The 56,104-nt window shown below is 58.5% G+C and carries 61 protein-coding genes, 2 tRNA genes, 1 pseudogene and 1 riboswitch (1 of these 65 only partly in view); of the genes and pseudogenes, 51 read left to right on the top strand and 13 right to left on the bottom strand.

Annotated elements, in window-relative coordinates; translation table 11 throughout:
- Positions 1-378 carry the 5' end (the start) of a S24 family peptidase gene (locus OKC28_RS03140; protein ID WP_270687317.1) on the bottom strand. 381 nt of this gene lie to the left of the window's left edge, so 378 of the gene's 759 nt are visible here — the first part of the coding sequence; the start codon lies at positions 376-378; its stop codon lies beyond the left edge, outside the window.
- 153 nt (positions 379-531) lie between these two features.
- Here OKC28_RS03140 and OKC28_RS03135 point away from each other — a divergent pair, with 153 nt between their 5' ends.
- The 14 genes from OKC28_RS03135 to OKC28_RS03070 all read left to right on the top strand — a co-directional run bounded on the left by OKC28_RS03135 (position 532) and on the right by OKC28_RS03070 (position 7,502).
- Positions 532-945 (top strand): hypothetical protein, encoded by a 414-nt coding sequence (locus OKC28_RS03135; RefSeq protein ID WP_212540318.1) that lies wholly within the window; start codon positions 532-534, stop codon positions 943-945.
- A gap of 33 nt (positions 946-978) precedes the next feature.
- On the top strand, positions 979-1,494 hold the full coding sequence (locus OKC28_RS03130) for a phage regulatory CII family protein (protein WP_270687312.1): 516 nt from the start codon (positions 979-981) through the stop codon (positions 1,492-1,494).
- Positions 1,495-1,505: 11 nt separating this feature from the next.
- Entirely contained in the window at positions 1,506-1,823 is a 318-nt protein-coding gene (locus OKC28_RS03125; RefSeq protein ID WP_270687310.1) for an ogr/Delta-like zinc finger family protein, read from the top strand.
- Positions 1,820-2,038: a hypothetical protein gene (locus OKC28_RS03120; protein WP_256685258.1), complete on the top strand. Its 219-nt coding sequence runs from the start codon at positions 1,820-1,822 to the stop codon at positions 2,036-2,038. The genes OKC28_RS03125 and OKC28_RS03120 overlap by 4 nt, the downstream gene beginning before the upstream one ends.
- A gap of 14 nt (positions 2,039-2,052) precedes the next feature.
- Entirely contained in the window at positions 2,053-2,496 is a 444-nt protein-coding gene (locus OKC28_RS03115; RefSeq protein ID WP_270687304.1) for a hypothetical protein, read from the top strand.
- A gap of 63 nt (positions 2,497-2,559) precedes the next feature.
- Positions 2,560-3,078, top strand: coding sequence for a hypothetical protein (locus OKC28_RS03110; protein ID WP_270687302.1), 519 nt, complete (start codon positions 2,560-2,562; stop codon positions 3,076-3,078).
- Positions 3,075-3,251 carry a hypothetical protein gene (locus tag OKC28_RS03105; protein WP_170921841.1) on the top strand — a complete coding sequence of 59 codons (177 nt, stop codon included), beginning with the start codon at positions 3,075-3,077 and terminating at the stop codon, positions 3,249-3,251. The genes OKC28_RS03110 and OKC28_RS03105 overlap by 4 nt, the downstream gene beginning before the upstream one ends.
- Positions 3,248-3,430, top strand: a complete 183-nt coding sequence (locus OKC28_RS03100; RefSeq protein WP_270687300.1) for a hypothetical protein — start codon at positions 3,248-3,250, stop codon at positions 3,428-3,430. The genes OKC28_RS03105 and OKC28_RS03100 overlap by 4 nt, the downstream gene beginning before the upstream one ends.
- A complete protein-coding gene (locus OKC28_RS03095; RefSeq protein ID WP_270687298.1) occupies positions 3,427-3,744 on the top strand; it encodes a hypothetical protein in 318 nt (105 codons plus the stop codon). Before OKC28_RS03100 ends, OKC28_RS03095 begins: the two co-directional genes overlap by 4 nt.
- Entirely contained in the window at positions 3,741-3,947 is a 207-nt protein-coding gene (locus tag OKC28_RS03090) for a hypothetical protein (RefSeq protein ID WP_270687295.1), read from the top strand. Before OKC28_RS03095 ends, OKC28_RS03090 begins: the two co-directional genes overlap by 4 nt.
- Positions 3,947-4,396: a hypothetical protein gene (locus OKC28_RS03085; RefSeq protein WP_270687293.1), complete on the top strand. Its 450-nt coding sequence runs from the start codon at positions 3,947-3,949 to the stop codon at positions 4,394-4,396. Before OKC28_RS03090 ends, OKC28_RS03085 begins: the two co-directional genes overlap by 1 nt.
- Complete coding sequence (locus tag OKC28_RS03080) at positions 4,387-6,786, top strand: replication endonuclease (protein ID WP_270687291.1); 2,400 nt, start codon at positions 4,387-4,389, stop codon at positions 6,784-6,786. Before OKC28_RS03085 ends, OKC28_RS03080 begins: the two co-directional genes overlap by 10 nt.
- Entirely contained in the window at positions 6,776-7,114 is a 339-nt protein-coding gene (locus tag OKC28_RS03075) for a hypothetical protein (RefSeq protein WP_131729895.1), read from the top strand. The genes OKC28_RS03080 and OKC28_RS03075 overlap by 11 nt, the downstream gene beginning before the upstream one ends.
- Before the next feature lie 49 nt (positions 7,115-7,163).
- Entirely contained in the window at positions 7,164-7,502 is a 339-nt protein-coding gene (locus OKC28_RS03070; protein ID WP_270687286.1) for a hypothetical protein, read from the top strand.
- Positions 7,503-7,517: 15 nt separating this feature from the next.
- Here OKC28_RS03070 and OKC28_RS03065 read toward each other — a convergent pair whose 3' ends face one another.
- The gene (locus OKC28_RS03065; protein WP_240039242.1) at positions 7,518-7,667 is read right to left on the bottom strand and encodes a DUF4113 domain-containing protein; all 150 of its coding nucleotides are present in this window, start codon (positions 7,665-7,667) and stop codon (positions 7,518-7,520) included.
- A gap of 51 nt (positions 7,668-7,718) precedes the next feature.
- Positions 7,719-7,961: pseudogene (locus OKC28_RS03060) on the bottom strand (DinB/UmuC family translesion DNA polymerase); the annotation flags it as partial.
- Positions 7,962-8,351: 390 nt separating this feature from the next.
- On the opposite strand from OKC28_RS03060, the gene OKC28_RS03055 reads away from it, so the two are divergent.
- Positions 8,352-10,283 carry an acyltransferase family protein gene (locus OKC28_RS03055; protein WP_270687282.1) on the top strand — a complete coding sequence of 644 codons (1,932 nt, stop codon included), beginning with the start codon at positions 8,352-8,354 and terminating at the stop codon, positions 10,281-10,283.
- Positions 10,284-10,876: 593 nt separating this feature from the next.
- On the opposite strand, the gene OKC28_RS03050 is transcribed toward OKC28_RS03055, so the two are convergent.
- Positions 10,877-11,953: a phage portal protein gene (locus OKC28_RS03050; RefSeq protein WP_270687280.1), complete on the bottom strand. Its 1,077-nt coding sequence runs from the start codon at positions 11,951-11,953 to the stop codon at positions 10,877-10,879.
- Positions 11,953-13,716, bottom strand: a complete 1,764-nt coding sequence (locus OKC28_RS03045; protein ID WP_270687278.1) for a terminase ATPase subunit family protein — start codon at positions 13,714-13,716, stop codon at positions 11,953-11,955. The genes OKC28_RS03050 and OKC28_RS03045 overlap by 1 nt, the downstream gene beginning before the upstream one ends.
- A 148-nt stretch (positions 13,717-13,864) precedes the next feature.
- Here OKC28_RS03045 and OKC28_RS03040 point away from each other — a divergent pair, with 148 nt between their 5' ends.
- The 28 genes from OKC28_RS03040 to OKC28_RS02905 all read left to right on the top strand — a co-directional run bounded on the left by OKC28_RS03040 (position 13,865) and on the right by OKC28_RS02905 (position 34,449).
- Positions 13,865-14,704, top strand: coding sequence for a GPO family capsid scaffolding protein (locus OKC28_RS03040; protein ID WP_270687275.1), 840 nt, complete (start codon positions 13,865-13,867; stop codon positions 14,702-14,704).
- 11 nt (positions 14,705-14,715) lie between these two features.
- Positions 14,716-15,747: a phage major capsid protein, P2 family gene (locus OKC28_RS03035; RefSeq protein ID WP_270687273.1), complete on the top strand. Its 1,032-nt coding sequence runs from the start codon at positions 14,716-14,718 to the stop codon at positions 15,745-15,747.
- Positions 15,748-15,756: 9 nt separating this feature from the next.
- Positions 15,757-16,437, top strand: a complete 681-nt coding sequence (gpM, locus tag OKC28_RS03030; RefSeq protein WP_270687271.1) for a phage terminase small subunit — start codon at positions 15,757-15,759, stop codon at positions 16,435-16,437.
- A 106-nt stretch (positions 16,438-16,543) separates the two neighbouring features.
- A complete protein-coding gene (locus tag OKC28_RS03025) occupies positions 16,544-17,014 on the top strand; it encodes a head completion/stabilization protein (protein WP_270687268.1) in 471 nt (156 codons plus the stop codon).
- Positions 17,014-17,217, top strand: coding sequence for a tail protein X (locus OKC28_RS03020; RefSeq protein WP_024943547.1), 204 nt, complete (start codon positions 17,014-17,016; stop codon positions 17,215-17,217). The genes OKC28_RS03025 and OKC28_RS03020 overlap by 1 nt, the downstream gene beginning before the upstream one ends.
- 2 nt (positions 17,218-17,219) lie before the next feature.
- Complete coding sequence (locus tag OKC28_RS03015; RefSeq protein WP_192896299.1) at positions 17,220-17,450, top strand: TraR/DksA C4-type zinc finger protein; 231 nt, start codon at positions 17,220-17,222, stop codon at positions 17,448-17,450.
- Positions 17,451-17,465: 15 nt separating this feature from the next.
- On the top strand, positions 17,466-17,828 hold the full coding sequence (locus OKC28_RS03010) for a putative holin (protein ID WP_017411174.1): 363 nt from the start codon (positions 17,466-17,468) through the stop codon (positions 17,826-17,828).
- 1 nt (position 17,829) lies between these two features.
- The gene (locus OKC28_RS03005; protein ID WP_270687264.1) at positions 17,830-18,090 is read left to right on the top strand and encodes a hypothetical protein; all 261 of its coding nucleotides are present in this window, start codon (positions 17,830-17,832) and stop codon (positions 18,088-18,090) included.
- A 1-nt stretch (position 18,091) separates the two neighbouring features.
- The gene (locus OKC28_RS03000; protein WP_094697344.1) at positions 18,092-18,400 is read left to right on the top strand and encodes a phage holin family protein; all 309 of its coding nucleotides are present in this window, start codon (positions 18,092-18,094) and stop codon (positions 18,398-18,400) included.
- Positions 18,397-19,221: an N-acetylmuramidase family protein gene (locus OKC28_RS02995; protein ID WP_270687261.1), complete on the top strand. Its 825-nt coding sequence runs from the start codon at positions 18,397-18,399 to the stop codon at positions 19,219-19,221. The genes OKC28_RS03000 and OKC28_RS02995 overlap by 4 nt, the downstream gene beginning before the upstream one ends.
- A gap of 144 nt (positions 19,222-19,365) precedes the next feature.
- The gene (gene lysB / locus OKC28_RS02990; RefSeq protein WP_270687259.1) at positions 19,366-19,833 is read left to right on the top strand and encodes an Rz-like lysis system protein LysB; all 468 of its coding nucleotides are present in this window, start codon (positions 19,366-19,368) and stop codon (positions 19,831-19,833) included.
- Positions 19,718-19,972: an Rz1-like lysis system protein LysC gene (gene lysC, locus OKC28_RS02985; protein ID WP_270687518.1), complete on the top strand. Its 255-nt coding sequence runs from the start codon at positions 19,718-19,720 to the stop codon at positions 19,970-19,972. Before lysB ends, lysC begins: the two co-directional genes overlap by 116 nt.
- Positions 19,947-20,417, top strand: coding sequence for a phage tail protein (locus OKC28_RS02980; protein WP_270687257.1), 471 nt, complete (start codon positions 19,947-19,949; stop codon positions 20,415-20,417). Before lysC ends, OKC28_RS02980 begins: the two co-directional genes overlap by 26 nt.
- On the top strand, positions 20,399-20,857 hold the full coding sequence (locus tag OKC28_RS02975) for a phage virion morphogenesis protein (RefSeq protein ID WP_270687255.1): 459 nt from the start codon (positions 20,399-20,401) through the stop codon (positions 20,855-20,857). Before OKC28_RS02980 ends, OKC28_RS02975 begins: the two co-directional genes overlap by 19 nt.
- A gap of 78 nt (positions 20,858-20,935) precedes the next feature.
- Positions 20,936-21,508: a phage baseplate assembly protein V gene (locus OKC28_RS02970; protein ID WP_270687253.1), complete on the top strand. Its 573-nt coding sequence runs from the start codon at positions 20,936-20,938 to the stop codon at positions 21,506-21,508.
- On the top strand, positions 21,505-21,864 hold the full coding sequence (locus tag OKC28_RS02965; protein WP_270687251.1) for a GPW/gp25 family protein: 360 nt from the start codon (positions 21,505-21,507) through the stop codon (positions 21,862-21,864). The genes OKC28_RS02970 and OKC28_RS02965 overlap by 4 nt, the downstream gene beginning before the upstream one ends.
- Positions 21,861-22,760: a baseplate J/gp47 family protein gene (locus tag OKC28_RS02960; RefSeq protein WP_270687249.1), complete on the top strand. Its 900-nt coding sequence runs from the start codon at positions 21,861-21,863 to the stop codon at positions 22,758-22,760. The genes OKC28_RS02965 and OKC28_RS02960 overlap by 4 nt, the downstream gene beginning before the upstream one ends.
- Complete coding sequence (locus OKC28_RS02955) at positions 22,757-23,389, top strand: phage tail protein I (RefSeq protein WP_270687247.1); 633 nt, start codon at positions 22,757-22,759, stop codon at positions 23,387-23,389. Before OKC28_RS02960 ends, OKC28_RS02955 begins: the two co-directional genes overlap by 4 nt.
- The gene (locus OKC28_RS02950; RefSeq protein WP_270687245.1) at positions 23,389-24,489 is read left to right on the top strand and encodes a phage tail protein; all 1,101 of its coding nucleotides are present in this window, start codon (positions 23,389-23,391) and stop codon (positions 24,487-24,489) included. The genes OKC28_RS02955 and OKC28_RS02950 overlap by 1 nt, the downstream gene beginning before the upstream one ends.
- The gene (locus OKC28_RS02945) at positions 24,489-25,121 is read left to right on the top strand and encodes a tail fiber assembly protein (RefSeq protein ID WP_270687242.1); all 633 of its coding nucleotides are present in this window, start codon (positions 24,489-24,491) and stop codon (positions 25,119-25,121) included. Before OKC28_RS02950 ends, OKC28_RS02945 begins: the two co-directional genes overlap by 1 nt.
- Before the next feature lie 192 nt (positions 25,122-25,313).
- The gene (locus OKC28_RS02940; protein ID WP_442865734.1) at positions 25,314-26,492 is read left to right on the top strand and encodes a phage tail sheath protein; all 1,179 of its coding nucleotides are present in this window, start codon (positions 25,314-25,316) and stop codon (positions 26,490-26,492) included.
- A gap of 9 nt (positions 26,493-26,501) precedes the next feature.
- Positions 26,502-27,017, top strand: a complete 516-nt coding sequence (locus OKC28_RS02935) for a phage major tail tube protein (protein ID WP_270687240.1) — start codon at positions 26,502-26,504, stop codon at positions 27,015-27,017.
- 66 nt (positions 27,018-27,083) lie between these two features.
- A complete protein-coding gene (locus OKC28_RS02930; protein WP_270687237.1) occupies positions 27,084-27,368 on the top strand; it encodes a phage tail assembly protein in 285 nt (94 codons plus the stop codon).
- A gap of 8 nt (positions 27,369-27,376) precedes the next feature.
- Positions 27,377-27,508 (top strand): GpE family phage tail protein, encoded by a 132-nt coding sequence (locus OKC28_RS02925; RefSeq protein WP_085044601.1) that lies wholly within the window; start codon positions 27,377-27,379, stop codon positions 27,506-27,508.
- Positions 27,505-30,237, top strand: coding sequence for a phage tail tape measure protein (locus OKC28_RS02920; protein ID WP_270687234.1), 2,733 nt, complete (start codon positions 27,505-27,507; stop codon positions 30,235-30,237). The genes OKC28_RS02925 and OKC28_RS02920 overlap by 4 nt, the downstream gene beginning before the upstream one ends.
- Positions 30,238-30,249: 12 nt before the next feature.
- Positions 30,250-30,744 (top strand): phage tail protein, encoded by a 495-nt coding sequence (locus tag OKC28_RS02915; protein WP_171272722.1) that lies wholly within the window; start codon positions 30,250-30,252, stop codon positions 30,742-30,744.
- A gap of 35 nt (positions 30,745-30,779) precedes the next feature.
- The gene (locus OKC28_RS02910; RefSeq protein ID WP_270687231.1) at positions 30,780-31,892 is read left to right on the top strand and encodes a phage late control D family protein; all 1,113 of its coding nucleotides are present in this window, start codon (positions 30,780-30,782) and stop codon (positions 31,890-31,892) included.
- Positions 31,893-32,997: 1,105 nt separating this feature from the next.
- The gene (locus tag OKC28_RS02905; protein WP_270687229.1) at positions 32,998-34,449 is read left to right on the top strand and encodes an aminoacyl-histidine dipeptidase; all 1,452 of its coding nucleotides are present in this window, start codon (positions 32,998-33,000) and stop codon (positions 34,447-34,449) included.
- A 724-nt stretch (positions 34,450-35,173) separates the two neighbouring features.
- Here the strand turns inward: OKC28_RS02905 and OKC28_RS02900 are convergent.
- The 5 genes from OKC28_RS02900 to OKC28_RS02880 form a co-directional block, all read right to left on the bottom strand.
- On the bottom strand, positions 35,174-36,175 hold the full coding sequence (locus tag OKC28_RS02900) for an ABC transporter ATP-binding protein (protein WP_270687226.1): 1,002 nt from the start codon (positions 36,173-36,175) through the stop codon (positions 35,174-35,176).
- Positions 36,172-37,230, bottom strand: coding sequence for an ABC transporter ATP-binding protein (locus OKC28_RS02895; RefSeq protein WP_270687223.1), 1,059 nt, complete (start codon positions 37,228-37,230; stop codon positions 36,172-36,174). Before OKC28_RS02895 ends, OKC28_RS02900 begins: the two co-directional genes overlap by 4 nt.
- 25 nt (positions 37,231-37,255) lie before the next feature.
- On the bottom strand, positions 37,256-39,073 hold the full coding sequence (locus OKC28_RS02890; RefSeq protein WP_270687221.1) for an extracellular solute-binding protein: 1,818 nt from the start codon (positions 39,071-39,073) through the stop codon (positions 37,256-37,258).
- A gap of 151 nt (positions 39,074-39,224) precedes the next feature.
- Positions 39,225-40,268: an ABC transporter permease gene (locus tag OKC28_RS02885; RefSeq protein ID WP_017412677.1), complete on the bottom strand. Its 1,044-nt coding sequence runs from the start codon at positions 40,266-40,268 to the stop codon at positions 39,225-39,227.
- Between the two features lie 2 nt (positions 40,269-40,270).
- The gene (locus OKC28_RS02880; protein WP_333562721.1) at positions 40,271-41,296 is read right to left on the bottom strand and encodes an ABC transporter permease subunit; all 1,026 of its coding nucleotides are present in this window, start codon (positions 41,294-41,296) and stop codon (positions 40,271-40,273) included.
- A gap of 746 nt (positions 41,297-42,042) precedes the next feature.
- Between OKC28_RS02880 and OKC28_RS02875 the strand changes: the two genes are divergently transcribed.
- From OKC28_RS02875 to OKC28_RS02845, 7 genes are all read left to right on the top strand, one after another.
- A complete protein-coding gene (locus tag OKC28_RS02875; RefSeq protein ID WP_111588390.1) occupies positions 42,043-44,649 on the top strand; it encodes a TonB-dependent receptor plug domain-containing protein in 2,607 nt (868 codons plus the stop codon).
- Between the two features lie 108 nt (positions 44,650-44,757).
- Entirely contained in the window at positions 44,758-45,522 is a 765-nt protein-coding gene (locus OKC28_RS02870) for a DUF3450 domain-containing protein (protein WP_059113173.1), read from the top strand.
- Positions 45,519-46,892, top strand: a complete 1,374-nt coding sequence (locus OKC28_RS02865) for a MotA/TolQ/ExbB proton channel family protein (protein ID WP_059113172.1) — start codon at positions 45,519-45,521, stop codon at positions 46,890-46,892. The genes OKC28_RS02870 and OKC28_RS02865 overlap by 4 nt, the downstream gene beginning before the upstream one ends.
- Before the next feature lie 10 nt (positions 46,893-46,902).
- On the top strand, positions 46,903-47,430 hold the full coding sequence (locus tag OKC28_RS02860; RefSeq protein ID WP_021139801.1) for a MotA/TolQ/ExbB proton channel family protein: 528 nt from the start codon (positions 46,903-46,905) through the stop codon (positions 47,428-47,430).
- Between the two features lie 62 nt (positions 47,431-47,492).
- Entirely contained in the window at positions 47,493-47,900 is a 408-nt protein-coding gene (locus OKC28_RS02855; RefSeq protein WP_021139802.1) for an ExbD/TolR family protein, read from the top strand.
- A 15-nt stretch (positions 47,901-47,915) separates the two neighbouring features.
- A complete protein-coding gene (locus OKC28_RS02850) occupies positions 47,916-48,551 on the top strand; it encodes an energy transducer TonB (protein WP_265451953.1) in 636 nt (211 codons plus the stop codon).
- 11 nt (positions 48,552-48,562) lie between these two features.
- Positions 48,563-49,798 (top strand): tetratricopeptide repeat protein, encoded by a 1,236-nt coding sequence (locus OKC28_RS02845; RefSeq protein ID WP_270687211.1) that lies wholly within the window; start codon positions 48,563-48,565, stop codon positions 49,796-49,798.
- 294 nt (positions 49,799-50,092) lie between these two features.
- Here the strand turns inward: OKC28_RS02845 and OKC28_RS02840 are convergent, their stop codons facing one another.
- Positions 50,093-53,125 carry a glycosyl hydrolase family 18 protein gene (locus tag OKC28_RS02840; protein WP_442865733.1) on the bottom strand — a complete coding sequence of 1,011 codons (3,033 nt, stop codon included), beginning with the start codon at positions 53,123-53,125 and terminating at the stop codon, positions 50,093-50,095.
- Between the two features lie 115 nt (positions 53,126-53,240).
- A riboswitch (cyclic di-GMP riboswitch) is annotated at positions 53,241-53,326 on the bottom strand.
- A gap of 296 nt (positions 53,327-53,622) precedes the next feature.
- On the opposite strand from OKC28_RS02840, the gene OKC28_RS02835 reads away from it, so the two are divergent.
- On the top strand, positions 53,623-55,767 hold the full coding sequence (locus tag OKC28_RS02835) for an ExeM/NucH family extracellular endonuclease (RefSeq protein ID WP_270687209.1): 2,145 nt from the start codon (positions 53,623-53,625) through the stop codon (positions 55,765-55,767).
- Between the two features lie 137 nt (positions 55,768-55,904).
- Here OKC28_RS02835 and OKC28_RS02830 read toward each other — a convergent pair.
- Positions 55,905-55,980 (bottom strand) — tRNA-Ala (locus OKC28_RS02830).
- Positions 55,981-56,028: 48 nt separating this feature from the next.
- Positions 56,029-56,104 (bottom strand) — tRNA-Ala (locus tag OKC28_RS02825).

Genomic DNA, 56,104 nt, shown 5'->3' with positions numbered 1-56,104 from the left:
AAACACGTGATAGCTATCAATTAGGGTGATGTCTTCGGCATTGGCTCGATATGCAGCATGTGAATCGTTCAGAACCTTGTTGTCATGGTTCTGACCGTCAGTGTCAGCAGTAAGTTTGCTGATAGGGGATGTTGCGATCTGCTCAGGAACCTCACCGATCCCCATGCACAACCAGACAAAGAGAGCCGGATCGTTCCCTGCGATTTGGGACACCAGCGCCACGGATGGCATGGTTTCACCAAGGCAATACTTCCTGACGACGGCATCACTAACACCAACCCGTCGACCAAAAGAACTGTAGGTCTCTCTTCCTACTAGCTGCTTCATTCGCTTAGAAAACGCTTCAAGGTCAAAGGCTGTAGCGTTAAGAATCTCCATAGAAATATACCTCTAATCACAAACTCACACTTTTAGGTTGCGCGATATCGCATCAGCGGATACTCTTACTTAAAATCAGTAAAGCATACCAATCGTCGGGGTTATGAGTGCTTTTCTGTCCACAGGTAAAAAGTAAACGCATAGGGGCGCAGTATGACGCAACGTGACACCGAAAAACAGCCTTTAGGGGCGCAAGCTGCACCGATAGGTGACGCTGTTCAACCGCAAGTTGACCCGCTGGCAGAAGTGCTGCGCCAGCTGGAAACCATCAAGCAAGGCCTGGCGCTCTCTATGCTGCCGGCCATCCCGCTCGATGCCTTCCTGACCATGCTGCGTGACGAACTCAAGTTCGATCTGCCCCTGCGCACCGCGCAAGACATGATCAGCGATGGCCGCTTGCCCATCGTTCCCAAGCTGCGTCCTGGTGATAAGCCGTGGGTCAACCTGCAGCGCTGGCGCGAAATGACCAAGGAGCCGTCGAACTACTTCAAGTTTGTTCATGAGAACTCCAGTCATCGCGTAGCCAAAGCCGCTACCAAAAAGTCAGCGCAACGCGCTGCTGCCTGACCTAACGGTAGCGATTGAGCACAGGGGGATAAAGTGTCAAACCAACGCACTCACTCACACAGCCATTTTGCCGGGGCCTGCGACCTGTTCAAACAGGCGCACAACATCAGCCAGCTGGCAGATGCCATCGGCATGACCAGCCACGTGCTTCACAACAAATTCAATCCGGCGTGTGAGCGGCACAACCTGACCGCCCAAGACTTGATCGCCCTCTACCACGCCACCGGTGACGACACCCTGTTTGATGGCCTGCTGTTTGATTGCGGCCTGACTGCCGTTCGCCTGCCCGCCGCTGCTACCGCCGCCCCAGAGGCTCGCGCCCAGCAGGCGCTCAACGCCAGCGCCCAGATCATGGGCGTCACTGCCCAGGCAACCACCATCCTCGCCGGTGACCGCGTCACCAAATCCCACAGAAACACCGTCGTCACCGGCATCTGGGCAGGCATCGAGCACCTGGTGCTGATCGCCACCGAAGTCGAAAACAAATTTCAAGCCGTCCCTGGTCTTGCGTGTGCTGCCGATATGGCCCGCGCAGCCCTCGGCGCATAGGAGACCAGACCATGAGATTTCCGTGTCCGCATTGCGGTTCTCGCAGCCATATCAGAAGCACCAACCGCATGAGTCCGCTCACGGGGATCCTGCGCTGCCGCTGCAACAACGACGATTGCGGATTTGTATTTCAGGTCGGCGTCGAGGTGACGGGGTATTTCGTTGCCAGCGCCACCCCCAACCCCGCCATCAACCTGCAAAAGCTCAATGGCGTCGGTCGCCACTGGGAACCGGGGGTCAACTTCAAGGATGTAGCCCCGTTCCGTTCAACCATCCACCCCTTCAAAGCGGTAGAGGAAGTGCGCAACAAGACCAAGGAGAAAGCATGAAACTTCGCGCCGAGCAGCCGGGGCTGATCCCGCTGCCGTTCCTGTTGTTCACCCGCGCCACTGTCGTGAGCGATTGCGACGAGCCGGTAATGCGCAACACCACCCGTTGTGATGGCAGTTATTTGGAAGATTGCCAAGGCCGTCGTGGCGCCCTGCGCTTTACGCCACGCCAACAACCCCGCCCGCACTGGCTGACCAAGCTGCTGCAGGCATAAGAGAGGGCCACCCCATGAACACAGCACAGGTAATCGAGCTCGTTCAGCAACCCAGCGCCCGCGAAAAGGCACTGGCAGATCTGCGCGCCCAGTTCGGCCGCAATGGGGCGGCCAGCCGCTGGTCACGCCTGCCAACCAAGGCCCGTTCAGTCATCTGTTATGCGGCCGGTATATCAACCACCACAGCCGGGCAGGAGCTGGACCAGCTCGACTTTGAACAACAAGAGGCGATCCGCCTCGCCCTGGGCGACCTGCTGGCCACCCTGCGGGAATTCGACGGGTCAGTGTTGCACCGCCGCGAATGGCACCGCACCACCCGCCGCATTGAAGGGCCAAGCCGTAGCGAACAGGAGCAGGCAGAACACGAAGACAAGCGCCGGGCTGAGCTCAACGAGCAGGCCAGCATTTTGGAAAGCCGCAGAGCGGTAATGAAAAAGGTGGCCGGAAACGGCCAATAAAAAACCCCGCTATCGGTGTTGGCGCACCAGCGGGGCTTTCAATCAATCAGCGAGGTAAACCTCATGAACAATCTTACAGCAGAACAGGCGATCCGCAAAGTCGCGAACAGCCTCATTAATACCCACCGCCCCCAGCTCGGGGCCTGCCACAGCCTCGCCATTGAGGCGAGCCTTGAGGCGCTGGCCGAACTGGCCGACGAGCTGGCCCTGCTCGACATCTACGCCGAGCTGACCAAGCGCCTCGAGATCCTGCAGGGTGGCCAGCGGCCGCCGGTGCTGGTTGGCAGCACTCCATCCGGGGATCTCGCTTTCCTCAAGCTGTTCAACGAGTTCGCCATCGCCAACCCTCAAGCCGCCGACGAATGGCTGTTTACCGATGCCAAGGGCTGCTTTACATGGCAGGACGATGAGCAGGGGCTGGTATTCATGCCGCCAGCGGTTGAAGTCGAGCCGTTGGCTGATGGTGACATGCCGTTTATGGACGGCCCGCACATCATCGGCATGGATATGGCCAGCTGCCCAGACAGCACCGTGGTATTCCAGCCGCCCTTTGCCCATGCACTGAAAGGCGGTGCCCAATGATCGCCATCACCAGCAAGCACACCGCCCAATCCCCTGCCGATGCCGTCGCCTACCTGGTGCGCCATGGCTACATCAAAGTGCGCGGTCACTGGCTCAGAGGCCAGCGTCACGCCGCCCGTATCGAAACCCTGGCCTCTGGCCGCGCCTGTGTACTGGAAGGAGTCGCAGCATGAGCAAGACCATCATGACCCTGGCCTGCCTGAAACAGTGGATAGCCGAGAACGAAGCGCGCCTGGTACCCACTGCCCCGCTCTGCTGCTGCGGCGAACTGGGGATCTCCATCCGTGTAGAGGCTGGCCATGTCGCCATTGACGAGCCGGATTACAGCCAAGTCGAAGGGGGTGCACAGTGACTGACGACCTGTTCGAACTCGAAGCCCCGCAAGATGCGCTGGGCACCACAGAGGCGGGCCCCGCCCATATGCAACCACCGGCGCCGGTCAGCCCACTGACCAAGCACTGGGAAGCAGCGCAGGAGGAGTTCAACACCTCGGGCAGTGATGCCCGCCGAAACCGCAACATCGCCCAGGAGTTGCTGGCCCTGGGCGCCATCCGCGCCGTGTATTGGCTGGCGCTGGGCGCTGCCGAGGTCGCACTGGCCAAGGAGATCGCCGAGTGGTGGGCCGAGTGCGAGCCACTCCACGGACTGGGGGAGACCATCAAATGATCCACGACTTCTGGCTTGATGCCATGTTGAACGACGCAGCGCGCCGCCGGGAATACCAACTCGAATTGCTGGATGCCCGTCGCCGTCCCTGCCGCCCCCACAGCTATATCAAAACCCTGCTGAACATGGTGCGCGCGGCCCGCCGCTGCGAGCGCCAATCTGCCGCCCGTCTGCGCCAGTCATACAACGGAGGCGCCATCTAATGACCCACCAAAAACCAGCCGGGCTTGCCCCGGCTTTGGGCGCCCTGCGCCCTGCAAACAGCCTTTCCGCCGTACAAATGGTCACCCTGGAGCCCTGCACCAAGTGCAAGCAGACCGCCGTGTGCATGCCGGTAGCTGGCCGCCACGGTCGCCGGTCTTACCCCTACTGCGTCGAAACCTGCTGGCCGCTGGCCCGCGCCGCCAGTGAAACCGTGGTGAAGGCTGCCCCTGCTGCCCGCCCCTCGATGCTTTGCAGCTGCTGCGGCGATTTCAGCCATGTACGCCCGGTCATCCTGTCCGGCAGCCGCATGACCAGCCTGTTTTTCTGCGAGACCACCTGCTGGTCTGATCGGCTGGCAACCCTCGACATGGTACCGACCTGCACCCAGTGCGGCCGCTACCTGCAACCCAACGAGTATGTGAACGGCAAGTGCGGGGTGTGCAAGTGAACGAACCCATCAACAACCTGCAGGGCATCCAGCTGCCACAGCACTACCTGGTCGGCCACCATGCCATCAATATGGCCGGCGCTGCCGAGCAACTGGCCCGCGTCGAGTGGCACGTTGCCAAGCCGCTGGCCAAGACCTACCTGCACCGCTACCCCGCCAACCCGAAAACCGCCAATGTCTGGCTGCGCCGCATCGTTGACGTGTGCGCCGCTGCGCAAAGCCGGTTCCCGATCCCGGTGGTCGACCTGCGCAACGACATGCGCCGCGAACTGGTCGCCGCCGAGTGGGCGCGCCGCTGCCAGCAACTGCTGAACAGCGGAGCCAACGAGCGCACCGCTACTGAGCTGCTGGCTGACCTTGGCGCTCAGGCGCAGGCGTGGCACTTCTGCCCCGCCTTGCCGGTTCACCCCCGCACCCACGCCGAGCGCCTGCTGGAAAGACCGCTGACCGACGCAGAGCGGGACAATCTGGCCCCTGCCGTGGACAAGTTCGAAGGAGCCGCCGCCAGCCTGCTGGTTCGCCTGCTCGATGAGTCCTGGTGGCTGCGCAAGATCAACCGCGCCTGGGCCATCTACTGCGAGCTGATCGCCATCCTCACCGGCCAGGTGCGCAAAGGGGTCAGCCCCTACGCCAGCGCCCACGCCGTGCGCGAGTTCACCCAGCGCAAGGCGGCCCAGCGGGCATGGATGGAGAACATGAGCGCCGTCAACGAAGAGCTGGGGCAAGAGATCGATCTGACGGACGCCATCATGGCATCCGTGGCCAACCCCGAGATCCGCCGTCATGAGCTGATGGTGCGCATGCGCGGCTTTGAGGATATGGCGCAGGAGCAGGGCAAACTGGGCCTGTTCCTGACCCTGACCGCTCCATCCAGCTATCACGCCTGGCGGGTGGGTAAACAGGACAAGTCCAAGACCTACCAGAACGAAGACTTCAACAACGCCACCCCGACCGAGACAAACCGCCTGCTGTGCAAACAGTGGGCCCGCTTTCGTGCCGCGCTGGCGCGGGAAAAGGTCGGGGCCTTTGGCTTTCGAGTAGTGGAGCCGCACCACGACGCCACCCCGCACTGGCACTGCCTGCTGTTCATCAACCCGGAACATCAGCACGTTTTTCTGACCCTGCTGGCCTTCCACTTCACCGCGGCCGAACGGGACGAGCTGAAAATGCCCAACGGTGCCGAGCTGAACGCTTTGGCCCAGTCGCGCATCCGTAACAAGTTGCCGCACATCAAGAGCCTGCTCGACATCACTGATAAGCAGACCATCAAAGCCATCAACCCCAGGGTGAACTGGAAAGAGATAGACCCGACCAAGGGCAGCGCCACCGGCTATATCGCCAAATACATCGCCAAGAACATTGACGGCCATGCCGTGGGGATGGATTACGAGGCCGAGGCCCCCGTTGACCACACCACCATCGCCGTGGCCGCTTGGGCCAGTTGCTGGCGCATCCGCCAGTTTCAGCAGATCGGCGGTCCTGCTGTGAGCGTGTGGCGCGAGCTGCGCCGCCTAGGTGAAGACGTAATCGAATGGGACTGTGTGCTGGAATTAGCCCGCCACGCGGCTAGAAACGCCCGCTGGGGCGACTTCATCAACGCCATGGGAGGCATTGATGCCCCACGCAAAGAGCACCTGATCCGCCTCTCCAAGCGCATGGACGAAGCCGCCAACAAATACGGAGAGGATGTGATCAAGCTGCTGGGGCTGATCACCGACGTTGGCATGACCACGGCCGTCACCCGCACCGAAGGCTGGCAGATAGTGCGCAAGGGGGCTGCGGTGTCGGGTTTGGGCGAGCAGCGCGAGCATGCAGTGGGCGAGCGCAGCGAGTTGACCTTGAGCAGCGGCAGCTGCGCCCCTTGGAGTTCTTTCAATAACTGTACGGAAGGATCCAAATCAGGGGTTAAAGGATCCACTCTGGCTAAAGAGTTGAGCCGAATGGGTCTTGATGCGAGCAACGCCGCCCTGCTGCAACACGGCAGCATCATCAATGCCGGTGGCCAGTACGTGCGCCTGGTCAGCGATCGGCTGATTGTGACCCGTCACTGGCCGGGGGCAACCGGCGCACCGGCGCACTGCAGCAAACAGATGCTGAGAGTAGTTGATGCTGAGGTTGAAAAAGCCTTTGATGATGCAGAGGCATTACGCCAGGAACAGCTCAGAATGCGGGTACGCAGTGCTGTTCTGACTCACGGGAGTCTGGCATTTGGGAAGAATTTGTCGGATGCTGATTTCGAGATCGCCTTTGACGAACTGCGCAAGTCTATCGATTGGGTAACGGATGCCGCTATCAACCCGCCTTCATCCGAAGAGGTTCGGGAATTTCTGCCCAGTATGAAGCCACATATCAAGGCGCTGGCTATGGAGGAAAGAGCAGATGAGCAATAAGCAAACGTCCTACACACCCCAGCTACATGGCAGCGAAGCCATCGAGAAGCGCTGCAGGCTCATCCTGGAGCGGTATTGGCCTCAACATGAGATTGATACCTGGCTTAACATGCTCACGCCTGGTGAGCGTGCCTATGCGGCTGTCCTGCTCCAAAGACAGCATCACCAAACCTCACCGGGTGCCCATCACTCCCCTGTGGTTCCCTATGATGAGTTCAGTGCGTTGACTCGCTGGATTGATGAGCCCCCGATGAGCCAAGGTAATCTGAGCGATGCGGAGTTCAAACGCGCCATCTGGCAAAAAGTAGACGAAGACAAGTGGTGGTGAAATAGCTGCGTGGGCTTTTCGCTAAATCACTCAGGAGGGCTTTATAGCAATGGTGGAACGCCTGAAAGATATGCTCGCATCTCTGATAATGGAGCCCGGAGTGATGAAATTCTTCGGTGGCCTGCTGATGCTGTCCTCTTTGGGGGCACTGATGCTGGGCGTCAGAACGCTCATGTTTGAACGCCGTCTCGAACGGGCTTTTACCAGACTCCAGACCATTACAGATGGCAAAGCGACACTGCCCACCCCACCAGGGCTGTTTGACCAGTGGCCCATCATCCAGGCCATGATCCCGGAGACTTTCATAGGATTCCTCACTTGGGCCAGCTTTTTTGCCGCAGGATGGATGATGGTGAGCTTTGGCAAGCAGATCGAACGGATGTACTGACTCCCGCCGCCGTCATCACTTCACTACCGGCAGCTCGCCGAGCGCGGTGGTATAGCGGGGGCTTAACTGCTCCCGCTTCATCATCCACTCCCGGGTATCGCGGCCACGGGCCGCAAAGTAGACCTTCCCCAACCGCCCCTGGTTGATCTTGTCGATGACCTGCATCAGCGCCTCGCTGCGGGGGGATTGTTGCTGTGCGGCAAACAGGTCGCCCTGCTGCATGCTGGCGGGGGTGAATTCGGCCAGCATGACGCCCCCTTTCTGGTAACGCTGCTCGTCGCGCCAGATGCGGGGGAGGAGTTCCGGGATCAGAGCCAGCAGCGCCCGGGTGTCATGGGTGGACATCGCCAGCTTGGTGCTCACCTGGTTGCCGTAATAGGGCTCCCGGTCGCTGAACGGGCTGGTGCGAATGAACAGGGTCACATGCCGGCAGCACATCCCCTCCCCCCGCAGCTTCTCGGCGGCCCGCTCCCCATTCTTGTTTTTAGCGAGTCCTCAGAGAGGCCACTGGCTAACGGACTCCAATAGCTGGCGGCCCATTGGCGCTGATCTAAAAATGATAAAAGTTCATGGTAAATAGAGTTTATGATCTAACATCAGATACTTGTTTACATCTTCCCTCGGGTTTATCATCCCTGATAGAGTTATAGAGAGTAAAAACATAGGGTGGCCACCTTAATAAGGTATAACACCGAAAGCATATAATTTATTTATGATATTTTATTTAATCATAAGAGATCTGCTTTCATGGAACATGAAAAATACACATCCTATCTATCACTGTAAATAACAACTACAACTTTAAAAAGTTGTGTGGTATTAAGTAGTAACTTCAGGTAACGTTAATATATGTTGAGATATAGAGCTGACATTGATGGATTAAGAGCACTTGCTGTACTATTAGTGGTTTTATATCACGCAAACATTCCCATTAATGGTGGATTTATTGGTGTTGATATATTCTTTGTTATATCAGGCTTTCTAATTACATCCATCATAAATAATGAAATAAAAGATAAAACATTTACATTTCTTTCCTTTTATACAAGGCGAGTTAAAAGGCTTGTCCCAGCATTTTTCTTTATGGTACTTTTTATTTCCATCTATTGCTCATACTACCTAATGCCTGAAGACCTTATTTCTTATAGTAAAACAGTTCTTTTTTCTCTTCTTGGCGTGAGTAATTTTTATTTTTTCTCTCATACAAATTACTTTGAATCATCCACTTTTGAACCTCTACTTCATACTTGGTCACTTTCAGTTGAAGAGCAATTTTATCTAGTGTGGCCAATGCTTTTAATTGCATTTCACAAAACAACAAAAAACAATTTAAAGAATGCAGTTTACTCACTTATCTTCATTGGCTCCATTTTAATTTCTTGGCTATATGTAAATATAGACAAGAACATGGCCTATATGATGCTACCATTCAGATTATTTGAATTGATGGCTGGTGCTATATTAGCTATGAATCCTATATATACATCATCAACCAGTAGATATCAAAACATATTCTCAATTATTGGTATCATCTTAATTGTATCAAGTGCGATGATGCTTGATGACTCTAGCGCATTTCCAGGAATACTTGCTATCCCTGTAACCATAGGAACAGTACTGCTAATCTCATCTCAAGGCGGAATTGTTAATCGATTCCTCTCTCAATCACCAGTTGTCTACATTGGTAAAATTTCATACTCTTTATACTTATGGCACTGGCCGATAATAGCTCTTGCAAAATATAGAGGTATTGAGCTTGATTTAATCAATGCATCAATACTAGTTGTAGTATCTATTGCTACCGCATGTATTAGCTATCATTTTATTGAAGTCCCATCAAAAAAACAAAATAAACCAAAATTTATAATCCCTTCATTTTATTTATTACCAGTTGCGGTATCGGCAATATTCCTTTACGTAACAGTGGAAACGGAAGGTATGAAATCCAGAATGAATGGAATGTTTGACGAGCTTAAAGAGACTAATACCGCACATGTGATTAGAAAAGAGTGCATGGGAACAATGAAAATTGGAAATTACAATGAATGTTATCTAGGCATAAAAAAAGACAAGCCTGATGTCTTGATGATTGGCGACTCATTTGGAAATGCATATACACCTTTTATTGATGTACTTGCTAAAGATGCTGGCTTAATGGTTGCTGATACAATGAGAAGTATAACACCATCAATCCCCAACGTTTATGTCACACAAATAAATACAAAACCGCCTATAGAGCAAATTGAAAAGGTATTGAAATACACGAGAGAACGCATTGAGTATGGCTCAACATTGAAAGCTGTTATAATATCAGATTATTTTGACCACTATAACGAAAATAATAGCGCTTTAAAAACCTATAATATAAATGGAAACGATATAAGTGACAAAGTCTATTCCATGAGAATGAATGCTATTGATGAACTAGTAGGCAAGGGGGTTGACGTTATTATTTTAGCAAGACCGTTCAAGGCCATTGGTCGTGAGCAAATAGGGAAAATTATAGCAATGAAACAAAAACATGTTATTCAGTCTTCTGTAAGATATCCCTATGATGGTCCCAAGAAAGCTCGTGAAGAATTCAGGCTAGCTAATAGCCGGTCTAATGTGACGTTGATTGACCCTAATGATGTCCTTTGTAATGAATCAGGATGCACTCCATTTATTGATGGGGACATCATATTTAGAATGGATGGTACACACCTAAACTACAGCTCATCCCAAAAAATCGGAATTAAATACATAAAAGAGATAGGCAATCCTTTGATGCAAATAAAATAACACCCACCAATTATAAAGTCTTAATCAGCCCACGAGTATCGTGGGTTTTTTTACGCTGTGCCAGATATGTATTGGTGAACAGAGTAACACCCGCCAACAACCAAAGCAGGCTGTGTTTTATTCCTAGCCCGCGACACAACACCAGCCCAGATAGCTCGTAAAGTAATTACATAACCAAATTTTATTTTGAAAATATCTGAAGGAATGTGAAGGATCGCAAAAAGGATCAGCTACCACACGCGCGGCCAGTGCTGGCGCGGGGAGCCGCTCCCCGCCCCGCGTCGTTCACCTGCATGATTTTCTACACATAAAGCGGGCAGGCGAGGCGGGGTCCCGATTGCGCGCCAGCGGTGCGGAGGGGGTTCACCACCGCCCAGCAGGCCACGCCAGCGAGCGCAGGGCGCACGTGCTGGATCTGGCCTTGCGGGTTCCTTGGGTTTGAAGGGCGATCTCACAGCGGGCCGCTGGTGCGCGTATGCAAGGGATGACTGCGGCAAGCTCTGAACCTTGCTGAGTCTGGGTGTGGCTTAGTCAGTCGCGGGGCAAAAGAAAACCCCGCCAGATGGCGGGGTGGTAGGGATGCGCTGGCCGTGTCAGCGCAGCTGATCGCCCTGGCTGGCCGGTTCGGTACCGGCGGCGAGCTTGTACGGATTGAACCTGATGATCTCCTCCCCTGCCCAGTCGTTCATCGCCAGCAGGCTGGCCTTGATGCTGTCGATCTCATTGACGTCGAACACCTGGGCGGCCTCCGTCACATTGCCAAACCCGCCTGTGCTGTTCGGCATCACCCCCATCAGCTGGGGTGGTACCCGGTGGGTGGCCAGCTGATCATCGCGGCTCACGTTCTTGATGGAAAGGAAATCATCCTTGGCCGCCACCTCTGCCACCGGGATGAGCTGCACCCCGTCTTTCTTCCCACCGGGGGTGTAGAGCAGCAGGTTGCGGAAGTTGCCGGGGCCCTTACTCTGACGTAGCGCCTCCCGCAGCTTGGTGATGTCCCCCTCATTCTGCAGCGGGTCCGTAATGTGCATGATGAAACCGGCGTGGCTGCCGTTCTCATAGTACCGGCGGCGAAACAGGGTGGCCGACTCGTTCAGCAAGGTCGAATTCAATCCGCCAACGTAGTCGGGGATGCCGTAGATCTCCTGGTTGATGTCGCTCTCCATCACATGGCCTACCCGCCCGGCGGGCAGCTCCTGTTCCTGCCCAGGCTGGGCAATCCACCAATAGGTGGCCATATCCAGCCCACGCCGGGTGTACTTGGCGCGCAGATGGTCATAGCGCAGCACCCCGCCGAGCCGGTTCTGCACCGCCTGCAAGTAGCCGTTGCCAAAAATCAGATAGTCCAGCGCCAACCCAGTGAAGCCCGCCAGACTCAGTTTCGGATGAGGGATGAAACACGATCGCAAGATGTTGCGCTTCACCTGGATGGCAGAGGCATGATGCACCCCGGCCCGATAGACCCGCGATAAGCCATTGAGCGAGAGCGGCGGCTCATACCAGCGGCCGTTGTGCATCGACTCAAGATAATCGAACACCTCCCGCTGCGATAAGACCGGCACCGGCTCGCCAAAGGTAAACGCCTCGATGGCCTCACCACCGGATGGCTGGGTCGCCGTCACCGGCGGCGTAGGGGTTGAAGAGGGGCGACGATTGCGACGTTTGCTCATTAGAAAAACTCCATAGAACCGGTATTGGTACCGTTGGCGCCTGCCAGCGGCTCATGTAACAGGGCCTGCATCGTTGCCCAGGCAATATCGGCGTGGCTGGTCTCTTCTGACCGGCTCGCCTCAAAGGTAGGCATCTTGCCGGCAGTTACCCCCCGGCGGATGCTCATAAAGGCGGCGGCCAAATCATTCCAACCGCTGTCGAACTCAAGCCGCCCCTTGTCGATCACATCCATTGCCTTCATCACCATGCGGATCTTGATGCTTGGGTTGTACTGAATCTCGGTCACGGCGGGATAGAACTGGCGCACCAGCTGTAATACCCCCTCCCCGATCCCGGTCGAGTCGATGCCGATATAGGCCGCGTTGTAACGGATCGTCATCTGGCGGATGGCTTCGGCCTGGGCGGCAAAGTCCATCCCGCTCCAGCGGTGGCGCTCCAGCACCCTAAATTTTCCGCCCGGTACCGCAGGCGGGGCCAGCACGGCGCAGCCGGCGCTATCACCTTTGCCACCCTTGGCCGGGTCATAGCCGATCCACACTGGCCGACTGCCGAGCGGGCGCAGCGCAAAGGGCTTGTAGTCCTCCCACAACTCCCAGCTGTCAATCATGCAGCGCTGCAGGCTAGCGAGCGGGAACACGCTGGCCGTGTCGTCCATGAATTCGCACATCAGCAGGTTGCGATATTCATCCTCGGAATACTCTCCGCGCAGTTCGTCTAGGTCGAACAGGTCGCAGCCCCCGCGCACCGCATCCTCGACTGTGACAATCTGCCGCCACTGGCGATCGGCGCACAGCTTGCCGCCGGCCAGATTGGCGTGGCTCAGGTCAATCTCGACCCGGTCGGCCTTGGCCTTGCCCCGGTTGAAGTTGGCACCAGACCAGAACGCATAGGCAGGATGAGAAAGGCTGGAAGGGGTGGAAATGTAGGTCTGGCGCCACTTCTTGTGCATCGCCATACCAGAGGCCACCTTGCGGAACTCAAGAAAGCCATGGATCCAGAAATACTCATCCATGTAGATGTTGCCGTGGTAACTCTGGGCGGTGCGGGCGTTGGTACCGAGAAAATAGAGGTGCGCCCCGTTCGGCAGCACCATGGGATCGCCTTTCAGCTCAACCCCCTCCTCCTTGGCAAACTGGATGATGTACTGCTTGAACACATGGGCCTGCGCCTTGCTGGCAGACAAGAAAATCTGATTTCGCCCGGTCACCAGGGCATCAATGAACGCCTCGAAGGCAAAGAAGTAAGTGGCCCCAATCTGGCGCGACTTGAGCAAGTCGCGGATCCGGTGCAGCTTGCCCGCCTCGTACCATGTGCGTTGATAGCCAAACATGGTCGACTCGAACCGCTCGATTAACCGTTCCTGCTGCTCGGGCTCTACCACATTGCGCTCGGGCGCCTTCTTCGGCCCCTTGTTACGGTTCGCTACCTTGGGATTGAGGTCGGTTTCATTGCCGCCGTTGCTGTACTTGTTGACCCGGGCGATCCGCTCCAACTGCCTGCCAAGCAGGTCAATCTCCTTGAAGTCGCCGCCGCTCTTCACATCCTTGGCGATCAACTGGCACATCCGCGCCTCAATAGCGAAGTCGACCCGGTCAATGGGTTTGATGTCATCCCAGCCGTCGCGCTTCTTCCAGGTCGAGACTGTCCCCTCCGGCGTCTGCAGCAATTCAGCAATGGCGCGGAGCGGGTAGCCCTGAAAGAACAGGTGCATGGCCTGCCGTCTGGGTTCGATATGGGGGAAAAGTAACGGTGCTGTAGTCATGGCGCCAGTCTACCGACCAAGACAAGCACCCTGACGCCCGCGCCAGTGTATCCACCGTGGATACACTGGCCGCCGATTGCACGATCCCGCCTGTCACCCAGACCATAACCGCGACATCACCACCCAATCACCAAAGGGATCCCAGCTCATGGCGAAGAAAGCAAAATTCAAGCGCGTCGCGGTGGCAGGCCAAACCACCGACGGCCGCACCATCGCGCCGGAATGGCTCACCCAGGCAGCCAAAAACTACAACCGCGAAAAGTACGGCGCCCGCGTCAACCTCGAACACTACCTCAGCCCGTTCCCTGATAGCGATTTTCGCGCCTATGGCGACGTGCTCTCCGTCTATGCCGAAGAGGTCGAGATCGACGGCGAAAAGAAAATTGCCCTGTTCGCCGATATCGACCCGACCGAAGACCTGATCAAACTCAACAAAGCCCGCCAGAAGGTTTACACCTCCGTCGAGCTGGATCTGGACTTTGCCGGTACCGGCGAGGCCTACCTGGTAGGGCTGGCCGTGACCAACACCCCCGCCAGCCTCGGTACCGAATACCTCCAGTTTTGCGCCGGTGCTGGCGACAAAAGCCCGCTGGCTGCGCGCAAGCAAAAATCGACCAACCTGTTTACCTGCGCCATCGAAACCGAAGTCGAATTAATCGAAGAGGGCGACAAAGGCCCGTCACTGCTCGAAAAGGTCAAGGGCATGTTCACCCGCCGCGATCAGGCCAGTGGAGAACAGTTCGCCGACGTGCATCAGGCCGTGGAAGCCGTAGCCACTGAAGTGACCAGCCTCGAAGAAAAGACCAAAGGGAAATTCAACGAGCTGGCCAACACCGTCAACGAGCTGAAAAACGCCGTCACCAAAACCAGCGAACTGGAAACAGCCTTCAACGAGCTGAAAGCATCGCTGGAACGCCAGGAAGATTTCAGCCACAAGCGCCAGCCCGCCACCGGCGCCCAAGGCACCACCATTCAAACTGACTGCTAAGGACCCCATCCATGCGTAACGAAACCCGCCAGAAGTTCAACGAGTTCACCGGCCAGGTGGCCACACTCAACGCCATCACCAGCGCCATGGTGCAGTTCAGCGTGCAACCCAGCGTCCAGCAGACCCTGGAAACCAAGATGCAGGAGTCGGTCGCCTTCCTTTCCATGATCAACATGGTGCCGGTGGATGAACTCAAGGGCCAGAAGGTCGGCATCGGCATCAGCAGCACCATCGCGGGCCGAACCAACACCGATAGCAAGGACCGCCAGCCCAACAACCCGGCCGCCCTGTATGACCACAACTACGAGTGCGCCCAGACCAACTACGACACCATGATCGGCTACGCCCAACTCGATTCGTGGGCCAAATTCCCCGACTTCCAGACCCGTATTCGCGATGCCATCATCACCCGCCAGGGGCTGGACCGGATCATGATCGGCTGGCACGGCACCAGCGCGGCTCCCGACACCGATCGCAATGAAAACCCCCTGCTGCAAGACGTCAACATCGGTTGGCTGCAGCACATCCGCACAGATGCACCGGCCCAAGTCATGAGCGAGGGCACCGAGGGAAGCGGCAAGATCTACGTGGATACCACCGACGGCGACTACAAGAACCTCGACGCCTTGGTGTTCGACGCCGTCAACGAGCTGATTAAACCCTGGTTCCAGGACGACACCGATCTGGTGGTGATCTGCGGTCGCAAGCTGCTGTCCGACAAGTATTTCCCCATAATCAACGACGCCAGCGACAACCAGAACAAGTTGGCAGGCCAGGTGCTGGTGAGCCAGAAGCAGATCGGCGGGCTCAAGGCTGTGCGCGTCCCCTTCTTCCCGGAAGACGCTCTGCTGATCACCAAACTCAGCAACCTCTCTATCTACTGGCAAGACGGAGCCCGCCGCCGCCATATCGAGGAAGAGCCCAAGCGCAACCGCATCGTCAACTACGAAAGCTCCAACGATGCCTACGTAGTAGAGGATTACGACTGCGCCGCCCTGGTCGAAAACATCGTCATGGGGCCGAACCCGGCCCCCGGCGCGTAAGGGGGTGGTATGACTCCCGCCCGTCGCCACCGCGAAAGAGCACTGGCCGCCCTGCAAGGGGCGGCCAATCCTCAGTTCGACCAACAACGCGCCAATGCCTACGAGCTGCAACTGATGCAGCTGGCCGAACACCGCCGCACCCTCAAGGGCATCCAGAGCATCGAGCGCAAGATCGAGGCCAAGCGCCCCATGCTGGCCGTCTACAAACCCTGGATTGATGGCCTTCTGGCCGCCGACCGGGGCGGACAAGATGACGTCCTGGTGACCGTCATGCTCTGGCACCTCGACACCGGCGATCTCGAAGGGGCTTTCCCCATGGCCGACTACGTGATCCGCCACGGCCTGAGCACCCCCGATCTCTACGAGCGCACCGCCGCCACCATGATCGCCGAAGAGGTGGCAGACACCGCCATCAAGCAGCAAGAGGCAGGCAACGGCCCCAGCTGCGGGCTGCTCTATGCCTACCTCGGCCTGCTTGAACCCTGCGACATCTTCGACCAGGTACGCGCCAAGCTGCACAAGGCCGTGGGCCGCGCCGCACTGGCCGAAGGGCTCAAGCCGCAAGCCGCCGAGCACTACCGCCGCGCCATAGAACTGCATGACAAGGTCGGCATCAAGAAAGAGCTCGAAGTGCTCGAGCGTGAATTGAAAAAAGAACAGCAGCCCGACGCCCAAGGCGGCGGCAGCTAACCGAGCGAACCCCGCACCCTGGGCGGCTCGGGCCTAACGAATGCCAGCGGCATACCAGACGGCCCGACCACCGCCCAACCTGCGGATAAACAAACACAGGAGCACCATGAGCACCGGATTCATTGCCACAGCACCGACTGCGCCAGATGAAGGGGAGATAGCCAACAGTCCATTCTGGCCCGCGATCTCGCTGCCTGACCTGCGTGAAACAGTCCGGCTTGATGGCACAGTCACCACCGCCCGCCTCACCCATGCCGTGGTCGACGCCATCACCAGCGTCAACCGTGACCTGGCAGATTGGCGCAGCGCCCGTCAGGCCGAAGGCCACGCCACCCTGGCCGCCGTCCCGAGCGAGGTCATCAACAACGAATCGGTGCACCTGCACAGCTACCGGCGCGCCGTCTATGCCATGACCCGCGCTAACCTGCTGGAGCGTTACACCGACTACAGCGCCACCGGCGACGGCGTCAAAGGGGCCGATGCCAAAATCATCAGCTCGGATGACCTCTACCGGGATGCCCGCTTTGCCATTCGCGACATCCTCGGCACCACCCACAACACAGTGGAGCTGATCTGATGCAACTGCGCAGCCAGCAGGGCGACACCCTCGATCTCATCCTGTTCCGGCATTACGGCTACACCGCAGGCATCACAGAGCAAGTGCTCAACCTCAACCCCGGTTTGGCCACGCTCGGCCCCATCATCCCGACCGGAACCCTCATCAACATGCCAGCGGCCCCCACCCAGGCCGAGCAGCCGCTGATCCAGCTATGGGACTGACCATGAGCCGCCTCGACGACGAACTCGAACGACTGGCCGATATCAGCGATCAGCAAATCGCTGCCCGCATTCATGCCGCCCGCATCAGCGGCACCGGCCCCCACTACTGCATCGACTGCGAAAACCCCATCCCGCAGGCGCGCCGTGAAGCGATCCGGGGCTGCGAACGCTGCGCCGAGTGCCAGACCATCACCGAATTCCAAACCGCTCGCCACTACGGCGGCAAACGATAACAACAGGAGAGCACGATGCCAGAACCGATTTCATCCAGTGCAGCAACCAGCACCCTTACCGGTCTGGCGCTGCTGTCCCTCTTTCCGGGCGTTGACCCCGGCGTCCTGCTCGGTGCATTCGCCGGGGCGCTGGTGTTCATCGCCACCACCGCCGAACTCGGCAACCTGCGCAAGGCGGGCCTGTTCGTTGCCGCCTTCGTGGCGGGCGCTCTGGCGGCTCCGCTGGTTGCCGCCATGCTGGCCAGCGTGCTGCCGCTCAGTGTCGAAGTACCCAGGGCCGTCGGTGCAATGCTGGCCTCGGCGCTGGCCGTCCACCTGTTGCAGTGGATCCTGCGCAAAACGCCGGAAGACCTGCTCAAACTCCGCAAAGGGGGCTGACATGAAACAACAGGAAAAGACAGCTTTCTCTCTGGTCAAGCGGCTGGAAGTACTCCTGATAATTGGTGAGAAATCAGCATTGATATTGGCAGCAATCTGCTTGTGGCTGATGTCGATTGAGTTTCTGAACGGAGCACCTCTAGACCCGGTGAGCACCTTAGGGAAAGCAGTAATTTGCGCGTTCGTTATTGAACTGGCGCGAGTGGTAATCCTGTTCATCAAATGGGCTCAGCGTAAGCGCCAAGCCTGCAAAGGGGGCTGACATGCTGACCATCCTCTACGCCATGATCTGCGCCGCCATCGCCCTGCGACTGGCTACCTTCAACCGCAACGGGGGCGACTACCGCCCCCTGCCTGCCCTGCTGGCATGGGTCATCACAGTGGCCGCTGGTTCCGTGCCACTGCGCGCCATGCTGGGTGTCTTGCCATCACCGGATCCAGCCGCCGTCCTGCTAGCCGCCGTGGTGCTGACCGCCCTGCTCGGGTCAAGGGGGTCAGTCATGCGCCTGATGCCGCGCCGCCGCCAGCAGCCAACCACCGCCCGCCACCTGAACGGGAGATTTCAGCCATGAGCCTGAAAAAAGGGGATACCGGCACCGCCGTGGCCGATCTGCAACGCCGCCTCACCAAAGCCGGTTATCCGGTGGAGCCTGACGGCTGGTTTGGCGATGCCACCAAACAGGCCCTGCTCGCCTTCCAGCGGGATTACATGATTGTCGCCATCGGTCAGGCTGGCCCCCGCACCATGGCCGCCCTGCTTGGCAGCGAGCGCGGCAACCAGCTCACCATCCACCACATGCAGCGCGGGGCTGACCTGCTGGCCCTGCCACTCGCCACCATGGCCACCGTCGCCCAGGTCGAAAGCATCGGTGAAGGCTTTACCAACGCCATGCGCCCCGTGGTGCTGTTCGAGCGGCACGTGTTCTACAAGCAGCTCACCAAACACCTGGGCAAGGCAACCGCCAACCAGCTGGCCGCCAATTACCCCAACCTGGTCAACCCCAAGCGCGGTGGCTATGCAGGGGGCGCGGCCGAGTGGGAACGGCTGCAACTGGCCATCAGCCTGCATCGGGATGCTGCCATCGAGTCGGCCAGCTGGGGCATGTTCCAGATCATGGGCTACCACTGGCAGACACTAGGCTTTGCCTCAGCCAGCGACTGGCTGGCAGCCATGCAGCGCAGCGAGGTCGACCACCTCACCGCCCTGTGCCGCTTCATCCAGCAAGACGCCGCCATGCACAAGGCCCTGCAAGGGCGTAAATGGGCCGACTTCGCCCGCCGCTACAACGGACCCGCCTACAAAGACAACGACTACGACACCAAGCTGGCCAAGGCATTCGACCACTTTGCCAAGGTATATCCGGTGAAGGAGGTGGCAGATGCCTCGGCCTAAGTGCAGTCACTTGGCAGGAAAAACCTGCATCAAGTTGGATGCGAAGTGTCTGGAATTACGCTGGCTTGGTGGCTGCGTGATCTGCCCATTCAGAGGATGTGGCCAGAATAAGCCGCAGCCCACACCACCACCGAGGAAACCGTAATGGCATTACTGCGATCCCCCCTCACCTGGTTGCTGATCGCCTTGGCCATCGCCTTGGCCGGCTGGGGCTGGTCTGCCACCTCGGCGGCGACCGCCAAGGGGAAGGTCACCACCCTGCAAAGTGACCTCAAGGCCGCCGACGACAAGGCCAAAGAGGCCGAGCGGCGGGAACAGCTCAAAGACACCACCATCACCACCCTCACCGGCGAGCTGACCGACCAGGCAGAAGCCGCAGCCCAACTGCAAAACCAGCTCGGCGAACTGTCGATGACCGCCGCCACCCGCGCCGACACCATCAAGAGGCTCAAACGTGAAAATGCTGAACTTAGGTCTTGGGCTGATAGCCCTCTGCCTGATCCTGTTATCAGGCTGCTCAAGCGCCCCGCCATCACCGGCGCCGCAGATTATCAGGCTCACCTGTCAGGGCCTGACCCCCTGCCAGCTGCCGCCAGCCAGCCCGGTCAATAACGGCGACCTGCTCGACCTGTTGACCCAGACCGAGGCCGCCTGGGCCAGCTGCGCCGCCAAAGTCGACAGCCTCATCACCTGCCAGCAACGGCAGCAACAACAAGGGAGTGGGGATGGAAAAGCCAAAACAGATCCGTGAAGTGCTGACCAACTGCGTGCCGCACCTCAAGACCAATCCGGACAAACTGCACATCTTCATCGCCCCGGGTAACGTTGAAAGCACCGGCGCCCGCTCACTCTCGTTCGAGTGGCAATACCCGCTATCTATCGGAATTGAAGATTTCGCCGGCCACCCGGATCAGGTCATGGTGCCGCTGCTGGCCTGGTTGCGCCAACACCAGCCCGAGCTGATGACCAACGACGAACGGCGCAAGGATGGCATCACCTTCGAGGCCGAGTATCTGGCAAACGACCTGATGGATCTCATCATCACCGTCAAGCTGACCGAGCGGGTCAGGGTCTGGCAGAACGAGCAGGGGATAGGCTGGGAGCACCTGCCAGAGCCGCCGGAAGACCCCTACGACGGCATCACTTGGGAACTCTTCATCAATGGGGAGCATCAGCCATGGCCACCGACGACCTGAGCCGCCTGACCCAATGGGCCGATGGCCTGCTGGCCAGCATGGAACCCGCCGCCCGCCGCCAGTTGGCGGGCGAAATGGCGCGCAAGCTGCGCGACAGTCAAGCAGGCCGGATCCGCACAAACATCCAGCCAGATGGCAGCCCCATGACCCCGCGCAAGCCACAGCCCAAGTTGAAAAAAGGCAGGGGCCGCTTGCGCAAAAAAATGTTCTTCAAAATCACCAGCAGAACCTGGTTAAAGGCCAGCGCCACCCAATCACAGGCCATAGTCGAGTTTGTTGGCTCAGCCAACCGCCTCGCCACCATCCACCAATATGGCTTGAAAGACCGCATCAAAGGCCGCGAGATCCGCTACCCCGCGCGTGAACTGCTGGGCATCACAGAACAAGAACGCGAACAACTCGAAACCACCCTGCTTACCCACCTAACCAAAGGGCTATAACCACCGCCGCCAGTGTATCCACCGTGGATACACTGGCGGCCCCTCGCCTTACTCGCCATTGCCCAAAACAATGGCCCCATGCAACCGACCCAGACCGAACTCCAACGCCTGATCGACAACCTGATCCGCATCGGTACCGTCACCGCCGTGCGCTCAGGGGAATGTCGTGTCAAAACCGGCGACATCGAAACCAACTGGCGGCCCTACACCACAGAAAGGGCCGGGGCTAACCGTACTCGTCACCGCCTGAGCATCGGCGAACAGGTCATCTTGTTGTCAGTCAGTGGCGATCTGCGCAATGCGTACATCCTCGGCTCACTCAACGCCACCGCCGCAGATGAGCCACTGCGCGAGGATGACAATCCAGATCTCGATCGCACCGAATACAGTGATGGCGCCGTCATCGAATACAACCCGGCCACCGGCGCGCTCAACGCCACCGGCATCAAGTCTGCCAATATCACGGCCTCCGTCACCGTCAAGCTGATCACCCCCCTGGTGGAATGCACCCAGGCGCTCAAGGTCGGTACCACCATCACCGCCGGCGGCAAAATTACCGCGGCCACCGCCAAGATAGGCAACGTCGAAGTCACCACCCACAAACACAGCGGCGTCAGCACTGGCGGCGGCCAAACAGGGGGCCCGGCATGAACTGGCTCGGCATGAACGCTGCGACCGGCCGCGCCATCAGCGCGACCAACCACATCATCCAGTCGGTGCGCGACATCCTCATCACCCCGGTGGGCTCTCGTGTCATGCGCCGCGACTATGGCAGCGAACTGTTTTACCTCATCGACCAGCCCCAACATCAGGCCACCCGCCTGCGCCTGATGGCCGCTACCGTGCAGGCCCTCATCAACTGGGAACCCCGCATCACCATCACCAAAGTCGATGTGCAGAGCGGCGGCATGGATGGCTCACTGACCGTTGAACTGACTTGGCAGCGCAAAGATGGCGGCGCTCCTGAATCTGCCAGCATCACCATCCCCACAGGAGTCGCCCAGTGAGCACCATCACCCTCTCCCAACTGCCCCAGCCAGACGTGATCGAACCCCTCGATTTCGAAACCATCCTCGCCGAGCGCAAAGCCTATTGCGTCAGCCTCTATCCGGCAGATCAGCAAGCCGCCATCGCCGCCACGCTCGACCTCGAATCCGAGCCCATCACCAAGTTGCTGCAAGAAAATGCCTATCGGGAGCTGATCCTGCGCCAACGCATCAACGAAGCCGCCGTGGCCAACATGCTGGCCTGGGCAAAAGGGGCCGACCTCGACAATCTGGCGGCCAACTGGAATGTAAAGCGCCTCACCATTCAGCCCGGTGACCCGACCGCCACCCCGCCTGTGCCAGAAATCAAAGAAGATGACGCCGCCCTCAGCCTGCGCGCCCTGATGGCGTGGGACGGCCTCAGCGTGGCAGGCCCGACGGGCGCCTATGAATATTTCGCCCTCTCGGCAGATGGCAAGGTGGCAGATGCCAAAGGCTCCAGCCCATCTCCTGCCCAGGCGCTGGTCACCATTCTCAGCACCGAGGGCAACGGTACCGCCGATGCCACCCTGATCGCCAAAGTCTCCGCCGCCCTGAACGGCGAAAACGTCCGCCCGGTGGCCGACCGGCTCACCGTGCAAAGTGCCGGCATCATCAACTACACCATCACCGCCCAACTGCATATCGACAGCCAGGGCGCAGAAGCAGACGTGATCCTGCAAGCGGCACGCGACAGTCTGGCCGCCTTCATCAATCCCCGTCGCCGCATAGGGGTCGAAGTGCCCCGCTCTGCCATTGATGCCGCCCTCCATGTGCAGGGGGTGCGCAAGGTCAGCCTGATCGGCTGGGCAGACGTCACCCCCAGCGCCACCCAGGCCGCCTACTGCACTGGCTTCACCGTGGAGCGGGCACCATGAGCCACCTGTTGCCGCCCAGCACCAGCCGAGCAGAACGCAATCTGGCCACCACAGGGGCACAGGCCCAACAACTGCCGATCCCGTTGCGCACCCTCTGGTCACCCTGGACCTGTCCCGCCCACCTGCTGCCCTATCTGGCCGCCAGCTGGAGCGTCGACCGCTGGGATGACAAATGGCCAGAGGCCACCAAGCGCCAGTTGATCGCCAACAGCTACTTCGTCCACAGCCGCAAGGGCACCATCGGCGCCATTCGTCGGGTGGTCGAACCCCTCGGCTTTCTGATCCGGGTACTCGAATGGTGGCAAGAAACCCCTACCGCCACCCCGGGCACCTTCAAGCTCGACATCGGTGTACTCGATACCGGTATCACCGAGGCCATGTACCAAGAGCTGGAACGGCTGATCGCCGATGCCAAACCCATGACCCGTCACCTGACCGGCCTTGCCATCAGCATGGAAACCCGTGGCCCGCTCTATCTGGGGGCCGCCTGCTACCTGGGTGACGAGCTGACAATCTACCCCTATAGCCCAGCAGCCATCGAGATCAGTGGCCAACAATGGCACGGCGGCATCACTCACACACTCGACACCTTGACCATTCAACCGCAACAGACAGGAGGTGCCAGTTAATGAGCGCCATCTATTTCGCCATCCCCACCGATGCCGGGCAGGCCAAAATTGCCAATGCCATCGCGCTGGGCATCCCGCTGAAAATCACCCACATGGCCGTCGGTGATGGTAATGGCCAACCGGTCACCCCCAACGCAGCCCAAACTGCACTGGTCAGGGAGAAACGCCGCGCCCCGCTCAACACCCTGTTTCAAGATCCCTTGAACCAGGCACAACTGGTGGCCGAGCAAATCATCCCGGAAGACGTCGGCGACTGGTGGATCCGTGAGGTCGGTATTTTCTCAGAAGACGGCACCCTGATTGCCGTCGCCAACTGCCCGGATACCTACAAGCCGTTGCTCAGCAGTGGCGCAGGCCGAACCCAGGTCATCCGTCTGGTGCTGGTCGTCAGCGACACCAGTGCGGTCGAGCTCAAGATTGACCCCTCAGTGGTGCTGGCTACCCGCAAGTACGTCGATGATGTGATGAAAGCGCACCGGGAAAGCCGTGATCATCCTGATGCCTCTAAAATACAAAAGGGGATGATCAGGCTGGCAACAGAAACAGAGGCGCTGGCTGGGTTGTTAGAATCGGTCGCCGTCGCACCGAAAGATATGAAAGCGGCATTGGAAGCCTTACTGGACATTGTCTGCCCAATCGGAATACCGATGCCATGGCCAGCGGCAACGCCACCGGGCGCTCGTTTTTTGCTCGCGAATGGCCAGTCGTTTAACAAGGCTACCTATCCAAAACTCGGGGCTTTGTGGCCATCAGGGGTAATTCCATTTGATATGCGTGGCCAGTTTCTTCGCGGGTGGGATAACGGAAAGGGTTTCGACCCTGGGCGTGAATTGTTGTCATATCAAGGCAGTGAAAACCAGGCTCACCGCCACAATTTGTTGATCAAAAAAACAGCCGGATCGGCAGAGTTGTCAATTTCAGGGCCCGGTGCGCTCACCAGTGAGCTATCAGCACTGGGCCGTAACGTCATTTCCCCAAGCGAACATCTTGAGTTGATTTCGGGTGTTCAAGGCAGCGTTGATGGACCGATAAAAGCATCCGGCGGCAGTGAATCGCGTCCCCGCAATATCGCATTCAACTTCATTCTGAGGGCAGCGTAATGGAACAATTTGAACCACGGGTGACCCTGGATGAACATGGCTTTGCCACAAGCGATGGCTGGGTTGAAGTAGCAACAAAGGATCGAGAAAGCAACGAGTTCACCGGCTGTTGCCATGAATGGGTATCAGAAGGCACAGGCATTTCTGCTGGTAGCTATCTGGATCGGCCATCTGGTGACGCACCTGCTGGCAAAGCATGGGTAAGAACCGCTGATGACAGCAAGTGGGAGCTTGTTGATGACCACAGGGGGCTTGTCGTTTATGACAAAACCACCACCCACCCCCAGACAATAGGGGAGCTTGGCCCACTGCCGGAGTCTGTCACCACTCAGGTACCTCCAGGGCAATTTGTTATCTGGGACGAAGCTGAACAATCGTGGGTCACGGATCAGGTCACAGAACAGGCGCATAGCCGACAGATGGCAGAGAGTCAGCAAACAACACTGCTGCTCGTGGCCAATCAGCAAATCGCAATCATTGCTCCGGCAGTCGAGGGCGGTTACGCCAAACCAGAGCACGCCCAGCTGTTGGCCGCCTGGCAGCGTTACCGCTACGAGCTGACACAGGTGCCAGAGCAAACCGGCTGGCCTGACGCACCGCAATGGCCAACCGAACCGGACAAGGTCATCTAACCACACCCAACGCAACCACCCCGCCCTGTGCGGGGTGTTTCGTTACAGCCGCTCATCAACCCCTTGTCACCGCCGTTCCAGTGTATCCACGCCGGATACACTGGCCGCCGCTCGCCTGTCATCCCCTGCCCCTGCATCCTGACCCTGCTCGCATCACATGCACCAAGCTCCGTCCGGACAACAGGAGAACCTATGGCACTGGACCAATTTCACCACGGCGTGCGCGTCGTGGAAATCAACGAGGGCACCCGCACCATCCGCACCGTCGCCACGGCGGTGATCGGCATGGTCTGCACCAGCGCCGATGCTGATGCTGCCTACTTCCCGCTCGACAAACCCGTGCTGATTGCCAACCTGCCGGCAGCCATCGCCAAAGCAGGCAGCAACGGCAACCTCAAGAAGTCGCTGCAAACCATTTATGACACCGTCAACACCATCGTCATCGCCGTGCGCGTGGCCGACGGCGCCGACGCAGCCGAACTGACCAGCAACATCATCGGCACCATCAAGCCAGACGGCAGCTACACCGGCCTCAAGGCACTGGAACGGGCCGCCCCAGTCACCACCGTCAAGCCGCGCATCCTCTGCGTGCCGGACAACTGCACCCTGCCGGTGGCCACCGCCCTTGCTGGCATGGCCAAGAAACTGCGCGCCTTTGCCTACGTGCCGACCATCGCCGAAACCATCGAAGCTGCCCTGGCCTACCGTGAAAACTTCGCCAGCCGTGAGCTGATGCTGGTGCATGCCGACTGGACGGCGTGGGAAGTAGCAGCGAATGCCAGCGTCAAGCTCGATGCCTGCCTCAAGGCCGCCGCCCTGCGGGCCCTTATCGACAAAGAGATCGGCTGGCACAAGACCCTGTCCAACGTCGCAGTGACCGGGGGCGATGGCATGACCAAGGCCCTGTTCTGGGATCTGCAAGACCCCGACACCGAGGTCGGTCTGCTCAACGCCAACGAGATAACCTGCCTGATCCAGTCCAACGGGTTCCGCTACTGGGGCAACCGCACCTGTTCAGACGATCCCCTGTTCTGCTTCGAGAACTACACTCGCACCGCCCAGGTGCTGGCCGACACCATCGCCGACGCGCACATGTGGGCAGTCGATAAGCCCATGACCCCGACCCTGGTGAAAGACATCATCGAGGGCATCAAGGCCAAGGGCCGCGAACTGGTGACCGGCGGTTACCTGCTCGGCTTTGACTGCTGGTACAACGAGGAGCTCAACGACAAAGACACCCTCAAGGCTGGCAAGCTGCGCATCGATTACAACTACACACCGGTACCGCCGCTTGAAGACCTCGGCTTCCAGCAGCGCATCACCGACTCCTACCTCATCGACTTCAGCGCCCGCGTCGCGGCTGCAGCATAAGGAGCCACCATGGCACTGCCACGCAAACTCAAACACCTCAACATTTTTCAAGATGGTGAGAACTGGATCGGCGTCGCCGAAGACTTCACCCCGGCAAAACTGAGCCAGAAATTCGAAGCCTATCGTGGCGGTGGCATGATGGGCGCCGCCAACATCCACATGGGGCTGGATGATGGCGCCCTCGATACCTCCTTCACCTTCGGCGGCCTTGAGGCCGATCTGGTCAAGCGCATGGGCATCGCCAAGATTGACGGCGTTCAACTGCGCTTTGCCGGTTCCGTCCAGCGTGACGACACCGGTGAAGTGGTCGCCGTTGAAATCGTTCAGCGCGGCCGCTTCAAAGAGCTCGACCGGGGCACCCTCAAAACTGGCGACAACTCCCAGAGCAAAATCAGCATGGTCAACACCTACTACAAAGAGACCATGAACGGTGTCGACCTGTGCGAAATCGACCTGCTCAACATGATCTGGATAGTCGATGGCGTCGACCTGATGGCCGACCATCGCAAAGCCATCGGCCTCTAACCCACCCAACAACCCAACGGGCGGCCAACAGCCGCCCTCACCACATCAACATCAGGAACAAACACCATGGAAAACAAGACCATTACCCTCGACCAGGCCATCCTGCGCGGCGACACCACCATCACCGACGTGCAGTTGCGCAAACCCAAGGCGGGCGAAATGCGCGGCCTCAACATGGCCGACGTCCTGCAGATGGATGTCAACGCCCTCACCAAACTGCTGCCCCGCATCACTACCCCAATCCTGACCGAAGCAGAGATCGGCAACATGGACCCGGCGGACTTCGTCCAGTTGGGCAGTGAGGTGGCCGGTTTTTTGATGACGAAGAAAATGGGTTACCTGGCTGCGTAGATGACCTGATGGCAGAGATTGCCATCATCGCCCACTGGCCGCCGTCCGACATGGCGGCCATGGAAATCAGCGAGCTGATGGGCTGGCACCAACGCCTCGTTGAGACTTACAACCGCATCAACGGGGCAGAAGAACAATGAACCCTCTCAAACTCCAAATCCTGCTCGGGGCGGTCGATAAGATCACCGCCCCCCTCAAAGCCGCCAGCGGCCAAAGCCGCACGACAGCTCAAGACCTGCTCGCCACCAAGAAGCGCATCAAGGAGCTGGAAACCCAGAGCGGCCAGATTGACGGCTATCGCACCCTGGGGCGCCAGATTGGCGCCACCCGCGCCCAACTCACCGCCGCTCAGCGTGACGCCCAGCAGATGGCCCAAGAGTTCGCCAAGGTAGAACAGCCGACCAAGGCAATGACCCGGGCCATGGAGCAGGCCAAGCAGAAGGTGCGAGACCTCTCCCAGCAAGAGCGTGAAATGGTCGCCCGCCACGGCAGCCTGAAACGGGCCATGAACGAAGCAGGCATCAACACCAAACAGCTCGGCGATCACCAGCGCCGCCTCAAGACTGACCTGGCAGCCGCCAACGGCCAACTCGACCAGCAGCGCGCCAAGCTGGGCCAACTTGCCGACCAGCAAAAGCGCCTCAACCAGGTCAAAGCCAACTATGACAAGACAATGTCGATGCGCGGTTCCATGGCGGGCTATGGTGCCGCAGGCATGGCCACCGGCGCTGCCGCCATCTACAAAGGCACCAATATCGCAGGCAAGGCCATGGGGTTTGATGTCGATATGTCCAAGGTGCAGGCGATCACTCGGCTGGACAAAGGCAGCGGCGAACTGGCAGCCCTGCGGGCCCAGGCACGGGAGCTCGGCGCCAATACCGCCTTCACCGCAGGCGAAGCGGCGCAGGGACAGGGCTTTCTTGCCATGGCAGGTTTCACCCCCAAGGCGATCCGTGACGCCATGCCTGGGGTGCTCGATATCGCCAAAGCGGGCGGTGTCGAGATTGCTGCCGCCGCCGATATCGGCTCCAACATCCTGACCGGCTTCAAGCTGCCGGCCAACCAGATGAACCGGCTCGGGGATGTAATGGTCGGCACCTTCACCCGTGCCAACGTCGACTTGCAGATGCTAGGTGAAACCATGAAATACGTTGGCCCGGTGGCGGCTGGCCTCGGCGTCGATCTTGAAACCGCCTCCGCCATGGCGGGCAAGCTGGGGGATGCTGGTATTCAGGGCAGCATGGGCGGTACCGCGATCCGCGCCATTCTCGGCCGCCTGGCCTCACCTCCCAAGGCCGCGAATGATGCATTGGCCGCCCTGAATGTAAAAGCTGCCGATGCTGCGGGCAATCTGCGATCTCTGCCCGATATCCTGGACGAGCTCTATAAGAAAACCAGCAAGATGGGGGACGCCACCCGCTCGGGCTACTTCAAGGCCATCGCGGGCGAAGAGGCGTTTGCCGCCCTGACCGTGCTGACCGAGCAGGCGGGCTCAGGCAAGCTGCAGGAGCTGATCGCCACGTTGAAACAAACCCAGGGGGAAGCGGGAAAGGTCGCCAAGGTGATGGCCGATAACGCCATCGGCGATCTGGACAACCTCACCTCAGCCTGGGACGACGTGGGCATCCAGATGATGGAGACCGAAAACGGCCCACTGCGCGGCATTATCCAGCGGGTCACCGAGATCATCCAGGTCACTGGCGACTGGATGCGGGCCAACCCCGAGCTTACCTCTACCCTGACCCGTATCGCAGCGGTCACCGCCGTGGCTGCAGCCGCTGGCGGGTCGCTGCTGCTGATTGTCGCGGGTCTACTGGGGCCACTGGCGGCCATCAAGATGGGGATGTCGATGCTGCTGGTCTATGGGGGACCCCTGCTAACCTTCATCAAAGTGCTGACCATGGGCATGGTCAGACTCGGTATAGCCATGCTCACCACCCCGATCGGCTGGATAATCATGGGGATTGCAGCGATCGCGGCTGGGGCCTTTCTGCTCTACAAAAATTGGGGGGCAGTTTCTCAGTGGTTCAGCGAACTATGGGCACAATGCAAGGCCCCGTTGCTCGCCTTCTGGGATCTCATGAAGGAACTTTTCTCATGGACACCACTCGGCATGCTCACTATGCACTGGGGCGAGATCTGGGCCTTCTTCGATACTCTGCCTGCGGGGGCTGCCAACAAGGGGCAGGCCATCATCGACGGCCTGATTGGTGGTATCACCGCGAAGTGGGAGAGCCTGAAAGCAAAGATAAAAGCCCTCACCGACCTGCTGCCTGACTGGATGAAAGGCGGCGGTTCCGTCACTGCCAACATAAATCCTTCGGGGTACCTGACTGGTAACTACAACCAACCAGCCTTGGCCAGTGGTTACGACTATGGCACTACCCGTCGGATCCGCGAACAGTTGCCACCGGTGGCAGTGAGCCCAGTGGCCGACACGACCCGTACCATCCGAGAACAGCTACAGCCGGTGGCATTGAACCCAGTATCCGACACGACCCGCACCATCCGAGAACAGCTACAGCCGGTGGCATTGAACCCAGTATCCGACACGACCCGCACCATCCGAGAACAGGTGCAGCCGGTGGCATCGAGTCCTATAGCAGACACAACCCGCACGGTTAGAGAGCAAGTGATCAACGTTAATAAGAATGGAACTGGCCGTGATGGCCCCCGCATTGTGCAGACAGCAAAGCCAGTTACAGCCAGAGGGGCATCGTCAACCACCGAGATTAACGCCCCGATCCATATCGTTCAGCAACCGGGCCAATCCGGCGCCGATGTGGCGCAAGAGGTAAGCCGCGAACTGGACAAGCGCGAGCGGCAGGCCGCCGCCCGTGGCCGCGCCACTCTTGGCGATCGCAACTAAGGAGCAACCACCATGATGATGACCCTGGGCTGGTTCGTGTTTATGCGATCGACCGCGGCCCCGCAATCCCAACAAGACGAGCGCGCATGGCGCCACCCCGGCAATAACCGGGTCGGCGCCCGCCCCAGCTATCAATTTTTAGGCGTGGATGAGGAAACCAGCACCCTGAGCGGGGTGCTGTTGCCCGAACTGACCGGCGGCCCGGTCGCGCTCGACATGCTCAACCTCATGGCCGACAGCGGCGGGGCCTTCCCCCTGATCCAGGGCGATGGCGTGATGCGCGGCTCGTTCGTGATAGAGGGCATCAGCACCACCCGCAGCGAGTTCTTTGCTGATGGCAGCGCCAGAAAAATCGAGTTCACCATCAAGCTCAAGCGCATCGATAACAACGATGGCAGCCTCGTGAATGGCCTGCTGGGCCGCGTGGGCGGTAACCTGCTTGGCCGTCTCGGCGGCAGCGTCATGATGGGAGCCATGATCGGCGGCAAAGTAGGGGGGCTGTTCTAATGGCAACTCTGGGAGAACTAGCCGAATTTGCTGGCATGAAGAATCCACTTAACGACCCCATAAATGGCCACCCGATCCCGGTCTATCAACTACTTGTCGATGGCAACGATATCTCGGCCGCCATCCGCCCGCGCCTGATGTCGATGACCATCACCGATAACCGGGGCTTCACCGCAGACACCATCGAGATCACCCTCGATGACAGCGACGGTCAGCTCGACATGCCACGCCGTGGGGCCACCCTTCGCGCCTTCATCGGCTGGCAGGGCAGTGCACTGGTCGACAAGGGCACCTATAAAATTGACGAGGTGGAGCACAACGGCGCCCCCGACGTGCTCTCCATCAGGGGCAAATCGGCAGATCTGCGCGGTGGCATGAACAAACTGCGCGAACGCAGCTGGCACCAAACCACCGTCAATAGCATCGTCGAACAGCTCGCCGCCCCCTACCAGCTCACCCCCTGCGTGGGTGACTCACTCAAGGGCCAGCTGATCGACCATATTGACCAGACCAACGAAAGCGATCTCGCCTTCCTCACCCGCTTGGCGGGTCAGTGTGATGCCATCGCCACCGTCAAATCTGCCCGCCTGATGTTCATCAAGGCGGGCCAGGGTACCACCGCCAGCGGCCAGCCCCTGCCGGCCATCACCATCACCCGCCAAGATGGCGATCAACACCGCTTCTCGGTGGCCGACCGTGACGCTTACACAGGCGTCATCGCCTACTGGCAAGACAACAAGGCCGCAGAGAAAAAGAAAATAGAGGTGAAGCGCAAGAAGAAGACCAAGCCGAAACCGGAGCGGCCACTACCGCCGGGCGTGGTCGTCAACAAGAAGGAACACGAACTGCTGGTCGGCGACAGCGAGAACGTCAAAGAGCTGCGCCACGTTTACGCCAACCAGAACAACGCCATGCGGGCCGCTCGTGCAGAATGGGAAAAGCTGCAGCGTGGGGTGGCCGAGTTTGACATCACCCTGGCCAAAGGCCGCCCCGAACTCTACCCAGAACAACCCACCACCGTCAGGGGCTTCAAACCCGACATCGACGCCGCTCCTTGGCTGCTCACCCAGGTGGTGCACGACCTCACCAATCAGGGTTACACCAACCGCGTACAGCTCGAAGTGAAGCTGGAAGAACTGCCAGAATGAAAAATGGCGGCAGAGCCTAAGCCCTGCCGCCACTATCGATCATCAAATCCCCTGCCGCCACTTTGCCGCCACAACCGCTTGACCAACTAACGAGACCATGATTAAGCTGTTGTTTTTAAATGATTTTTACCATGTTAAAAAATCCATACTAAAGAGCGTAGAATTTTTTAGGCATGTTATCGATCTCGAAGAGTTATATAAAACAATTACTTAAAAAAATAATCGCCTCGCGTTCACGCGCGGCTGAGTCAATGCTGGCGCCTCTGTCTCCCGAATTCGGCTTGCACGTTGGCTGCCTCAGGGCTGGAACCTCGGCAGCAAAAACGGATTCAATGAAAGCGGGATGGGCATAGCTGGCGGCCATGTCGTTTGGAGGTAAGACCCCAGACAGGCTGTTGGGCCGGAATGATAGCACCGTTTGCGGATAAATTGACTGGCAAACGTATGCGAAATGCAGGAAAAAACTGCGACATCCCGCTCGCGCCATCCGGCTTTGGCCTGCCACACGCGCTGCATAACCAGACGCTGGCGCCAATTGCAGATAAAAAAATAGCAGGGGGAGGATAGATTCCTCGCTCACCTGCTGCTGCATCTTGCGTGTTGCCCCTGTGGGCACCCCTGGCTTAGCGGTAAGCGAAGGGATTCGGGTAGCTATAACCCTGGGTATAAAGTGATTGGGCAAACCAATAGGTTGAATTGCTGCCGGACATAGTAAAACTCCTGATTGCTTAACAAGTTACGTACCTTTAATGCGGGCTCAAATCCTTGAACAGATACTCGGTTCCATGGAGGCGCACTTGCTTTGCTTCGGTTCCCTGGAGGCACTCCTCGTCATCCTGACGGGTGGCGAACCACGGTCACTAATTTACCAGCCGGCGCCATAAATACAATGTTTTTGTGATTTGCGTCACATAATTTCTTTTATGCTGGGTCTGGTCACTCACACATCGGCTGCACGCTGTGAAGCGCCAGATTGTCAGCACAAGCCGCCCGCAATTTGCGCTGTTCGCTCACATTTTTGTGTGATTGACTGTATTATCGTTATCCTCTTCCCCGGCCCGTTGATGGGGCCCAATCATTTTCCTTGCTGGTAAGGAGTCCCGACGTGGCACAGCTTAGTTCTCTCTCTCCCAAACTGATTTGGCATTTCTTCGAGCAGATCTGCTCCATTCCCCACCCTTCCAAGCACGAAGCCCGCTTAAGCACCTGGATAATGCAGTGGGCCCAAGAGGAAGGTCTGGCGGTCAAGCAAGATGCTGTGGGCAACATCATCATCAAAAAGCCGGCCACCCCCGGGATGGAGAACCGCAAGGGTGTGGTGCTGCAAGCCCATATCGACATGGTGCCCCAGGCCAACGCCGACACCCGGCATGATTTCACCCAAGATCCCATCGATGCCTATATAGACGGTGACTGGGTGACGGCCCGCGGTACCACCCTCGGTGCCGACAACGGCATGGGCATGGCCGGCTGCCTGGCCGTGCTGGCCGACAAGAGCCTCAAGCATGGCCCGCTGGAAGTGCTGCTGACCACGGACGAAGAGACCGGCATGACGGGCGCATTCGGACTGGAAGCAGGCTGGCTGGAAGGCGAAATTCTGCTCAACACCGACTCGGAAGAGGATGGTGAGGTCTACATGGGCTGCGCCGGTGGCGTGGATGCCAATATTCGCTTCCCGCTGGAGATGGTAGCCACTACCGAAGGTGAAGGGTTTGAACTGCAGGTGAAGGGGCTGCGTGGCGGTCACTCCGGCGTTGACATCCACCGCGGTCGTGGCAACGCCAACAAGCTGCTGGTACGCCTGCTCAAGGCTGCCGAGCCACTGGGGGTGCGTCTGGCCGAGATCCACGGCGGCACCCTGCGCAACGCCATCCCGCGCGAAGCCCGCGCCAAGCTGCTGGTGCCCGCTGATCACGTCAATGAATTCAAGGCCCTGGTCGATCGCTACGCCGGTATCTACCAGAGCGAACTGACCGCCACCGAAGCCAACCTGACCGTGCTGCTCACGGCTCAAGACAAACCGGCCAAACTGATGAGCGAGACCCTGCAGGCCCGTCTGCTGGACGCCCTGATGGCCTGCCCTAACGGCGTTATCCGCATGAGCGATGCCATCCCGGGCGTCACCGAGACCTCCACCAACCTCGGCGTCATCAAGACGCTCGAAGGTGAGATCTATGTGCAGTGCCTGATCCGCTCCCTCATCGACTCCGGTCGCGAGAGCGTCGAACAGATGACTCGCTCCCTGTTCAATCTGGCCGGTGCCAGCTGTGAATTTACCGGTGCTTATCCTGGCTGGGCGCCGGATGTGGACTCCCCCGTCATGGCACTGGTACGCAACAGCTACCAGACCCTGTTCGGCGAGATGCCCAACGTCATGGTGATCCACGCTGGCCTGGAGTGCGGCCTCTTCAAGAGCGCCTACCCGGACTGGGACATGGTCTCCTTCGGCCCGACCATTCGTGGCGCCCACTCACCGGACGAAAAGGTACATATCCCGGCTGTCGAGCACTTCTGGCAGCTGCTGGTCCATGTGCTGGAACAGATCCCGGCCAAGTAAGCCTGCCGATTCATCCGCGGGGATCGAAATCTGATCTTCCGCAGAACAGGTTGAGCCCGCTGCCCCCGATGAGTTATACCCCGCCCAGTGCGGGGTATTTTTTTGCAACCGTCACCCGCGGAGCCGCATCAGCACACTCCCGAGGAGCCGGATCGGAGCATCTTCTGGCCCCCTTCTTTGATCCACCCGCCATTCATCTGTTTGAGCATCCCAATACCGCCATCCGGCGATGCATGTCTCTGAAACCGTCTCCATGAACAGAACTGGGTTTGAAAACCTTTTCCATGATTTATGTAACTTTACCACTCAAAAAGTTGATCCATATCACATAAGGCCATAGGATCAAATTGTGACTCAGGTCACAAACAACAATTAGATAACAGAGCGATGAGGTGAATATATGTTTGAGAACCTGGCAGTATTGTTCCACCTTAAGGGTGCAACCAGCAAAAAAGGCGCCGTAGAGAAAGACACCTACGCCCCATCAACCCGTGAGTACTACTTCCGTTACGGTGCCTGATGCATCAGGGAAGTACATTAAAAGTAGTAAAATTACACACATTATAATCCGTACAACAGCCACCCCATGTCGGGGCCGCTGTCCTGCCCTGGCCAGATGTTCCACGGCCAAACCTGAACTCCAACCATGAAGATGGGGCCCACAGGCCCCATTTTTTTTATTGCTTCTCTTCCCTGCCCTCTGGCTGTGACGCCGGGAGTGGCATCACACCGCCTTTCCCAACGGCACCGCCTCAGCCACCGGCAAGGGGGTGTGGCATGCCACCTCATGGGCACCCCCATCACAAATCTGCAGGCTCGGTGCCGTATTGCGGCACAGATCCGTGGCATGGGGGCAACGTTGATGAAAGTGGCAACCGTTGGGCGGCGATATGGGAGAAGGTACATCGCCGGTCAGCAGGATGCGCTGGTTGCGACGGCGCGGATCCGGTACCGGAATGGCCGAGATCAGCGCCTGGGTATAGGGATGTCGAGGGGACAGGTAGAGGGTTTGCGCATCCGCCAGCTCGACAATCCTTCCTAAATACATGACGGCAATGCGATCCGAGATGTGTTTCACCACCGACAGGTCGTGGGCGATGAAGATGATGGCGAGGTTCATCTCCCGCTGCAGGTTGAGCAACAGATTGACGATTTGGGACTGCACCGACACATCGAGGGCCGATACGGCCTCGTCACACACCAGCAGCTTGGGCTTGAGAGCGATGGCGCGGGCGATGCCGATGCGCTGACGCTGACCGCCGGAGAACTCGTGGGGGTAGCGATCCACCGCACTTTTCGGCAAACCGACCTTGTCCAGCAGCGCCAATACCCATTCTCGCCGCTGCTGGCTGTCGCCCTTGCCGTGGATGATGAAGGGCTCTTCCAGGATCTGGCCCACCGTATGGCGGCTATTGAGGGATTCTGCAGGATCCTGAAACACCATCTGCATCTCCTGGCGCAGGGAACGCATCTCTCTGGTCGAGAGCTGGGTGATATCCCGCCCCTCGAAACTGATGGTGCCGGCAGTCGGCTCGAACAACTTGAGCAGGGAACGACCCAGGGTGGACTTGCCACAACCTGACTCCCCTACCAGCCCAAGCGTCTCCCCCTGTTTCAGATCGAAACTGATGCCATCCACCGCATAAACGGTGTAGTGCTTGCGCAAAAAGCCACCGCCCAGCCGAAAATGCTGTTTCAAATCCCGCACGGATAAAAGCGTGTTCATACGGCCAGCTCCTTCCAATGGTGACAGGCAACCCTGTGGTGAGGATTGAGCTGTTCAGTCGCCGGAATAGCGATCACACAGAGCTCGGTGGCATGGGGGCAGCGATTGGAAAAACGACACCCGGCCGGCATCTCGTGCAGGGCGGGCACCTGACCCTTGATGGTCTTTAGCAGGCTCTTGGGCACATCTTCCAACCGAGGGATCGAGTTCATCAAACCATGAGTATAGGGATGGCGCGGACTGTCAAACAGCTCAAAGACATCGGCCTGCTCCACCGCCCGGCCGGCGTACATCACCACCACCTCGTCGCACAGCTCCGCCACCACACCAAGGTCGTGAGTGATGAAGATGATGGCCATACCCGTCTGGGCCTGCAGCTCTTTCATCAGCTCCAGGATCTGTGCCTGGATGGTCACATCCAGCGCCGTGGTGGGCTCGTCACAGATGAGCAGGTCCGGCTCACAAGAGAGCGCAATGGCAATCATCACCCGCTGGCGCATGCCACCCGACAGATTGTGGGGGTAGACGGCAAAGCGCTGGGTTGGCTCAGGTATTCCCACTTTTTGCAGCATGGCGATAGCCGCTTCCTTGCGCTGGACCTTGCTGTACTCTGGCCTGTGGAGGCGAAACACCTCCATCAGCTGATCACCCACCGTCTGCACCGGGTTTAGCGCCGTCATCGGCTCCTGAAAGATCATCGAAATACGGTTGCCGCGAACCTTGTACATCTGATCCGGCGCCAGGGTGAGCAACTCCTCTCCCTGAAAGCGGATGGAACCCGCCACCACCTGACCATGGGGCTTGGGCAAGAGCCCCATGATGGCGAGGGAGGTGACGCTCTTGCCACAGCCGGACTCGCCGACTATCCCCAGAGTCTGGCCCGGGGCCACAGAGAAGCTGACCCCGTCGAGTACTTTTATCTTGCCGTCGTCGACGGCGAACTCCACCTCGAGATCACGTACCTCGAGAATAGAGGCGCTGCTCTGGCCGTTATCAACGGTGAACTTCACCCCATTATCTCGGACGTCGAGGATGGGAGCCTGTATGGTTGGCATAACAGCCGCTCCCTTCTCAATGGCATCAATGATGTGCATAGGTCTTGTCGAGCAGGTTGATGGGCGCCAGCGCCTCTCCTGCCTCCTTGGCTTTCAGGGTCTCTTCCTTCACCTTGGGATCGAGCCAGAGCAGACCGCCACTGCTGTGGGGGTAGCCATCCATGGGCCAGTAGAGCAGATCCGGGGTATTTCTGGTGGCAGGCACCTCGGGCAGCATCACATGGCGCCAGCTGCTGGCCCGCACATAGTTGAGCTGCACCCCGGGCACGAAGATGGCGAGATCATAGATACGCTGCTGGATTTGTTGTGAGAGCTTGGCCCGTTTGGCCATGTCGAATTCGACGTTGTAGGCGTCGATCAGAGTGTCGAGCTCCTTGTCAGCCACGTTGAACAAGTTGTTGGTCTGGGGCTTGTTGGCGTTGGCCGAATGGAAGGATTCCCAATACTGGGGATAGAGACCACCGCCGCCCCAACCGAGCCAGGCTGCTTCGTGTTTCTTCTCCAGCATCACCTTGAAGCCGGTGGCGCCATCCACCAGGTTGAGCTCCAGATCCAGGCCCGCCTTCTTGGCTTCCTCTTTGAGCACAGTCAGTCGCTTGGAGTGCTCCTGGGTGGTGTAGGTGAGCGCCAGGGTCAGCCGCTCGCCCTTGTCGTTTTGCAAGATGCCGTCCGGCCCCTGCTTGCCATAGCCGCCCTTGGCGAAGTACTCCCGTGCCTTGGTGATGTCATAAGCCCGGCTTGGCAGTGACATGTCGGTAAAGTCACCGAAACCCGAGCCGAAAGTGGTCACCCTGTCATAGTCGCCACGCAGTACCGTCTCGATCATCTTGTCGAGGTTCATGGCATGCTGAATGCCAAGGCGCACGTTCACATCCGACAGTTTGGGGTTACTGACATTGAGGTGTACCCCCTGCCCCCCCTGCTTGGTGTCGGTCATGGCCATCACCTTCTGCACATACCCTTTCTTGTATTCCGGCGTGACCGCTTTTTCATGCCACCAGTTGGGCAGGATCATCTCGAAGGTATCGAGCTCCCCCTTCAGGAAGTGGCGAAACGCTATGTTGTGATCCCGGATCACCTGCACCTTGATGGTGTCGATATTGAATCTGTGCTGGTTGTAACGATCGTCTTTGGCCCACCAGTCTTGCTGCTTGCTGAAGGTGATGGACTTGCCCTTCTTGACCTCGCTCATCACATAGGGACCCGTGGTCGGGACCACGGCCCAGTTGTACTTTTTCACCCAGTTGGGGTCGAGCTTGTAATAATGTTTGGGCTGGGGCCACAGCTCGGTGGTGTTGAGCAGGTCCAGCTTGGCCTTGCGGCTGCCCGCCTTGACCAGAATGGTGTGAGCATCAATTTTGTCTACCGCCACCACTTCCGTGGTGTAGTAGTTGTTGAACCAGGGCCCTTTGATGTGTTTGGAGCGCATCATCTCGTAGCCGAAGGTGTAGTCATCGGCAGTGACCGGCTTGCCATCGGACCACTTGGCGCGCGGATCCAGCTTGAAATAGACGGTCTGGCTGTCTGGCGCTATGGCCCAGTGGGTCGCCAGCGATGGTATGGGGTTACCAGTATTGGGGTGAAAACTGATGAGTCGCAGCTGGTTATCCAGAATATAGGAACGGAACGAACCATTGGAGTCCGGCCCCACGGTGCGAAATGTCAGGGGAAAGCTGTCGACAAACATGGTGATATCACCACCAGGCAACGCCTTGGGAGACGCGAATGTCGGGTCAGTATCATTGGTCTCCCACTTGAGATCCGCGGGCAGATTGGCGGCCCAGACCCAGGATCCGTTTACCAGTAGAAAAAGAGCACCTATCCATTTGATTTTATTGTTCATGTTTGACTTCCAAGTCTAGCCCCTGCACTGGGGGTCTTGATTGATAACGGGTTTATCCCTTGCTCCCGGGACCGCCTGTGGTGGCAGCCCGCCCTTCATTAATTACTGTTCGTAGCCCAGCGTATACCAACGCGGTGTAGCGCCAGCTTTGTCACTGATAACGGGTAAATTTGCGCGGGTCAAACGCCTCGCGGATTGCCTCGCCGATAAAGGAGACCATGATCAGCACCAGACTCACCGCCGCCACCACTGAGCTCACGATCCAGATGGCATCCAGATTGTTGATGCCCTGGGAGAGCAATTCCCCCCAGCTCGGGGTCGGCGGCGCCAGACCAAAGCCCAGATAGTCCAGCGCCGTCAGGGTGGAGATGTTGCCCACCACGGCAAACGGCGCCAGGGTGACGATCATCATCAGGGTATTGGGCAGTATGTGGTTGAAGATGATGCGTTTGGTGGTGGCCCCTTGCGCCCGCGCCGCCATCACATAGTCTCGCGCCCGCTCCTTGTAGGTGAGGGTGCGCATGTACCAGGTGATCCCCATCCAGCCGAACAGCACGTTGATGCCGACAAAGAGGCCGAAGTTGGGCTTGGCCAGCGACACCAGTATCATGATGACGTAGAGAAACGGCACCTGGGACCAGATCTCGATGAAGCGTTGCAGGATGAGATCAAAGCGCCCGCCGAGGAACCCCATCATGCAGCCTATGGTCACCCCTATGGCGTAACTGGCCGCCAGGGCGATAAAGGCAAAGCCGATGGCGATGCGAAAACCGTACACCAGCCGCGCCAGCACGTCGCGACCGCTGGTGTCGGTGCCGAGGAAGTGGCGCTCCGCCACACTGGGCGCGTAAGGGGGATAGGCATCCTCCTTGAAGTCCTGTTCATAAGGGTTCCAGGGCACCAGCGGCAGCAGTACCCAGTCGCCTTTGCCTTGTGCTGCGAACTTGGCCTTGAGCTGGCGGTAATTGGTCTCGTACTCGTAATCGAGCCCGAAGTGCTGGCCCGGGATCACATCACCGTAAGTGGGAAAATGGAGCTGACCCTGATAGCTCACCATCAGCGCCCGGCTGTTGACCAGCAGCTCCGCCAGCAGGGAGAGCACCACCAGGGCCGTGAAGATGACAAATGAGTAGAAACCGCGCTTGATCGACTTGAAGCGCTTGAGTTTTTTCAGCGTAACCGGGTTGAGATTCATGGTTATTCTCCAAAACGCACGCGGGGGTCAACAAGGGCCACACAGATATCGGAAACGATATTGCCCACCAGCATCAACATGGAGGTGATGGCCAGAATGCCCATGACGGTGGGGTAATCCCGCTCGACGATCGCCTCGTAGCCAAGCAGGCCTATGCCGTCGATGTTAAAGATGGTCTCGATGAGGAAGGAGCCGCCGAAGAAAACAGTCAGCACGCTGCCAAGATGGCTGGCAATCGGGATCAGGCTGTTGCGCATGGCGTGGTCGGTGACCGCCTTGCGAAACGGCAACCCCTTGGCCACGGCGGTACGCACATAATCCGCCGACAGATTCTCCATCAGGCTGTTTTTCATGGTCATGGTCAGGATGGCGAAATCCCCGATGGCGTAGGCGATGAGCGGCAGCAGGGCATGGGCAAAGACGGTGCTGACCTGATCCCAGCTGCTCTCCATGGATTCAAAGTCGTCCCCCGGAAAACCGCCCATGGGCAGCCACTCCAGATGGAAGGCGAACACTGTGATGAGGAAGATCCCCACCACATAGGCGGGCAGCGCATAGGCCATGTAGATGAGCATTGAGCTTAAAGAGTCAAAGCGGCTGTTATGCCTGAGGGCTTTGGCAACCCCGAGCGGTATTGATACCGCATAACTGAGCAGAAAGGTCGCCAACCCGAAAAAGGCCGTCACGGGAAGCTTGTCCTTTATCAGATCCCATACTGGCTCGTAGTAGCGGGTCGACTCCCCCAGATCCAGCACAGCCAGCTTCTGCAGCCACTCCCAATAAGCGACCAGCATGGGCTTGTCCAGCCCGTAAAATGCCTTCAACTCCTCGATCTGTTCATCGGAGAGCGCCTGAGCCCCCTTGCTGCCACTGGATCGCCCGGTCTCATTCTGTGAGACCTGAGCCTGCAACAGCATGCGTTCGACCGGGCCGCCCGGCACGAAACGGGTGATGGAGAAGACGAGCAGGGTGATACCGAGAAACGTCGGGATGATCAAAAGCATCCGACGTAAGAAATACGACAGCATGGTGAAACCTCGTCCTTGTTGTTCTTGTGTGGCTAGTCAATTCCGATGACCTGCCTGTCCTTCCTGGCATTACTCGCTGGATAGTCTGTTTATTGGCAGACAATCCGCTCGGTCACTGTAAAAGCTCTGCAACAAAAATCAAGTACAAGAAAGGGTAAAACCGATGGAAATGGCCACTTGGTGTAAAAGCCGCAAGAAAATGACGTTTTTTATTTAAAAAAGAAAAATCAAAACAAAACGCTGGCTATCAATTAAATTTTAAAAACAATAAACAGTTGTTTAACTGCTATTAAAGAAAATCCAACCACATGAATTTAAATGGCTATATCTTCCACCCCACCGAACTGAAAACGATATCAACACAACACCTCTATATTGTTCTACGGGTAACTACCAATGGTATCTATCGCCACTAAAACAGTGTTTCCTCCTTTTTTTTCTCATTTTCACAAAACAAGATACAAAGAGACATCAGCATTAATAATAAGTTCATCACTTTTTAGTTAGGCGACACAAAAGGCATTTAACAAAATTTTCACATTGCTTTGAATGTTATTCATAGAATTATTCACTGAGAAAGCGCCACACAAATAACACACTCCTCTTATTGCACTCAGCTTGCACTCAGCTCTCTGCTTTTCCCCTGCTCCATTGACGTCACCAGCCAAAGATTGATAAGCCTTACGCATCGCTCCAACGAGGGCGGTATGGAAGCAAACAAAAAACAACCAGGAAGGATATAAGCGATGCTTAGGAAAAGCAGACTCTCTGCTGCCGTAGCGTTTGCCTTGGCGAGCGCGGCAGTTATGACCACCCCTGTCTTGGCCGAAGAAGGCCAAAACGTCGAAAAGCTGCAAAAAATCAAGGTTACCGGCTCACGTATCTCCCGCGTCGATGTGGAAGGTGCCACCCCTGTTGTCTCCGTCAGCAAAGCCCAGATTGAGCAATCAGGTCAGCAGACAGTGGCCGACTACCTGAAACAAGCCTCCTACAACTCCTTCGGTGGTGTATCCCCCGCCTCCGGCAGCTCTTATCAATCCCAGGCGACCGTAGGCCTGCGCGGCCTTGGCTCGGAGCGCACCCTGATCCTGTTGAATGGCAAACGGGTAGCGGGCTCTCCCACCATGGGTGGCACAGCCATCAACCTCAATACCATCCCCATGGCGGCGGTTGAACGGGTGGAAGTGAACCTGGACGGCGGCTCAGCCATCTATGGCTCCGATGCCATCGGCGGTGTCATCAACGTGGTGCTCAAAGAGGGCTATGAGGGCTTGACCTTCCAGGGCCGTATTGGCAGCCCGACCGAAGAGGGCGGTGACGAGAAGAGTGGCTCCATCGTCGCCGGTGTCGCCGGCGAGAAAGGCTCCCTTATGGCGGTCTACGAGCACGACAAGAAAGACGTCGTCTATGCCCGCGATCGTACTTACCTAGCCAAGCAGGGTAACGACTCCCCCAGCGTCTATGGCCGCAACGTGGAAGGGATCACTGGCCTGGATGGCAATGGCGATGCCATCTGGAAATATGGCCCGCTGGCTGGCGCAGCCAATGCAGACGGCACCTGCAAGGAGCCCTTCACCAATTTCGAAGGCGGTTGCAACTTCAACTACGGTCAGGTTGCCGCCACTACCGCCTCCCGCAGTCGTGACACCCTCTATTTGAATGGTCGTTATCATATCAACGACAACGTCGACTTCGTGCCCCAGATCATTGGCTCACGGGTCGAGAGTTTCGGTCGCTTTGCACCCGCAGCAGGGGTGTTCACCATAGATCCTGCCAACCCTAAAAACGCCCAGTTCTTTACCGACAACGGCCTGGATGCCGCCGCCACCCAGGGCCTGGGCGAGGCTGCTTATGCCTACTACCGCTTCAGCAACGTTGGTACCCGTGACAACTTGGTCACTGACACCACTGGTAGCATGAACCTGGGTTTTGAAGGCACCCTAGCCACCGAAAGCGTCGGTGACATGCAGTGGAACGCCGGTTACATGTACTCCAAGACCGACAACAAGGAGAACGGCACCGGTTATGTACTGAAATCCGCCGCCCAGAAGGCGGTCGAAGATGGCAAGTTCGTCGGTGGCGAATTTGATGCCTCCACCACTGCCTCCATGGCTGCCGACACCAGTCGCCGCGCCACCATGGACTTCTACCAGTGGTATGCCGGTGTCCAGTGGGACATGGGTGAACTGCCGGCCGGACCGGTCAGCTGGTATGCAGGCGCCGAGTATAACGACTGGGTCTACGCCGACAAGTACGATGCCCAGTCCGAAGCTGGCAACATCATAGGCTCAGCGGGCAACTCGTCCGGTGGCTCTCGTGATGTAACGGCTGCTTATATCGAGTCACTGGTCCCCATCACGGATGAGATTGAGCTCAACGTCGCCGGCCGTTACGACAAGTACAGCGACTTTGGCAGCGCCTTCTCGCCCAAAACCAGTCTGCGCTACCAGCCGCTGGACAACCTGATGCTGCGCACCTCCTGGTCCCGTTCGTTCCGCGCTCCCAGCTTGAAAGATCTCTATTCTGCCGACTCCGAGTCTGCCGACTGGGCCAAGGATTATGTCTATTGCGCAGCGAACGGCATTTCGGCTGCGGCATGCCCGAATCAGCAATACACTACCATCCGTACTGCCAACGAGAATCTGAAAGAAGAGACTGCCGATACCTGGAACTTCGGTGTGGCCTACAGCCCGCTGGATGATCTGAATCTGTCGCTGGACTACTACACCATCAAGATCACCGATCTGATCCAGCTGAACTCACTTCAGTCCATCATCTATGACGAGCTGAACACCGGCAGCTCCAGCAACATAGTGCGTAACAGCCAGGGCAAGATCAAACAGGGCACGGCTCCCATGGTCAACCTAGGCGAGCTGAACACCAGCGGCCTGGACTTCAAGGCGGACTACAAGTACGACCTGAACGTAGCAACGGTGCGCTATGACTTCGGCAGTACCTATATCCTGGAGTACAAGGAAGGTCTGTATGCCGGTGGTCCCGTCATCGACAAGATCGGTCAGAACGGCAGACCTCAGCTGCGCTTCAACACGGGTGTCGGTGTCAACGTGCCCCAGTGGTGGAACATGGATACCTACCTGAGCGCCAGCTACATCGACTCCCAGAGCCAGGACTACATCGCCGATACCGGTGCTGAAGTGGGTCACATTGCGTCCCAGACTACCTGGAACCTGAACGTCGGCGTCGAAGCCCCCTGGGATGGCAAGATCCAGGTCGGCGTGAAGAACATGTTCAACACTGCCCCGTCACTGGAAAGCGATGGCTTCACCTATGACGAAGACGTGTACAGCATCGATGGTCGCATCTACTACCTCGACTACACCCAGAAGTTCTAATCAACCCCGTTGATATACGACTCAAGCCGGCCCGGTCGGGCCGGCTTTGCCCAACGTCCAAGGAAGTTACGGAGATAGGGTAATCCTATGAAGACAAGGACTATTAAAATGAAGAAAGCGCTCCTCGGCAGCCTGGTATCCGCTGCCTTGCTGACCAGCTTCAATCTGAGTGCCGCCTCTGCCGGTCAGGCAGTGGACGCTCAAGCCGCCACCGACAATGCATCCAAAGTTTCCCAGCAGAAGATCGACACCTACGCCGAATCTGCCGAGTCTGCCCTGGCCCAGTACAAGGCAGCCTTGCGCCAGGCGGACAGCCTGCGCGCTTACAACGAGCAAGTGGGCAAGATGGTCGATTCCCAGGCCAGCGAGCTGGCCTCTATGCAGCGCCAGATTGCCCAGATCGATCAGACCAGCACCGAAGTGGTGCCCTTGATGCTCAAGATGATCGACTCCCTCGAGCAGTTTGTATCGCTGGATCTGCCGTTCCAGAAGGTCGAACGGGAAGACCGCGTGGCGGCCCTGACCGACCTGATGAACCGGGCCGATGTCACCATCTCCGAGAAGTACCGCAAGATCCTGGAGGCCTACCAGATCGAGGAGGGCTTCAGCCGCACCATAGAGGCCTACAAGGCTAGTCTGGACAAGGATGGCAGCGAGAAAACCTACGAATTCCTGCGGGTGGGCCGCATCGCCCTGCTCTACCAGTCCCCGGACGGCATGGAAACAGGGGTCTGGAACAAGCAGACCCGCCAGTGGGAAGCCTTGCCACAAGAGTATCGCAGTGCAGTCGAACAGGGCTTGCGTATCGCCAAGAAGCAGGCACCGCCCGCGCTGATCAAGCTGCCGGTACAAACTGCGGAGAAAGCATCATGAAAGGAATCAAACTCGCCATTGCCTCCCTGATTGCGGGAGCTACCCTGTTCACCCTGCCGGTGACCGCCGCCGAGAAACCGGTGGACCTGAACGCCCTGCTGAACCAGGTCAAGGCCTCCAGCCTGAGCGAATCCCAGCTCAACAAGGAACGGGAAGCCCGTTTCCTGGCCGACAAGAACCAGCAGACTGCGTTGCTGGCCAAGGCCAAGGCCGAGCTTGCCGCCGAAACCGCCAAGGGCGAGCAGCTCAAAGCCACCTTCGATGCCAATGACAAGCAGCTGACCGAACTGACCGACACCCTGCGCCAGCGTTCTGGCAACATGGGTGAGATGTTCGGGGTAGTGCGCCAGTTTGCCGGTGAGTTCAAGGGCATTTTCCATGCATCACCCATGCGGATCCTGCATCCGGAGCAATCCGAACTGCTGACCAAACTGGCAGAGAGCAAGGAGTTGCCCTCCAGCGAAGAGCTGGAAGCCTTCTGGACCGCGACCCTCAGCCGCATGGTCGATGGTGGCAAGGTGAGCCATATACCGGCAACGGTTGTGTATGGCGAAGGCAACCAGGCAGACAAGACAGTCACCCAGATCGGTGAGTTCAACACAGTTCTGGAAGGCAAGTACCTGAACTTTGTGCCGGAAACCGGCAAGTTCGAACAGCTCTCCCGTCAACCTGACAGCAAGATCACCTCACCGATCGCTGACTTTGAACAGGGTGGCGATGGCCTCAAACCCATCTATATTGACCCGTCACGGGGTGTGATCCTCTCTCTGCTGGTGCAATCACCGACACTGGGCGAGCGTATCGATCAGGGTGGCGCAGTAGGCTATGTGATCTTGGCGCTGGGTGCCATCGGCGTGCTGATCGCCCTGTTCTGCGGTGCTCGTCTCTCCCTGATCGGCGGCGCCATGCGCAAGCAGCTCAAGTCCGACAAGGTGATCAAGGGCAACCCGCTGGCTGACATGCTGACGGCCTATGAGACCCACCGCGGTGACAACATAGAAGATCTGGAATCCAAACTGGATGAAATCATACTGCGCAACGTGCCCAAGCTCGAGAAAGGGGTCGGCATCATCAAGCTGATCGCCTCGGTGGCGCCGCTGCTGGGCCTGCTGGGTACAGTGGTCGGCATGATTGCCACCTTCCAGGCCATCACACTGTTCGGTACCGGCGATCCCAAGCTGATGGCGGGGGGTATTTCAGAGGCGCTGGTCACCACAATGCAAGGTCTGGTAGTCGCCGTGCCCATGCTGTTCCTCTATACCCTGGTACAGACCCAGAGCCGCCGCCTGATCCAGATCCTGGAAGAGCAGAGCGCCGGTTTCGTCGCCCGTTATCAGGAAAGCCTGCACGCCTCCAAAGCCGCAGCGTAAGGAGTCTCCCATGTGGTTCTGGTTGATAGAAGAAGCGGAGTCCATTCGCCGCTTCCTGGGAATGGGAGGAGATGTGCTAGTTGCCATCTTCTTCCTCACTCTGCTGATGTGGGCCCTGCTGCTGGAACGTTGGATCTATTTTCTGACTGTCTACCCGCAGCAGGCGAAAGGGACACACCAAACCTGGCAGGCACGCCAGGATCATCTCTCCTGGTCTGCCAAGCAGATCCGGCGTGAGCTGGTCTCCCGGGTGGCGCTGGCCGTGGACAAGGGGATGCCGGTCATCAAGGTGTTGATCGCACTCTGTCCCCTGATGGGGCTGCTGGGAACCGTGGTCGGCATGGTGCAGGTGTTTGACACCCTGGCCATCACTGGCACCGGCTCCCCCAGAGCGATGGCATCCGGTATCTCCAAGGCAACCATTCCGACCATGGCAGGCATGGTCGCCTCCCTGTCGGGCTTGTTCTTCGCCAGTCGCCTTGAGCACAAGGGCCGACTCGCTGTCGACAAGCTGGAAGACAGTCTGAAACACGGATAAGTCAGGGACAGATAGCTGGCGGGGAGTCTCTCCCCGCCCGATACAAGCAAGGAGTTTTTGCTATGAGAAAGCGTCACAGCGCAAGCAGCGCAGACGAGGCGGCGATCGATATGACCCCCATGCTGGACATAGTGTTCATCATGCTGATCTTCTTCATCGTCACCACCTCGTTCGTCAAGGAAGCCGGGGTTGAGATCAACCGCCCGAGTGCCAATACCGCCGAAACAGTGAAAAAAGGCAACATCATGGTCGCAGTCCGTGAAAACGGTCAGGTCTGGGTCGACAAACGCATGGTCGAAGTGGGCGCAGTTCGCGCCAACATAGAACGACTGAGAGCGGAAAACCCGGAAGGCGCCGTAGTCATTCAAGCCGATGTTGAATCCCGCTCCGGTGTCGTGGTGCAGGTGATGGATCAGATCCGCATGGCGGGAGTACAGAACATCTCCATTGCCGCCAACAAAGACGGCTGATGCCAGGGGTCACCTATGAGATACCTGATATCCTTTGCCGCCGCCTTCCTGGTGGTGTTCGGCCTCTTTTGGGGCATGAACAAGCTGGTCAACCAGGACAGGCGCGAGCTGCAGGAAAAAGAAGACGTCAGCATGGTCGACTTCATCCGCCTCAAGCCGCAGGAGACACTGCAAGAGAAACAACGGGAGCTGCCCAAGCCGCCGCCGCCGAAACGCCCGCCACCCCCTCCCGAGATGGAAGTGGCCAGTACGGACAGGCCCAAGATGGACAGCTCGCCCATGGACATGCCCAAACTCGACCTGCCGGTCAACATAGGGGGCGGCAACGCCCTCGGTGCCTACAGCACGGGCGGCGGTGGTGGCGGTATGGGTGGCAACAACGGTGCCATTCCACTGGCGACCTTCGAACCCATGATGCCCCGCAAGGCGGCGCTGGCCGGGCTCGCCTCCGGCAAGGTACTGGTGGAGTTCACCGTGACCGAACGCGGCACCGTCAGCAATATCCGCATCGTGAAGGAAGAGCCGCGCAGCTATGACCTCGGCAAGGCCGCGCGCAAGACCATCACAAAATGGACCTTCAAGCCGGCCATGGTGGACGGCAAGCCGCAAGCCAGTCGCATGCAGCAAGAAATCGAGTTTGCGACCAACTAAGGAAGGTGGCGATGAAAAAGTTACACACCCTGATCCTCGCCCCGGTTGCCATCGCGGTGCTGCTCAGCACCGCCAGCTGGGCCGCCGAGCAACCAGCCCTGTCGGATCGCGCCTATCGCGCGGTCAACAAGGCGCAGGAGTTGATCACAGAGAAGAAATACGGCGAGGCCAATGGCAAGCTGCAGGAGGCGCTGTCCGGTGCCGGCGAGCGCGTCTACGACAAGGGGGTGATACTGCAGACCCTCGGCTTCGTGGCCGCACAGCAGGAAAAATACGGTCAGGCGACCAAATACTTCGCCGAGGCCATCGCCACCGGCGGCCTGCCACAACCCGTGGCACAGCAGGTGCGCTACAACCTGGCACAGCTCTATATGGCGGAGGGGAACTTCAAGGGTTCCATCAGCACCATGAACCAGTGGTTTGCGAGTCTGGGCAAGGATGAGAAACCGACCCCGCACGCCTACATCACCCTGGCCAACGCCCATGTGCAGCTCAAGCAGTATCGAGAGGCCATACCTGCGGTGGATCAGGCCATCAAGCTGTCGGCGGGCAAGGCGCCGGAGTCCTGGTATCTGCTCAAGATGGCGGCGCACTACGAGCTGAAACAGTACAAGCCGGCCACGGAGGTGCTGACCGCTCTGGTGGACAAGTTCCCGGAGAAGAAGAAGTACTGGACTCAGCTCTCCGCCATGCACATGCAGGCGGGCAATGATGCCAAGGCGCTGGCGGCGCTCGAATCGGCCTACAACCTCGGCATGCTGACCGAGTCGGCCGAATTGCAGCGCCTCGCCAACTACCTGGCCTTCGCCGGCATTCCCCACCGCGCGGCACGCGTGATGGAGAAGGCGATGAAGGAGGGGAGCATAGAGAACAGTGCAGCCAACTACAAGACACTGGCCAACTACTGGCATCAGGCCAAGGAGCTGGATCCGGCCATTGATACCCTGGCCAAATCCTACCAGATGGCCCCCAGTGCCGAGCTGCAGCTCAAGATGGCGCGCATGATGATCCAGAGCAAACGCTATCAGGATCTGGTGGCCCTGGCCGCCAAACCGGCAGCCAATGCCAGTGGCGAACAGCGGGCGGATCTCAAGTTCCTGACCGGGGTCGCCTATTTTGAGCAGAAAAAGCCGAAGGAGGCACTGAGTGCCTTCACCCAGGCTGCACAGAATGGCAACGTCAGCGGTCGCGCTGCCCCCTGGATCAGCTTCCTCAAGGAGCAAGAGGGAGAGGCAGTCACGCAGTAAGCGCCGAGCGCACCGGCTCAGGCCATTCACTCCCGAGTCGAGGTCAAGGCTCAATGACGCGAAACGGGTGCGGGCGCCCTCACCGCCCCCGTTTCATACCACAAGGGGTTCGCCCCACCGCTTGCCTTGGTGGCAATTGGCCGCTCCCCGGAGCGGTCTTTTTTATGCCTGCGACCCCCTCTTTATATCTGCCGTCATAAAAAATCCGGAGCCTGGGCTCCGGATTGGGTCATTCATGGATACGGGCATTACCTCATCGGTGAGGGTGTCGGCCGCTCCCGCTCCGTTGCGCCATCAGTAACTGCATACCAGCTTCCAGCTCCCATCGGTCGCCTTGGGCTCGCTGCTGGTCCACCAGTTGGCCTGCCACACCACCTTGTTATGGGTGATGCGATCGCCGCCACCTGCGTGATCCCCCTGCGGCCAGGTCGGGTAGGCCTTGTAGGCCGCCGGATTGACGTTCTGGCTGCTGCAGCTGGTACCGCCCGGGTTCTCGCCACCACCAGTGCCGAGCTCGGCCTCCGGCAGGGTCGGGAACTCGGCCTTGAGGCCTATGGTCTGGCTGCCGCTGATGATACGCATGCCGCTCGGCACACCGGCGGCGGGCAGGTAGTAGGTCATGGCGACTTCAACTTCAGCCCCCGGTGCCAGTGTCTGCCAGCCCGGCAGGTTCATGGCGACCTTGTGGAAGTCCTTCTCGTTGGCAATGCCCTCCGAGTTGTCGTTGCCACCGCTCTCCGCCACTTTCAGCCCCATGCCACTCTGATCCGTGATGGTGTCAGAGGTGGACGTCGGCATCAGAAACTCGATGCGAGCGCCACCCGGAATGGTCTGGGTCGACTTGTTGACCAGCTTGAGTTTCGGGTTGATCGGGTAGTTGGAGTCTCCTTCCTTGAAGCCGGAGAGGCTGACCTGGATGTCGAGCTGGGCACTCGGCGCGGCCAGATCATTCTGCTTGTTGTTGTACAGAGTTGCCTTGGCAAACTTCTCGTAGGCAAGAGTCGTCAGCGTGCTGCCCATGCCGTACTCGTTCTTGGCCGGATCGAAGGCGTAGTCCCCCGCCATCTCCCAGAACATGACGCCACCCAACCCGCGCTTGATGATGTAGTCCAGCTTGTGAGCCATGGACTCTTCATCTTCGGTGGAGAGAAACACCTTCTTCTCCTCGTTCCAGAGCCAGGGCGCATGTGCCTTGTCATCGTAGTAACGCACATACTTGCCCTGCATCACATGGGCCGGATTGTTGGGGTCCAGACCCCAGGCCGTGCCGTAACTTGGCAACGTTGTGATGCCCAGGCTGGCCGCGTGCTCCAGGTTCTTTGCATGCCACATGGGCACGGCGCCACCGCCGATCTCCTTGCCGTTCTTGTCCAGATCGTGCCAGATGTTGTCGATGCCGACCGCACCATTGCCGCACGGAATCGTACTGCCACCCGTGCCCGGCTGACACTCGTTCTGGCTCGGCAGGGCCGCCTTGCCACCCAGACCGTGACTGCCACCGCTCACCCCCTGCCAGCCGCGGGTGTAATAGGGCACACCCACGTTGATCTTGCCGGCCGCCAGCGCACCACGGAAGTAGTGGGCAGACCAGGCGGCGTTGAGGTAACCGATACCGCCAAACTGGGCCTGATTGTATACGCCCCAGTGGGAGAGTTCGGGATCGGCATTGTTGTCGAACAGGGCCGCGTTGTGACCAACAAAGTGATTCCAGGCACCGTGGAAATCATAGGTCATCAGGTTGACGTAATCCAGATACTGGGTGACCTGGAAGTTCTCCATGCCGCGCAGCAGGTAGGCTGACGCCGGTGAGGCTATGGTCAGCATGTACTTGCGTCCATCCTCGGTACCGGCATTGTCGAGCCGCGCCCGCAGGGTTTTCATCAGCACCTCGTAGTTGGCAAACAGCTTGGCACGGCACTGGTTGGAGAGCGGGAAGTCGTTGGGGTTGCCTGCATCCTTCATGGAGGTGGGGTACTCGTAGTCCACATCTACCCCATCGAAACCGTACTGTCGGATGAAGCTCACCGCCGAATCGGCAAAGGCGTTGATGCCGGCTGTATTGACCGAGCAGTCGCCCTTGGTAGTGGCGGTGTAGAAGCCGCGGGTATCGGCCCAGCCCCCTACCGAAATAAGGGTCTTCACGTCCGGATACTGCTTCTTGTACTTGGAGATCAGGTTGAAGTGGCCCTGATAGGCGAATTCGGGATCCATCTCGGCGCCCGGCACACCATCCCAGGTCAGCTTGGTGGCTGCATCATCCACCTTGATCTGGTGACTCTGCTCGTCCACAGCCGCGAAGGCGTAGTTGATGTGGGTGAGCTTGTCCCAGGGAATGTCGTTCACCAGGTAGGCGGGCAGGCCATTCTTGCCAGTGCGCCAAGAGGTGAAGTAACCGATCACCCGGCGGGCGTGGTCATCCCCCATGCACTCGTAACCGTCCGGGCGATAGATCTGGCGAATGTCACAAGAGAGGTTGCCACCGGTGGGCGGTAGCGCCGCCTCTTCCACCTGCACATCGACCAGGGCAGACTCGCCCACCAGATTTTCCTTGTCGGTCGCCACCAGCTTGAGGGCGGCAGCCCCCTTGCTCTGGGGCGTCCAGCTCACCTGCCAGGGGGCGCTGACGTCTTCACCGACTTTCTTGCCATCCACATAGAGCTCGACCCTGGCCACGTCATTGTTGGCATCGGTGACATTGCCACTGACCGCCACGCTGCGCCCCAGGGTTACCTTGGCGCCGTTGGCCGGGCTGCTGATGCTCACCCTGGGCGCCTCTGGCGCAACCACGGCGTTGACGCTGAAGCTGGCATCCGCCTCGCTCAGCACGGCGCCATACTTGTCCAGCCCACGAGATTTGAGTTGATGGGGGCCGACACCGGTAGCGACCCAGCTGGCCGACCAGGGGGCCCCGCTGCTCACCGCCACCGGCTGACCATCGATCAGATACTCGACCTTGACCAGGGCGCTGCTGTTGCCGCTCAGGGTGACCGCCAGGGCCACGGGTACACCTTCGTTGAAAACGCTACCAAGCGCGGGCGAACTGATTGCAAGCCCAAGGCCCGGAGTCGTGCCGCCGTCATTGAACAGCGTCCAGGCATCGGCCCAGACTGCACCCACACCGGGGGCATAGTGATAGGGGGATGCCCCGCACCAGCCGGAGTAGGGAAATTCTTTGCATTCGTAGAGAGCGCCTGCGTTGCTGACCACATCGCCAGCCTTGTAAGCGGTGCCGGCCTGATAGGCGGGATAAGCGGCTTGTGCCCAAGCGGGCATGGCAGCCAGGGCCACCAGCATGGCAAGCCTGCTGGGCCTTAAGGTCTGTTGCATATTGTTATCTTCCTTGTTTTGTCTTGGCATTGGTCACCAGGGCAAAGAACAAGCGCAACCGGCGTGATGGGAGCAGACAACTGGCAATGGACGTGCCACAAACACCACCTTCACCCTGGGAAGCCCCGCTATCTGGATCGACTGATCTGGAGACCGGAGGCATTGCGTCCCGGCATTTCGACCGGTTTGCCCTTTACCTAGGTTCCGTGAGGAACAAGCCGAGTATAGGAATCAACCAGCAGAGTCTCAATCTTCATTCTCGAAGAAAAATATGTGGATGCAAGCCAGATCACACTTTCCCGAGAACAGTGAATTAATGATTTTATCATTAATTTCATAACGTTAGTCAGGTCAAAAAAACCAGCACTGCCCTCATTTGCATCCCGGTAATGTGCGTTGGCTCACTGGTATGACGTGCCAGAAATGTGACAATGCGCGCCCTTGGTCAAGGTGCCAAGGCTATGGAAACACTGGCAAAAAATAAAAAAGGAACCGTTATGAAAGGAACACGTACCCTGCTGTCGCTGGCCGTGGGGCTTGCGCTCGCGTCCCCGTCCGTCCATGCCGCCAGCTTCAGCTGCCCGGCTGACAGTGCCCTCACCCCCATCCCCGTCATTCAGGGCATTGGTGGCAAGAGTCCCCTCATCCCCGATGGCAAGTTCGAAAGCGCCCAGAGCGTCACGGTCAAGGCGGTGGTCACGGCACTTGGTGAGAGTCTCAACAAGGGTTTCTACCTGCAGGATCTGCAAGGGGATGACAATCCCCAGACCTCGGATGGCATCTTCGTCTACCTCAACGACAAGAACTTCGCCAGCAAGTACCCGGACATCAAGCCGGGCGCCGAAGTCTGCCTGGAGGCCAAGGTCGAGGAGTACTACAACCACACCCAGCTCAAGCCGGTCGTTGACAGCGGCGCCCCGCGTCTGCAGGTTCTCGCTCAGGGCTCTGTGCCTGCCGCCGTGCCGCTGCGGGTACTGGAAAACGAGACCCTGGCCCGGGCGCTGGAGCGTCACGAAGGAATGCGGGTACGCCTCGATGCTGACAGCGCGCTCAAGGTAAGCCGCAACTTCAGCTATGACTACGCCGCCAAACGCAACAATCTGGTGCTGTCACACCAGGCACCGCTGATGAAGCCGACCCAGCTGCATGCCGCCGACAGCAAGGAAGCCAAGGCGCTGGCCAGGGCCAATGCCCGCAACCGGGTATTCCTCGAGTCTGACTTCAAGGCCACCGATGGCAAACTGCCCTGGTTGCCGGGCTGGGATCCGGAGCAGGGTTATCTGCGCATCGGCGATGCCCCGGTCAATCTGGATGCGCTGGTGGGTTACAGCTACAACGAATACCGGTTGATAGTGCCGCAGGATCAGGTGATCACCGCCGGCGATCTGCTGCGCACCGGCGATAACGATCGCCAGAGCGCACCGGCCCGTGCCGATGGCACCGACTTGCGTATCGGCAGCTTCAACGTGCTCAACTACTTCACCAGCCACTCCAGCGTGGGGGGGGCCCTCAATGTGCTGTGCAAGGATCAGGCTGATGCGGACAGCGCCAAGGGCTGCAACCGCGGCGCCAAAAACCTGGAGGACTTCCAGAAACAGCGCGCCAAGATAGTCAACGCCATCACTGAGATGGATGCCGATCTGCTCGGCCTGATGGAGATGGAGAACAACGGCTTTGACAGCCACTCAGCCATCAGTGATCTGATGCAAAGCCTCAACGCCCAACAGAAGGAAGCCGACAAACAGTACGCCTTCGTGGCCCTACCCAAGGCGCTGCTTGGCGATGAGCGCTTCTTCGGCGGCGACGCCATCATGGTGGCCATGATCTACCGACCCGCCAAGCTGACGCCGCAGGGGGATGCCAGCGTCATCACGCTGCCGGTACAAAAATACCAGGATGCGAAAGGAGTCGAGAAACAGGCCTCCCAGCGTGACTCCCTGGTGCAGAGCTTCACCGTCGATGGCAACCAAGAGCCGCTGACCCTGGTGGTCAACCACCTCAAGTCCAAGGGATCTGGCTGCCTGGAGAACCTGGACGGCAAGGAGCCGGCCGATCTGCAGGGCAAGTGTACCGAGTTCCGGGTCAGTGCCGCCAAGGTGCTGGGCGAAGCGGTGAACACGCTGCCGGGCATGGTCATGTTGGTGGGTGACCTCAACTCCTACGCCAGGGAAGATGCGATCCGGGTGCTGACCGACTATGTGCCGACCGAGGGTCAGCGCAAGATAGTCTCGGCCTCCCGGACCTTCCTCGGCGAGCAAGTCTATGAGCAGACCGGCAGCGAAGTGAGCAAGAGCTATGGCCTGATCGACATGAATGTCAGGTTCAACAAGGAGAAGGCGATCTCCTACAGCTACGAAGCCGAACTCGGCACCCTGGACTATGCCCTCGCCAACCCGGCACTGGCCAGCAAGGTAGTCGCGGTCGCCGACTGGCACATCAATTCGTTCGAAAGCAGCCTGTTCGAATATGGCCGTGGCTTCACCGGTGACATGATCAAGTCCGACAATCCGTTCAGCGCCTCCGACCATGATCCCATCATCGTCGACCTCAAGCTGAAGGAAGAGAGCAACGGCGGTGGTGGTGCCATGAGCGCCCTGTTGCTGGCCCTGCTGCCCCTGGCCTGGCGTCGTCGTCGCAACTGATGCGACTTTGCCATCATGCCAAAAGCCCGCTGCGATGCGGGCTTTTTTACGGGCAGGAGACGGCCGGACACAAAATGAGCCAAAACAAAAAGGCCACCGCGATAACGGTGGCCTTTTTGCTTCTTGTCACAAGAATGTGGTGGAGCTACGCGGGATCGAACCGCGGACCTCTTGCATGCCATGCAAGCGCTCTCCCAGCTGAGCTATAACCCCAAATTTTGTACTCAACAAATGGTTCTGGCGGCCATCTGTCGTAAATAGTGGTGGAGCTACGCGGGATCGAACCGCGGACCTCTTGCATGCCATGCAAGCGCTCTCCCAGCTGAGCTATAACCCC

This window comes from Aeromonas sp. D3 (assembly GCF_027705025.1).
Lineage (GTDB): Bacteria > Pseudomonadota > Gammaproteobacteria > Enterobacterales > Aeromonadaceae > Aeromonas > Aeromonas salmonicida.
This window is presented reverse-complemented; position numbering and strand designations above follow the sequence as displayed.

Bases quoted from the DNA above. Each gene is read 5' to 3' on its own strand.
- OKC28_RS02980 (WP_270687257.1), top strand. From the start codon at position 19,947: ATGGAAAAGCCAAAACAGATCCGTGAAGTGCTGACCAACTGCGTGCCG.
- OKC28_RS02880 (WP_333562721.1), bottom strand. From the start codon at position 41,296: ATGCTGTCGTATTTCTTACGTCGGATGCTTTTGATCATCCCGACGTTT.
- OKC28_RS03050 (WP_270687280.1), bottom strand. From the start codon at position 11,953: ATGAGCAAACGTCGCAATCGTCGCCCCTCTTCAACCCCTACGCCGCCG.
- OKC28_RS02900 (WP_270687226.1), bottom strand. From the start codon at position 36,175: ATGAACACGCTTTTATCCGTGCGGGATTTGAAACAGCATTTTCGGCTG.
- OKC28_RS03085 (WP_270687293.1), top strand. From the start codon at position 3,947: ATGACCCACCAAAAACCAGCCGGGCTTGCCCCGGCTTTGGGCGCCCTG.
- OKC28_RS03000 (WP_094697344.1), top strand. From the start codon at position 18,092: ATGCTGACCATCCTCTACGCCATGATCTGCGCCGCCATCGCCCTGCGA.
- OKC28_RS03100 (WP_270687300.1), top strand. From the start codon at position 3,248: ATGAGCAAGACCATCATGACCCTGGCCTGCCTGAAACAGTGGATAGCC.
- OKC28_RS03010 (WP_017411174.1), top strand. From the start codon at position 17,466: ATGCCAGAACCGATTTCATCCAGTGCAGCAACCAGCACCCTTACCGGT.
- OKC28_RS02840 (WP_442865733.1), bottom strand. From the start codon at position 53,125: ATGCAACAGACCTTAAGGCCCAGCAGGCTTGCCATGCTGGTGGCCCTG.
- OKC28_RS02915 (WP_171272722.1), top strand. From the start codon at position 30,250: ATGATGATGACCCTGGGCTGGTTCGTGTTTATGCGATCGACCGCGGCC.
- OKC28_RS03045 (WP_270687278.1), bottom strand. From the start codon at position 13,716: ATGACTACAGCACCGTTACTTTTCCCCCATATCGAACCCAGACGGCAG.
- OKC28_RS02940 (WP_442865734.1), top strand. From the start codon at position 25,314: ATGGCACTGGACCAATTTCACCACGGCGTGCGCGTCGTGGAAATCAAC.
- OKC28_RS02870 (WP_059113173.1), top strand. From the start codon at position 44,758: ATGAAGAAAGCGCTCCTCGGCAGCCTGGTATCCGCTGCCTTGCTGACC.
- OKC28_RS03115 (WP_270687304.1), top strand. From the start codon at position 2,053: ATGAACACAGCACAGGTAATCGAGCTCGTTCAGCAACCCAGCGCCCGC.
- OKC28_RS02855 (WP_021139802.1), top strand. From the start codon at position 47,493: ATGAGAAAGCGTCACAGCGCAAGCAGCGCAGACGAGGCGGCGATCGAT.
- OKC28_RS02925 (WP_085044601.1), top strand. From the start codon at position 27,377: ATGGCAGAGATTGCCATCATCGCCCACTGGCCGCCGTCCGACATGGCG.
- OKC28_RS03055 (WP_270687282.1), top strand. From the start codon at position 8,352: ATGTTGAGATATAGAGCTGACATTGATGGATTAAGAGCACTTGCTGTA.
- OKC28_RS03135 (WP_212540318.1), top strand. From the start codon at position 532: ATGACGCAACGTGACACCGAAAAACAGCCTTTAGGGGCGCAAGCTGCA.
- OKC28_RS03120 (WP_256685258.1), top strand. From the start codon at position 1,820: ATGAAACTTCGCGCCGAGCAGCCGGGGCTGATCCCGCTGCCGTTCCTG.
- OKC28_RS02930 (WP_270687237.1), top strand. From the start codon at position 27,084: ATGGAAAACAAGACCATTACCCTCGACCAGGCCATCCTGCGCGGCGAC.
- OKC28_RS03020 (WP_024943547.1), top strand. From the start codon at position 17,014: ATGCAACTGCGCAGCCAGCAGGGCGACACCCTCGATCTCATCCTGTTC.
- OKC28_RS02965 (WP_270687251.1), top strand. From the start codon at position 21,505: ATGAACTGGCTCGGCATGAACGCTGCGACCGGCCGCGCCATCAGCGCG.
- OKC28_RS03025 (WP_270687268.1), top strand. From the start codon at position 16,544: ATGAGCACCGGATTCATTGCCACAGCACCGACTGCGCCAGATGAAGGG.
- OKC28_RS03005 (WP_270687264.1), top strand. From the start codon at position 17,830: ATGAAACAACAGGAAAAGACAGCTTTCTCTCTGGTCAAGCGGCTGGAA.
- OKC28_RS02935 (WP_270687240.1), top strand. From the start codon at position 26,502: ATGGCACTGCCACGCAAACTCAAACACCTCAACATTTTTCAAGATGGT.
- OKC28_RS02890 (WP_270687221.1), bottom strand. From the start codon at position 39,073: ATGAACAATAAAATCAAATGGATAGGTGCTCTTTTTCTACTGGTAAAC.
- OKC28_RS03040 (WP_270687275.1), top strand. From the start codon at position 13,865: ATGGCGAAGAAAGCAAAATTCAAGCGCGTCGCGGTGGCAGGCCAAACC.
- OKC28_RS02865 (WP_059113172.1), top strand. From the start codon at position 45,519: ATGAAAGGAATCAAACTCGCCATTGCCTCCCTGATTGCGGGAGCTACC.
- OKC28_RS03090 (WP_270687295.1), top strand. From the start codon at position 3,741: ATGATCCACGACTTCTGGCTTGATGCCATGTTGAACGACGCAGCGCGC.
- OKC28_RS03125 (WP_270687310.1), top strand. From the start codon at position 1,506: ATGAGATTTCCGTGTCCGCATTGCGGTTCTCGCAGCCATATCAGAAGC.
- OKC28_RS03105 (WP_170921841.1), top strand. From the start codon at position 3,075: ATGATCGCCATCACCAGCAAGCACACCGCCCAATCCCCTGCCGATGCC.
- OKC28_RS02895 (WP_270687223.1), bottom strand. From the start codon at position 37,230: ATGCCAACCATACAGGCTCCCATCCTCGACGTCCGAGATAATGGGGTG.
- OKC28_RS02950 (WP_270687245.1), top strand. From the start codon at position 23,389: ATGAGCGCCATCTATTTCGCCATCCCCACCGATGCCGGGCAGGCCAAA.
- OKC28_RS02970 (WP_270687253.1), top strand. From the start codon at position 20,936: ATGCAACCGACCCAGACCGAACTCCAACGCCTGATCGACAACCTGATC.
- OKC28_RS03035 (WP_270687273.1), top strand. From the start codon at position 14,716: ATGCGTAACGAAACCCGCCAGAAGTTCAACGAGTTCACCGGCCAGGTG.
- OKC28_RS02875 (WP_111588390.1), top strand. From the start codon at position 42,043: ATGCTTAGGAAAAGCAGACTCTCTGCTGCCGTAGCGTTTGCCTTGGCG.
- OKC28_RS03015 (WP_192896299.1), top strand. From the start codon at position 17,220: ATGAGCCGCCTCGACGACGAACTCGAACGACTGGCCGATATCAGCGAT.
- OKC28_RS03070 (WP_270687286.1), top strand. From the start codon at position 7,164: ATGGTGGAACGCCTGAAAGATATGCTCGCATCTCTGATAATGGAGCCC.
- OKC28_RS02835 (WP_270687209.1), top strand. From the start codon at position 53,623: ATGAAAGGAACACGTACCCTGCTGTCGCTGGCCGTGGGGCTTGCGCTC.
- OKC28_RS02845 (WP_270687211.1), top strand. From the start codon at position 48,563: ATGAAAAAGTTACACACCCTGATCCTCGCCCCGGTTGCCATCGCGGTG.
- lysB (WP_270687259.1), top strand. From the start codon at position 19,366: ATGGCATTACTGCGATCCCCCCTCACCTGGTTGCTGATCGCCTTGGCC.
- OKC28_RS02920 (WP_270687234.1), top strand. From the start codon at position 27,505: ATGAACCCTCTCAAACTCCAAATCCTGCTCGGGGCGGTCGATAAGATC.
- OKC28_RS02945 (WP_270687242.1), top strand. From the start codon at position 24,489: ATGGAACAATTTGAACCACGGGTGACCCTGGATGAACATGGCTTTGCC.
- OKC28_RS02955 (WP_270687247.1), top strand. From the start codon at position 22,757: ATGAGCCACCTGTTGCCGCCCAGCACCAGCCGAGCAGAACGCAATCTG.
- OKC28_RS02995 (WP_270687261.1), top strand. From the start codon at position 18,397: ATGAGCCTGAAAAAAGGGGATACCGGCACCGCCGTGGCCGATCTGCAA.
- OKC28_RS03110 (WP_270687302.1), top strand. From the start codon at position 2,560: ATGAACAATCTTACAGCAGAACAGGCGATCCGCAAAGTCGCGAACAGC.
- OKC28_RS02910 (WP_270687231.1), top strand. From the start codon at position 30,780: ATGAAGAATCCACTTAACGACCCCATAAATGGCCACCCGATCCCGGTC.
- OKC28_RS02975 (WP_270687255.1), top strand. From the start codon at position 20,399: ATGGCCACCGACGACCTGAGCCGCCTGACCCAATGGGCCGATGGCCTG.
- OKC28_RS02860 (WP_021139801.1), top strand. From the start codon at position 46,903: ATGTGGTTCTGGTTGATAGAAGAAGCGGAGTCCATTCGCCGCTTCCTG.
- OKC28_RS03075 (WP_131729895.1), top strand. From the start codon at position 6,776: ATGAGCAATAAGCAAACGTCCTACACACCCCAGCTACATGGCAGCGAA.
- OKC28_RS03065 (WP_240039242.1), bottom strand. From the start codon at position 7,667: ATGCAGGTCATCGACAAGATCAACCAGGGGCGGTTGGGGAAGGTCTAC.
- OKC28_RS02850 (WP_265451953.1), top strand. From the start codon at position 47,916: ATGAGATACCTGATATCCTTTGCCGCCGCCTTCCTGGTGGTGTTCGGC.
- OKC28_RS02885 (WP_017412677.1), bottom strand. From the start codon at position 40,268: ATGAATCTCAACCCGGTTACGCTGAAAAAACTCAAGCGCTTCAAGTCG.
- gpM (WP_270687271.1), top strand. From the start codon at position 15,757: ATGACTCCCGCCCGTCGCCACCGCGAAAGAGCACTGGCCGCCCTGCAA.